This window comes from Hyphomicrobium sp. D-2 (assembly GCF_029872155.1).
GTDB lineage: Bacteria > Pseudomonadota > Alphaproteobacteria > Rhizobiales > Hyphomicrobiaceae > Hyphomicrobium_A.
Genome location: NZ_JARXLA010000005.1, coordinates 115344 through 173014 on the forward strand (window position 1 = coordinate 115344; position 57671 = coordinate 173014).

Here is a 57671-nt window from a genome sequence, read left to right on the forward strand (position 1 = left end):
AGCTGGTTCTGCGAAAGCTTGGCGGATGACGCGTTGGCGACGTTGAGGATCTTGCCCCGCAGCGGCAGAATGGCCTGCGTCTCGCGCTGACGCGCGCTCTTGGCGGAGCCACCGGCCGAGTCACCCTCGACGATGAAGATCTCGGTGCCCGCCGCCGCCTGAATGGTGCAGTCGGCCAGCTTGCCCGGCAGGCGCAGCTTGCGCGTTGCCGATTGACGGCTGACTTCCTTCTCGCGCCGACGCTTCAGCCGATCTTCGGCCTGTTCGATGGCCCATTCCAGCAGCTTGGTGGCCTGCTGCGGGCTTTGGTTGAGCCAGTGATCGAAGGCATCCTTGACGGCGGATTCGACGATGCGCGTCGCTTCCTGCGTCGCGAGCTTATCTTTTGTCTGGCCCTGGAATTCCGGCTCACGGATGAACACCGACAGCATGGAAGCCGCCGTTCCGATCACGTCTTCTGCCGTTATCTGCGCAGCCTTGCGATTGCCGACGCGGTCGCCGAACTCGCGCAGGCCCTTGGAAAGCGCTGATCTGAGGCCGTTTTCGTGCGTACCACCTTCTCCGGTCGGGATGGTGTTGCAGTACGAGCGACTGAAGCCGTCGGCGTCGATGATCCACGCTACAGCCCATTCAACCGAGCCGTGCTTGCCTTCGCGCTCGACGTTGCCGGCAAACAGATCCTTGGTGACCAGCGTGCGGCCGGTGATTTCGGAAGCCAGATAATCCTTCAGGCCGCCGGGGAAATGGAATTCGGCGTCCGCTGGCGTGTCGTCGCTGATGAGTGCGGGATCGCACTTCCAGCGGATCTTGACGCCGCCGAACAGATACGCCTTCGAGCGCGTCATCTTGAACAGACGCGCAGGTTTGAAGTGCGTGTTCTTGCCGAAGATCTTTTCGTCAGGATGGAAGCGCACTTTGGTGCCGCGCCGGTTCATCACCGGGCCCAGCTTCTCAAGCTTGCCCTGCGGAAGACCACGCGAAAACACCATCCGGTAAAGCTGCTGGCTGCGCGCAACCTCAACTTCGCACACATCCGAAAGCGCGTTGACGACCGAGATGCCGACGCCGTGCAAACCGCCAGACGTATTGTAAGCCTTGCCCTCGAACTTGCCGCCGGCATGCAGCGTGCACATGATGACTTCGAGCGCGCTCTTGTTCTTGAACTTCGGATGCGGATCGATGGGAATACCGCGCCCGTTATCAGAGACGCTCAGATAGCCGTCTTTCTCCAGCTCGACCTCGATCCATGTGGCGTGACCAGCGACGGCCTCGTCCATGGAGTTGTCGATGATCTCGGCGAACAGATGGTGCAGCGCCTTTTCGTCGGTGCCGCCGATGTACATACCGGGGCGGCGGCGTACCGGCTCGAGGCCCTCAAGAACCTCGATATCGGCTGCCGTGTAGGCATCGGAAGCATCTGTGGCACGGCGAGCGCGGGCCGTCTTTTCGGTCATGGAGCTTTCGATCGTTGTTAAGAGATCGCGAGCGGCTCCAGCCATGCATCATTCCCTCGATACGACGCGCCGCCGGCACGGGAACGCGGGAACGGGGCCGAGAGCGGCGAATCCCTAAGTTGTGGTTGCTGAGACCTCGCATGCCCGGCCGGGACTTGGCAAGTATGGCCAACGGTCGTCGTCCGTATCTGGGGCAAATGTTTGGGAGTACGTGGTTTTTCGGCCAATCATTGACGCAGCTTATTCGCTGCCTGCACGGGAACGCGCGCAGGAATATGCACGTCCTGACAATTTGCATGAAAGAACCAAAGCAATCTTAGGGTGCAGGAGCGATCATCCTTGAGGCGCTGTTCTGCGCCGATTCAGCAGGCGAGATGCAAGGAGCAGGGAAGATGGCGACCGAGGCGCAGTCCTTAGACGATGGAATGGCAGCAACAACGCGTGAGGCTTCAGCGGTATTTCACTCAGTGAAGGCGCTGCAGTCGGCCGTCGAAGCGCTCTCCGATGCCGGGTTCACCCGTGACGATCTCAGCGTATTGGGTAACGAAAAGGCCCTGCATGAGAAATTCGGGGCCGATATTCCCGACGCCGAAGCCCTGGCTGACAATCCTGACACGCCGCGTGCCACATATGTTGCGCCGGAGTCGCGCGCTGAGGGGCTTGCCGCGCTGGCCGGTATTCCGGTTTACATCGGTGGCGCCGGTGCCGCCGCTATTGCCGCCATGGAAGGCGCAGCCGTCGTGGCCACCGCAGGCGCCGCGCTGGGCGTCAGTGCAATTGCCGGAGCGCTCGGGCTTTATGCTGCGCGCAAAATGGAAAAGCACCATGCCGCGCAGATCGACAAGAACCTGAAAAACGGTGGCCTGGTGCTGTGGGTTCGTACGGACGACAAGCCGCGTGAGGTGAAGGCGGTGGAAATTCTGCGCGCGAACGATGCGGACGATTTGCGCATGCACACCGTGACGCTGCCGTCCGGCGTCAATGCCGTACCGTTCCATAACGCCGAGCCCGATCCGTTCCTGAAGGGTTGAGCGGTCCGGTCATCGGGCTGATGTCAATTTGAGGGGCGGGCTGTTCGGCTCGCCCTTTTTCATATGACAGGCAATTGCATCGCGCGCTGCCGCACTGTGGCAGAAGCATGCACCCCTATCGCTTGACGATGTAAAAAGGGCTACATCAGCGCAACGGGAGCCGCATATTTAAGGCGGCGGCATCATTCTTTTCTGGATGCATGTATGAGCACGTCGCCTGACCCTCGCCAGCGGGATGCGCGCGAAGAGCGCAATGTGATGGCATCGCTCATGGCCGCAGCGCCGTATCTGCTGATGGTGCTGCCCGGCATTGTCTGGGGCGGCAACGCCATCGTGGCGCGGGCGGTGGTTGGCGAATTGCCGCCGGTCGGGCTGGCGTTCTGGCGCTGGCTGATCGCGGCGCTGATTGTGCTGCCATTCGCATGGCCGCATCTGCGTCGCGACATTGGCCCCATGCTGAAAAGCTGGCCAATCGTGCTCCTGCTGGCTGGCATGGGCATCGCGTTTTTCAACGCTGCGCTTTACATCGCGGCTGCCACGACCGGCGCCATCAACATCATCATGCTGCAAACGTCAGCGCCGGTGCTGATCGTGCTGGCGACGTACCTGATATTCGGTGATCGTATCTCGGCGCGTCAGGCGGTCGGCATTGCGCTGTCGCTGGTGGGCGCGGTTGTGCTGGTAGCGCACGGCGACATAAACGTGCTGGCCAATCTTGCGTTTAACAACGGCGACATCTGGATGCTGGTGGCGTGTATCGTCTACGCTGTTTACACCGCGCTGTTGCGGCTGCGGCCGCGCGTGCACTGGCTCAGCTTTCTGTTCACGATCTTCCTGATGGGATCGATGCTGCTGCTGCCATTCTATATCGCCGAAAGTGCTTACGTGATGCCCGTGCCGCTATCGCTGCATGCATTACTTGCTGTTGGCTATGTGGCGCTGTTTGCTTCGGCGATCGGTTATGGCTCGTATAACCGCGCGGTGGAATTGCTCGGCGCCAACACGGCCGGATTGTCGATTTATCTTGTGCCGGTGTTCGGCACCATCTTTGCGATACTGCTGCTGGGCGAACACCCCGAACTGTATCAGCTCGCGGGCACTTTGCTGATTGCAGGCGGCATCGCTCTGGCGGCGCGACGGGCGGCTTGAAGCGCTGCAATTTTTAACGCTTCAGCCGGGCACGTTGTCGATCAGCCGGGTTGTGCCGAGCCAGGCGGCGCCGAGCACACGCAACGGACGCGCACCGAGGGCATTGACGGGCCGCAGCGTGTCGGCCTCTCGGACGGCGACGTAATCCACCTTTGCGAAGCCGGCCTGACGCAACGCCTCGGCAGCCGCTTCGCAAAGCCTCTCAAGTGCCGGAAGCTGATGGATAGGGGCGGGCTGGCCCGGCTCGGGGAACATCGGCACCGCCTTCGGTGCTGGCCGCGCGGCGGCAGTGTTTTGCAGTAGCGCTTGCGCTTTCAGTGCGGTGTCACGCAGCACGCGTGCGAGCGCAGGCGCCACCGCCCGCTCTTCCGCCGACAGGTAAACGTTGCGCGATGACAGCGCCAGATCATCCAATTCACGCGCGGTTTCGGCACCGATGATCTCAATCGGAATGTTGAGATCGCGCACAAGCTGGCGGATGACGCAGAGCTGCTGATAGTCCTTCTCGCCGAAAATCGCGACGTCGGGGGTCGTGGCGCCGAACAGCTTGGTGCACACGGTGGCGACACCACCGAAGAAGTGCGGCCGGAAATCGCTTTCAAGGCCGGCCGCAGCACCTGCGGGCAGCACGCGGGTGGCGAACCCGTCCGGATACATATCCGTCGGCTGCGGTGTCCACACGAGATCGCAGCGCTCCGGGCCGAGCAGGGCGAGATCGGCCGCCTCGGTGCGCGGATAGCGCGCCAGATCTTCGTTGGGTGCAAACTGCGTCGGGTTGACGAAGATGGAAACGATGGTGCGATCGGCCAGATCCGCGGCCCTGCGCACCAGCGATATATGCCCGGCATGCAGAGCGCCCATTGTCGGCACCAGCGCGACCGAAAGGCCCTGACGGCGCCAGTTGCGCACCGTTTCACGCAATTCCGGGATGCCGCGCACGATCTGGATCTGATTGGACACCGTGTTCACCTCACTGACGCAGGTTCTTGAAGCAAGCTCTGGCATGCAAGTTCTGGGCGCACAGCTCTGCGGGTGCGGAAGCCGCCCGTCAAGAGCGCCATTGCGCCGCTTAATCAGGCGGTTCAGCGCCGTCCGATAAGCGCAAGCGCGGCTTCTGCTGATTTGCAGAGTGCTTCCGGAAAAGTGGGAACCGGTTTTCCGATAAGAAGCACGTAGCGAAAGAACCGCTCCCGGAAAAGTGGGAACCGATTTTCCGGCGAGAAGCACGAAAAAACAAACGGCTAGAGTTTTTCCGCGATTCAACGAAGCCCCGAAAGGCTCTAGGGTAGAAGATACCGAATCGCATTGGCAGCAGAGCATGAGGGCGAGATGGTCGTGACAAAGCCAGCAGGGGCCAAAGACGACATCTCCGCGCGCCTGAAGCTTATCCCGGTGCGGGATGAGATCGCGGCCAGCTATCTGCTTGATGAGCGTCAACTCGTCGACCGCCTGATCGAGCGCGCGGTATTCAGCGAGGCCGAGCGCAGCCGTGCATCGGAGCTGGCGTTGCGCCTCGCCCATGCGGCGCGCTCCGGCCGCGGCAAGCAGGCTGGCGTTGAGGCGTTCATGCAGGAATACGGCCTTTCCAGCGAGGAAGGCGTGATCCTGATGTGCATCGCCGAAGCTCTGCTGCGCATTCCTGACACCGAGACCGCCGACGAACTCATCGCCGAGAAACTCGCGGGCGGCGAATGGGATAAACATCGCGGTCATTCGGACAGCATGTTCGTCAACGCCTCCACCTGGGCGCTGATGCTCACGGGTCGCGTTGTGAAAATGCGCGAAGCACAGGGCTCCAATCCCATCAACGCGCTCAAGCGTCTGGTGGCGCGCTCCGGCGAGCCGGTGATCCGGCAGGCGGTGCGGCAGGCGGTGAAGCTGCTGGGCGATCAGTTCGTGCTCGGCCGCACCATTCGCGAGGCAATCGGCAACGCCAAGGACTATCAGGCCAAGGGGTATCTGCTTTCCTATGACATGCTGGGTGAAGCTGCCCGCACGCAGAAGGATGCCGATACCTATTTCGAGCGCTACCTGGCTGCCATCGATGCCGTGGGGCAGGCGGCCGGACCGTTGACAACGCTGCATGCCGATGCGCTTTACGCCCGCCCCGGCATTTCGGTGAAGCTCTCGGCGCTGCATCCGCGCTTTGAGCCCGGCAAGCGCGAACTGCTCAAGTCGGAACTGTTGCCGCGTGTGCTGACGCTGGCACGGGCCGCGCGTGCCCGTGGTCTAACGCTCACCATCGATGCCGAGGAGCAGGACCGGCTCGATCCGACTTTGGAAATTTTTGCCGCAACGCTGGTCGATTCGGCGCTCGACAATTGGAACGGCCTGGGCATTGCCGTGCAGGCCTATGGCAAGCGCGCCATTCCGGTTCTGCGCTGGTTGCGGCGGCTGGCCGAGCGCGCCGGCAAGCGCATTCCCGTGCGACTGGTGAAGGGCGCTTACTGGGACAGCGAGATTAAGTGGGCGCAGGAACGCGCGCTTGAAGATTATCCGGTGTTTACGCGCAAGCAGAACACGGACGTTTCGTATCTTGCGGCCGCGCGGTTGCTCGTCAGCGACGCCAAGGCGTTCTATCCGCAGTTTGCAACCCACAATGCCTATTCCATCGCGGCGACGCACGTTGCGGCGGGGCCCGCGGCCATCGAATTCCAGCGCCTCTATGGCATGGGCGAGGGGCTGTATGATGAGGTCGTCGGCAAGGGCAAGATCATCCGCCGCCCGGTGCGCATCTATGCTCCGGTCGGAAGCCATGAGGATCTGCTCGCATATCTGGTGCGCCGCCTGCTGGAGAATGGCGCCAACACGTCATTCGTCAAGCAATTGGCCGACGACGAGACCACCATCGCCGGGATCATTCGCGATCCGGTTGCGCAGGCGGAAGCGGAGCGCGGCTCCGGCGCCGGGCCTGCGCGCGCGATTGTGCTGCCACGCGACATCTACATGCCCGAGCGCAAGGCTGCGGCGGGGCTGGCGCTGACGGAGCCAACCGTGCGGCAGGCTCTGTTCACGCAGATGGGCAACGCGCTGGATGATGTGTACGCAGCAGGGCCAATCATCGGCGGCAAGGCGATTACCGGCGGCGACATGGCGAGCCTTGTCACCTGTCCGCACGATCGCCGCGAACGGCTGGGTACTGTGCGTGTCACAACGCTCGATCAGGCCGACCAGGCCATCGCCCGCGCCACCGCCGCATCGCAAGCCTGGAACCGGATCGGCGGCGAAAGGCGCGCCGTGGTTCTATGCGCGGCGGCAGATCTGTTCGAGCGCGACCGTGCCCGCCTGATGGCGGTGATCGTGCGCGAAGCCGGCAAGACACTTGAAGATGCGCAGGGCGATGTGCGCGAGGCGGTTGATTATCTGCGTTACTACGCGGCACAGGCGCGGCGCCTGTTTGCCGGACCGGTGACGCTGCCGGGGCCGACAGGAGAGCGCAACACACTGAGCCTCAACGGGCGTGGTGTATTCGCCTGCATTTCGCCCTGGAACTTCCCGCTCGCGATCTTCATCGGACAGGTTGCGGCGGCGCTCAGCGCGGGCAACGCGGTGCTGGCCAAGCCCGCCGAGCAAACGCCCATCACCGCGTTTCTGGCGACGCAACTGCTGCACGAAGCGGGTGTGCCGGGCGATGTGCTGCAATTACTGCCCGGCAGCGGGCGTTTGGGCGAAGCGTTGGTCAAGGACAAGCGCATCAAGGGCATCGCGTTCACCGGATCAAACGAAACCGCATGGTCGATCCAGCGCGCGTTGGCTGATCGGCGCGGCGCCATCGTTCCGTTTATCGCCGAGACTGGCGGCATCAATGCCATGATCGCGGATTCATCCGCCTTGCCGGAGCAGGTGGTGCGCGACGCGGTGCGGTCGGCATTCAACAGCGCAGGCCAGCGCTGCTCGGCGGCGCGGGTGTTGTTCGTGCAGGATGAGGTCGCCGACGAAACGATTGAAATGCTGGTGGGCGCGGTTGAGACACTCGCTATCGGCGATCCGTTCGACTACGCGACCGACATCGGGCCGGTGATCGATGATCCAGCGCAGGATTTTCTGGACGGTCACAAGGTACGCATGCAGCGGCAGGGAACGCAGCTTGTCGATCTGCCGTTGCCCGATGCATGCCGCGCCGGCAACTACGTGACGCCCGCGGTGTTTGAGATTGAAAGCCTTGATGTGCTGGATGGCGAAGTTTTCGGCCCCATCCTGCATGTCGTGCGTTATCAGCGCGGCGCGCTGCCGAAGGTCATCGATGCCATCAACGCGTCAGGTTATGGTCTGACGCTTGGACTGCACAGTCGTCTTGAGACGGTTGCCGATTACGTTGCCGACCATGCGCGGATCGGCAATCTTTATGTAAATCGCAATCAGATTGGCGCGATGGTCGGCACACAGCCGTTCGGAGGCGAGGGGCTGTCCGGCACCGGTCCGAAGGCTGGCGGCCCTCATACGTTGCTGGCCTACGCCACCGAGCGCGTGCGCTCCACCGATCTCACCGCGACAGGCGGAAACATCGAGCTGCTCACGCCGGAGAGCGACGCTGGCGCGTGAGACCAGCCATGCCTGAAGCCAAGCTAAAGGCGGGGATTGCAGGAGCGCGCGGGGGGCGTCATTCTGCTATTCCGGCTGCCAATATGATGTTTGCTGCCGGGCTCCCTATATGGAGTTCGGGACATCAGCAGAAGGTATCTGGTTCAGCCATGTTCTGGCGCAAGTCACCCAAGACCGCGACGAAGGATCAATCGGAGGCGCCGTTCAAAACTGGCGCTGGGCCGGTTGCCGAACGTGGGCAGGGCACCGCTGCGGCCGAGCAGCAGGCGAAGGGCGGCGCTGTACGCGCCGGCACTTCCTCCGATGCCGATGTGGCAGACTTCATCACCCGCATGAAAACCATGGCGCCGGCTGCCACGGGAGAACGTGGGCGTCTGGTGTTTGCCATGGATGCCACTATGAGCCGGGCCGCAACCTGGGAAATGGCGCTGGCGCAGCAAAGCGAGATGTTCGCAGCGGTGAAGTCCGTTGGCGGGCTTGATGTGCAACTCATGTATTTTCGCGGCACGTCGGAGTGTCGGGCGTCAAAGTGGGTGTCCGATCCCGAAGCGCTGGCGCGGTTGATGCGTTCCGTTTCATGCGCCGGGGGATTGACGCAGATCGGTCGTGTGCTGGTGCATGCGCTGGATGAAAGCGCGCGGCGCAAAGTCAACGCGCTGGTCTATGTCGGCGACAGCATGGAGGAAGATATCGACCACCTGTGTGCCCGTGCTGGTGAACTGGCGCTGCTTGGCGTGCCGGTGTTTTTGTTCCAGGAAGGCGACGATCCGGTTGCGTCGCGCACGTTTCGCGAGATTGCGCGCATCACCAACGGCGCCTATTGCCGTTTCGATCGCGGCTCGGCACGGCAGTTGCGTGATCTGCTGATGGCGGTTGCGGTTTATGCTGCCGGTGGCCGCAAGGCGCTGCTGGCGCTGGTTGAACAGAAAAATGCCGGTGCGCGGCTGTTGCTGCAGCAGCTTGGCGGTGGAGCTGCGGGCGCCTGATGGGTTTGGCTTATCTGATCTTGGGCCTGTTCGGCCTGGCCGTCGGATTGTTGGTCATGCGTTCATTCGCGCATGCCAATCCGACCTCCGTTGCGAGGCGGACCCGCACCGGGGCTGGTATTGCAGCGCTGGGTGTCGCCGCCCTGTTGTTTCTGCGCGGGGGCGGCGCCATTGCGGTGCCGTTGGCGATGCTTGGTTCGTGGCTGATATGGGGCCGGGCAACGCCGCCATGGCTGGGCGGCGGCGGCAACGCGCGGCGCACGCCGGGGCAATCATCCGCTATCGTCACCGATCATCTGGAAATGGAGCTGGATCACGATACCGGCGAGATGCACGGGCGGGTCCTGAAAGGCATGTTCGCCGGACGGTCTCTTTCAGCGCTCAGCCCGACGGATCTGGCGTTGCTTTGGCAGGATTGTCGCCATACCGATGGACAGTCGGCGCAACTGCTTGAAGCTTATCTTGACCGTATTCACCCCACTTGGCGCGAGGATATGGCGCGGGGGGAGTCGGCGATGAGCGGCGGCCCGGGTGGACGCATGACGCGCGAGGAGGCGCTGGAAATTTTGGGGCTGGCACCGGGAGCGGACAGCGCGGCCATTCGGCGGGCGCACCGCGAACTGATGCTGAAGATGCACCCCGATCGCGGTGGATCGACATATCTGGCGGCGAAGATCAACGAAGCGAAGGACGTCGCGCTCGAAGCCTTGAACCGCTGACGCCGTTAAGCTGCAAAGCTGCAAAGTTTACCGGCGCGGGGCATTTTGCTCTGCTCCGCGCGGAAATTCCGGCTCGCGGGCGCCGCTATTGTGCCCTGATGACGAAGCAGTCGATCTGCACCGTTTTCATCTGCGAGCAGGTGTTGTTCGCGGCCGTCGCATCGAAACCGCGGAAGCGGGCGCGATAGAGCTGGCTGCCGCCGCTCTTTACCGGCACGGACACTGACGCGTAGCCATCAAGCATGCCACCAAGACGCTGGCGGGCTTGCATCATGCGCCGTTCAGCTTCGGCGGCATTGCCAAATGCGCCGATCTGGATTTCAAACGGGCCGCGCGGAGCACCGCGTGCTGCGGTTCGTGTTGCTGGCGGCGGCAGCGCCTGGGGTGGCGGCTGCATCGGGCGCGTGTCCACCCGTTCAAGATGGGCTGCCTGCGCTTGGAATGTCGAAGGTCTCAGCGCTCCGGTTTCCGGTACGAAACGTGGCGCAAACTCCTGCGCCGGTGGCCGGGGGGCAGCGCGCAATGGAGCAGTCATGCCGGCGGAGGCGAATTGCTGACGGCGCTGGGGCTCGGCCTGCTCTTGTGGAGCGTTTCCGATTTGCACCGGCCGAACCTTTGCCATTGCGATCGAGGATCGGCCGCGATCCGCAGAAGCTGCGGGCGGTGGGGGGGGAGCGGGACGCGCTTGCGGTGGCGGAGCCAATTCGGCGCGGGCCTGCATCTTCGGGCGTTGGGCTGGCTGCGGTGGTGGAGCTGCACGCGCGACCAGAGCGCTTGCAGGTACGCGGGTTTTGGTGCGAGACGCCTTGGCGAACGAACGGCCGATGATCTTCTGCATTTTCGCGTTGCGCGTGGCAGCGGATTTACCGCCGAACACGGCCGCTACGACATGCTTGCCATCGCGGCGCACCGACGAAACCAGATTGAATCCAGACGCGCGCGTGTAGCCGGTCTTGATGCCATCGGTGCCCTGATAGCGGTGCAGCAGCGTATTGTGGTTGCGGTAGGATTTGCCACGGAACGAGAATGAGCGCGTCGCGAACAGCTTATAGTGACTGGGGAAATCGTCCTGCAGCCGCAGGCCCAGGGTGATCATGTCGCGCGCTGTCGTCAGCTGGCTGCTATCGGGCAGGCCGGACGCGTTGCGGAAAGTTGTCTGGCGCATGCCGAGTGTGCGCGCCTTCTGCGTCATCAGGCGCGCGAAATTAGGCTCCGATCCGCCGATGTGCTGGGCCAGTGCCACGGCGACGTCATTGGCGGATTTAGTGACGAGCGCCCGGATGGCCTCCAGAACCGTCAGCTCCTCACCGGCTTTCAGGCCCAGCTTGGAAGGCGGCACGGCGGCGCCCTCAGCGGTCATTCGTATCTTCGAGCCATAGCTCAACCGGCCCATCTCGATGAGCTCGAATGTCATATAGAGCGTCATCATCTTGGTGAGAGATGCGGGATAGACGGGGCTGTCGGCGTTCTCGGTGTGGAGAACCGCGCCGGTGTTGGCATCGACAACCATGGCGGCGGAGCGGGGCGTCTGGGCTTGGGCGCCGGGTGAAGCGGACAGAAGCACCGAAGCAATGATCGCGGCGGCGAACATTGTGCGCTGCCAACGATTGGCAGGCTCCAGACAGCCGACAGACTTCAATACGCCGAACATCAAACGCAAACTCACTCACCCTTGCGAAGCCTGAGCTGGAAGCTTTGAGCTGTCCGGCCGCGCACGGAACGCATTACTCATACCAAGGGAAGCAGACGTCCCCAGGCGAAGCGCCATATGCCGACGGATGGCATAACGGAGCATCGCTTTTGGGCCTCTTTACGGCGCTTTAACCACAAGCGTCGGCATCGAGGCCCGGTTCGCTCATCCAGAGCGCCTGTCCCAAATTCAACATAGCGCAGTGATGCTGCGGCTCAGTTAATGACCCGATGACCATATCCCAGCGGTCGTGGCTGGCCCTTATATTGCAGTGCGAAAAAGAACTTGAAAATTTGTGCGGTGCGTATAACGATGATTTCAGGGTGATGGTCCCGATTGGACCAGGGGGCACTGCGAATAGTGCGTTTTTTTCCTTCGACAGTCTCTAGGACACGGATGGCACCATGATTAAAAATTTTGAAGACATGCAGAAGCTGGGGCAGACCAACGTCGATACGGCCATGAAGCTGTTCGGTGAGTGGAACAAGAGCTGGCAGGTTATTGCTGCGGAGATGAGCGACTATACGAAGCGCTCCTTCGAGGAGAGCACGGCTACGCTGGAAAAGCTGATGTCTTCGAAGTCGGTCGAGCAGGCCGTCGAGATCCAGACCAGCTACGCCAAGCGCGCCTATGACGACTATATGCAGCAGGTCTCCAAGATCGGCGGCCTTTATGCGTCGATGGCCAAGGATGCCTACAAGCCGGTCGAAAAGATCCTGCAGAAGGGCGCCTGAGAGTTTCTCCCGGCGCAGCAGTTAATTTTACTGCGGCATTGAATTCCAAGGCCCGGCACTCGCCGGGCCTTTTTTGTGTCCGCTTGCCACCCCATCATAAGCTTCCGGAGATGTTGGAGCGTTACGATGGCCAACTTTCGCGGATAGCACCGGGAAGGCAGGAGAATACTTCTGACAGAGCATTTGCAGCCAGGCGTGCGCTTGCGTATCGTCGGCGCTTGCAAGGCGCATATGCGCTGGATTGGCAATGGGTTGGCGGATTCGCGCCAATCAGGGACGGACGTAACCTTTTATGTCGAAGATGTTGACGCTGCGCCGGCTGACGGTGGCATCGAAAGGCGGCAAGAGCGACCCACCGGGCGCAGAGCCGCCGGACGGTGGGCGGGGAAACGAGGACGGCCGCACAGGGCTGGCCACGAAAACGCGCCCCAAGACCAAAAAGCCAAGCCTCTACAAGGTTCTTTTGCTCAACGACGACTACACGCCAATGGAGTTTGTCGTTTTGGTTCTTGAGAAGTTTTTTGCCAAAGGCCCCGATGAAGCCACACGTATTATGCTCCATGTCCATCACAAGGGCGTGGGCGTGTGTGGTGTCTATCCATACGAGGTCGCTGAAACAAAAGTGACGCAAGTCATGGATTTTTCACGACAGAACGGTCATCCTCTTCAGTGCACCATGGAGAAAGAGTAGGTCTGCCTTGCCGTCGTTCTCAAAGAGCCTGGAAAGTGCCCTACACCGCGCCTTGGAAGCTGCGAACGAGCGCAGCCACGAGTACGCTACGCTCGAACATTTGCTGCTGGCTCTCCTAGATGATCGCGATGCCGCGGCAGTCATGCGAGCGTGTACGGTCGATCTCGACACGCTGCGTTCACGGCTTGTCAATTATCTGGACAACGACCTAGCGGCGTTGGTTTCACGCGATGCAACCGAGGCGCAGCCGACAACCGGCTTCCAGCGCGTCATTCATCGCGCGGTTGTGCATGTGCAATCATCCGGCCGTGAGGAAGTGACTGGCGCCAATGTGCTGGTCGCGATCTTCGCCGAGCGTGAAAGCCATGCCGCGTACTTCCTGCAGGAGCAGGACATGACCCGCTTCGATGCGGTTCAGTACATTTCGCATGGCATCGCCAAGCGGCAGGGAATGTCCGAGCCGCGCAGCGTGCGCGGTGTGGACGAGGACCAGACCGTGGAGGGCGAGGAGCGCAAACCCGGTCAGGACGCGCTCAATACCTATTGCGTCAACCTCAACCGCAAGGCGCGCGACGGCAAGATCGATCCGCTGATCGGCCGCGAGCAGGAAGTGCTGCGTACGATTCAGGTGCTATGCCGCCGCCAGAAGAACAACCCGCTGCTGGTGGGTGATCCGGGCGTTGGCAAGACGGCGATCGCTGAGGGTCTTGCGCGCAAGATCATCAAAGGCGAAGTGCCGGAAGTGCTGCAGGACGCAACCATCTTCGCGCTCGACATGGGCGCGTTGCTGGCTGGCACCCGTTATCGCGGCGACTTCGAAGAGCGCCTGAAGGCGGTGATGAAGGAGATCGAGAACTATCCGGGCTCGATCCTTTTTATCGACGAGATCCACACCGTTATCGGTGCTGGCGCAACTTCGGGCGGCGCGATGGATGCATCGAACCTTCTGAAACCGGCGTTGCAGTCGGGCAGCGTGCGCTGCATCGGCTCGACGACGTACAAGGAATATCGCCAGCACTTCGAAAAGGATCGCGCGCTCGTGCGGCGGTTCCAGAAGATCGACGTGAAGGAGCCCTCGATCGAGGATGCCGTCGCGATCGTGAAGGGTTTGAAGCCCTACTTCGAGGACTTCCACAAGCTGAAGTACACCAACGATGCCATCCGCACGGCGGTGGAGCTTTCAGCGCGCTACATCCACGACCGCAAGCTGCCCGACAAGGCGATCGATGTGATCGACGAGACGGGCGCTTCGCAGATGCTGCTGCCGGAAAACAAGCGCAAGAAGAAGATCACCGTAAAGGAGATCGAGGCCACCATCGCCACGATGGCGCGCATTCCGCCGAAGACCGTTACCAAGTCCGATGCAGAAGTTCTCATCAATCTTGAGAAGGATCTGAAGCGGGTCGTCTTCGGGCAGAATGCTGCGATCGATGCGCTTTCGTCAGCGATCAAACTTTCGCGCGCTGGCCTGCGTGAACCGGAAAAGCCGATTGGCTGCTATCTGTTCTCCGGCCCCACCGGCGTCGGCAAGACGGAAGTTGCCAAGCAGCTTGCCGATCTGATGGGCATCGAGCTGCTGCGCTTCGACATGTCGGAATACATGGAGAAGCACACGGTCTCGCGTCTCATCGGTGCGCCTCCGGGATACGTCGGCTTCGATCAGGGCGGCCTGCTGACGGATGGCGTCGATCAGCATCCGCACTGCGTGCTGCTGCTCGACGAAATCGAGAAGGCGCATCCGGACCTGTACAACATTCTGTTGCAGGTCATGGACCACGGCAAACTGACGGACCACAACGGCAAGTCGGTCGATTTCCGCAACGTCATTCTCATCATGACGACCAACGCGGGCGCTTCCGATCTGGCCAAACCGCCGATGGGCTTCAACCGCGTGCGGCGCGAAGGTGAGGACAGCGATGCAATCAATCGCATGTTCACGCCGGAGTTCCGTAATCGTCTTGACGCCGTCGTGCCGTTTGCCGGTCTGCCACCGGAGGTGATTTCGAAGGTGGTCGACAAGTTCGTCTTCCAGCTCGAAGCGCAGCTTGCAGATCGCGGCGTCATGATCGAACTGTCGGAAGAAGCCACTCAGTGGTTGGCCGAAAACGGTTACGACGAGAAGTTCGGCGCCCGTCCGCTGGCCCGTCTCATCCAGGAGAAGATCAAGCGGCCGCTGGCCGATGAGCTTCTGTTCGGCAAGCTGGAGCATGGCGGTACGGTGAAGGTCGTCGTCGAGGGCGAAGGCGCCGAGCGCAAGCTGGCGTTTGAGTTCCTGGCGAGCGAGCCGGGCAAGCGGGCCAAGGCCAAGCGCTCCGAGGAAGAAGACGAGGACGAGGGCGAGTTGCAGTCAGAACTCGTCGATGCTGTGCCATCACGCAAGGCCTTGCCGTCGCCTAAGGAGCGCGGTGGCAAGGGTTCCGGCGCAGTGCCTAACGTGCCCCGTCGCGGCAAGGACGAATAATTCTCGTTCGCCCGCACATTGAAGATAAAAAAAGCGCCGGAGTTCTCTCCGGCGCTTTTTTGTTGAGCTATTCGAGATGCTCAGTTCTGCGCGCATGGTGCGCGGTTGCTGCGCACCGTTATTTGGCTTCGGCCATGGAAGCGTCGACGGCATCGAGCGCGCGGGCCGAATAGACCAGTGCGGCGCCTGCGTTCATGGCGATGGCAACGCCCAGGGCTTCCGCAACCTGTTCCTTGGTGGCGCCGTTCTCGACCGCCTTTTGTGCGTGTACTGATATGCAGCCGTCGCAGCGCGTCGTCACCGCGACCGCGAGCGAAATCAACTGCCGGGTTTTCTCGTCAAGTTGCGCGGTTTTGGCGCCAGCGCCGCTGGCCATCATGTAGCCGCCAACGGAGTCGGGTGAAAGCTTGCTGAGTTCGCCAACGCGACCCATCAATGCGTTGCGATACTTAGCCCAGTCGACCAGTGCCATGATTTTCTCCTTGGAGTGCTTTTGTTGTTGGTTGCGAGTGTCGCTGGCTATCAGTTCGCCAGGGCGCGGTTGGCGGATGCACCGGTGAAGGTTGTCCGGGCTGAATCGATCGCGGTCACCTGCACAGCGTTGTTGCCGTCCGGATCGTTTGAATAGGTGAAGCGCAGGTTGGGATTTGTGGAAATCGAGATGCCTAGATCGGCGTTGAAGATGAGTTCGTCGCCGCGCTTCACTTCAATGTCGCGGATGAACCATGCCGGCACATAGCCGCGCGAAACCTGATCGATCTGCAGGCCGCTGTTGTTCGGATGCTTGATCATCACCACGCCGTCACGCAGCGCTGCATGCGCCTGTTCCGGTTCGTAGCTTCTGACCATCATCTTGCCGATGTCGGCGTTGGCGCCGTCAGCATCCTTCGGCGCCGGGGCGGAGCAGCCGCCCGATGCCTTCACGAACGCTTTGGCCATGTGCAGCTTGCCATCTTCTGTTTCGACAATCGCACGAATGAAGGTGTAGGTGTCGACGCGGACGCGCGTTGTCATGCGGCGCTCACCGCCGCTGCCAGCAGCCGGGCCGAAATCGAACTTCGCAGCGATCGGGGCCGGGTTCTTGTCGATGATCAGTGACATTGAGCGCAACGGTCCCTGCACGGTGGCGGGAACGCTGATTGTGATCGGAACAACGGCGGGATCTTCGGCGCGCTCGGGTGCTTCAATCGTCACTACGCCATCGCCTTCGACAATCTGGCGATCACCGAAAACGCTCTTCTGCAAATCCGGCCACGGATCGTCGTCATCGTTGGCGATGGCTGCAACCGGCATGGCAAGCATCAGGGCGGTGGCGACGCCCGCGATGCGGCGAACAGTAAAACATGATGCGATCTTGCTCAGCATGTGCGTCTCCGTCCCTGATTTGCGAGGCCTGATTTCTGGCGCCCTGATTTCTTGCTTATTCCCATTCCAGTTCGGCGAACGCGGCGGTTACGTTACGCACGTGGTACTGATCGAACATTTCCCACTTGCCGCGTTCTGATTGTCCGGCTGTCTTGGTGGCGTCGGAAAGGGTTTTTCCTTCGGCAATGAGTTTGCGGACATCGCCCGCCACCGTCTGCCAATAGCGTTTCTCGTCCGCCAGCGCGGCGGGAATTTCCATGCTGGCTGGCCCATGTCCGGGCACAACCCGCGCAGGCGGGCTGCTTTCAAGCTTGTCGATCACAGTCAGCCAGCCGCGCAGCGAGCCGTCAAGCGTCGGGATGTGTTCCGAAAACAGAAGATCGCCGAGAAACATCGTTCCGGTTTTGGCGTCCGTAACGATCAGGTCGTTGTCCGTGTGGGCTGCGGGTTGCGCTTCCAGCACAAGTTCGCGGCCGCCAAGATCCAGCGTGAGTTTGTCTTGCACCGGAAGCGTCGGCAGCACGATCTCAGTGCCCTCGAAAGCCGCTTCACCAAGTGCTGCTTTGGTGTTGTTGAGATAGGTTTCCGCGCGCGCTGAGAGGCCGCGCGCCATCTTGTGGTGCGCCACAAACTCAGGCTTGTCATCGCGGAAAGCAATGTTGCCGAACACGTGATCGGGATGCATGTGCGTATTGATCACATAACGGATCGGTTTGTCGGTGATGGCCTTGATGGCTGCCCGCATGTCTGCGCCGACCTGCGCACTGCCGAGCGTATCGATAACCGCAACCGCATCATCGCCCACGATGAAACCGGCGTTCGACATGTCGCCACGGTTATCGGCCGACTGCAACTCGTGGCGGCCGGTGTGGACATAAACGCCCGGCGCGATTTCGCTGAACGACATAGCTTTCGCCGCCGGGGCTGCGGCGGTGAGGCTTTCAGCTGCCAGCGCCGCAAAGTGCCCCCATAGCGGCACGGAGGAAATCGCCATGCCGGCTATCAGCAACTCACGGCGTGTCAGACCGGGCAGCCGATGCCGCGGCCACAGCGAAAATGTTTCCTGCTCCGGCCCGGTGCCGAATGCTGCTTTTTCGTTTCTTGTTCTTGCAGGTGGCACCATGGTGCCTTCCTCCCAAACGGATCGGATTTATCAGGCGTCATTGCGTGAGATGCTGTCCAGAAGCTGGCGGAATACTGGCTTAATGACACTCGGGTCTTTCAGCGCCCATGCAACAACGCTGGCGCCCTGCAGTGTGCTGAGCAAAAGCAGAGCGGATCGCTTTGGCGGCGCAAATAATGTGATTTCACCGTTGGCCGCGCCGTTGCGCAGCACCGTTTCCAGCCAGTCGACATGCAGCTCGAAAAACGCCTTCACGCGCTTTTGCATGGAAGGGGGCAGATAGGCGGCATCAGCGGCGAGCGCACCACACAGCGGCATCTGCCCTTCGGCGAGACTGCCCGAAAAGAAATCGCCATAGGCGCGGAGCTGTTTCGTGGCAGCGCCACCGGAGGCCGAAAGCTCGGCAAGCTGAGCGCGGAAGCGTTCGAGATAATTTTCGATCAGCGCGTTGCCCAGCACTTCCTTGGTGGAAAAGTGATGGTGGATGCTGGCCTTGCGAATGCCGACCCGCTCCGAAAGATCGCCATAGCTGAAGGCGGCATATCCAAGCGTGCGCACCAGCGTTTCAGCTTCGGCAAGCAGGGCGGTGCGGGTGTCGATGGCATTGCTCATGGCTTGACGCTACCTACCAGTAGGTAGGGCGTCAAGTGGATTGCACCGTCCGTGTGCAAAACATCCTGGGCGCTAGTGTATGGCGCGTGGTGTCTTTGTGTTGCGTTGCAGCATAGCTGCGGCGCCAGTGTGAGGTCGCGAGATGGTTCCTATAATCAATTGCGCTCCGCGAGCGTCACCCAAGGCGCCGGGCAAGCTGAAAGCGTTGTCGGCTTGCATCAAACGTGTGGAATGCAAGTGGTTGAGCCTTCTCACCGAAAGTGATGATTTCCTCCACCGCCGCACCTGCGTAAAGTCGCGCGCAAAGAAACGGGTTCGGGGGAAGTTCCATGGCTATGGCCGACGCGCAGAAGGCAACGGCGGAGCCGGATAGCGGCATCAGCGGCGAGGAGCGGCGCGTTATTTTCGCTTCGTCGCTCGGCACGGTGTTCGAGTGGTACGATTTTTATCTCTACGCCACGCTGGCACCGTTCTTTGCCGCGCTGTTCTTTCCGCCGGGCAACGATACCGCCGCGCTGCTGTCGGCCTTCGCCACCTATGCCGCCGGATTCCTCGTGCGTCCGTTCGGGGCCATCGTCTTCGGCCATCTGGGCGACATCGTCGGGCGCAAGCACACGTTCCTCATCACCATCCTCGTGATGGGCATCTCCACCTTTGCGGTCGGCCTGCTGCCGACATTCTCCGACAGCACAATCCTCGGATACGAGATCCCCGGCATCGGTTGGGCGGCGCCGGTGCTGCTTGTCATCCTGCGCCTGCTGCAAGGCCTGGCGCTCGGTGGCGAATACGGCGGCGCGGCCACCTATGTGGCCGAGCATGCGCGGCCACATCGGCGCGGCTTTGCCACGTCGTGGATACAGACAACTGCAACGCTGGGATTCTTTCTGGCGCTCGTCGTCATCGGTCTGTGCCGGTTCTATTTCTTCGACGCCGAGACTTTTGCCGAATGGGGCTGGCGCGTTGCGTTCCTTGTTTCAATCGCACTGCTGGGATTCTCGGTTTACATCCGCCTGAAGCTGAATGAGAGCCCTGTGTTCGCGCGCATGAAGGCGGAAGGGAAAGGCTCCAAATCGCCGATCCGCGACAGCTTCTTCCGCTATCCGAATAATAAGTTTGCGCTGCTGGCCCTGCTTGGCGCCACGGCGGGGCAGGGTGTGGTGTGGTACACGGGGCAGTTCTATGCGCTGTTCTTCCTCACCATCACCACCAAGGTTGATCCGCTCTATGCCTATATGCTGATCGCTGGCTCGCTGATCATCGGCACTCCGTTCTTCATTTTCTTCGGCTGGCTGAGCGACCGGATCGGCCGCGTCAAGATCATCCTTGCCGGCTGTCTGATTGCGGCGCTGACCTACTTCCCGCTGTTCGGATTGCTGGCGCAGTCGGCCAATCCTGATCTGGCTGCTTTCCAGCAGCGGACGACCATCACGCTCAGCGTCGATCCTGCGCAATGTAACTTCCATATCTTCGTCGGGCCGTGGTCGCAGTTCACCGAATGCGATCGCGCGAAGGATCACATCAGCAAGCTCGGCGTTTCATTTGAGACGCACGATGGCGGAGCAGGCGCGCCGGTTGTGCTGAACATCAACGGTACCGAAGTGACGCCCTACACCGCCGACACCTACAACGCGGCGCTGGTCGCGGCAGGTTATCCGAACCTTAAGGCGGAGCAGGTTGAAGGCCGCACGGTGTTCACGCCCATCCCGGCCGATCCGGACAAGATCGCGTGGGGCACAGTGCTGGCGATCCTGTCGTTGTTCCTGATCTACGTGGCGATGGTGTATGGCCCGATAGCGGCGTTCCTGGTCGAACTGTTCCCGACGCAGATCCGCTACACCTCGATGTCGCTGCCCTATCACATCGGCAACGGCTGGTTTGGCGGCATGCTGCCATTGCTGGCGACGGCAATCGTGGCATGGTCCGGCAACATCTATGCCGGGCTCTGGTATCCGGTCATCGTGGCGCTGGTCACATTCGTGATCGGTCTGCTGTTCCTGCCGGAAACGAAGGACCGCGATCTGGACGATGTGTCAGGCAGCCGGACTGATGCCACGGGGTGACAGCACTTGTTCGTTTGCCCGTGGCGCGTCAGGTGGATGTGGAGAAATGAAGTCCGGGATCGGATCTTTTTAACCAAACGGTTAGATAATGGGGCACTGGCGCGCCGGTGTGACTGTCGGCGTGCGTTGATCCGACTGCTGGCAGGAGACAGTTATGACAAGCCGTTGGTTTCAGTGTTTTGTCTGCGCGGCGGTTGCACTTGTGACCGCATCGGCGATGGCAATGTCCTTCGCCCCCGCTGCGATGGCGGACGGCTATTGGCATGGCGATCGCGGCAGCAGCGCGCCACGGGCGTATCGCTCGCGTCCGTACGTGGTGAAGCGCTTTTATAACCCGAACGGCATTCCCGGCTTCCGCGGGCCAATTCGCTATTACAGCAGCAACAATCCCTGCACTTACGGCGATTGTCAGTGTCTGCGCGGCGTCGCACTGCGCACCGGCAATCAGGTCTGGTGGGATCGCTATCAGGCGTGCAGCGGCGGTTGAGTGCGGATCACTGGCACGCTGCGAACTTGAGACAATAAAAAGCCCGGCCGCTGTTCGCGCCGGGCTTTTTAAGTTTGCTGGGTTTGCCGCTAACCGGCGAGCGCGGCGCGCACCTTCTCGGCGTGTGCTGCCAGTATTTCAGGCTTTTCCATGTCGCGGCCGTGGGCCTGCAACGGTATGCCCTCATGACGCGGGATGATGTGGAAATGCAGGTGGAACACAGTCTGCCCGCCGGCCGGCTCGTTGAACTGCATGACGGTTACACCATCAGCGTCGAACGCTTTCGTCACCGCTTTGCCGATCCGCTGCAGCAGTGGCGCGATTTTTCCGAGCACTGCGGGGGCGGCATCAAGCAGATTGCGCGATGCAGCTTTCGGCACCACCAGCGTGTGGCCCGGCGCCTGGGGCATCACGTCCATGAATACAATCGCGTCGTCATCTTCATATACGCGATGGGATGGGATTTCGCCGCGCAGGATCTTCGCGAACACGTTGCTGTCGTCGTAGGACATGGGGCCTCCAAAACGGAAAGTCGCGCAACTGCGCGGGGCTGTTAAATCGGATCGCTGGCGTTGCCGTCAAGGAGCATTGGCGCAACGGGTTAGCCGCGATGGGTTCACTCATCCGGGGGCGCGTTGTCTTTGCGATAGGGGCCGAGCTCAGCCAGCAACGCGGAATCCTCCGCCACCGCTTCGCGCTCTGATTTCAGATAACGTGCAATGGCGCGCCGTAATCCCGGATCGGCAATGAGATGCGCCGAATAGGTGGTGACGGGCATGTAGCCGCGCGCCAGCTTGTGTTCGCCCTGCGCGCCCGCTTCAACGCGTTTGAGACCATGCGCGATCGCATAGTCGATCGCCTGATAATAGCAGAGCTCGAAATGCAAAAACGGGTGATGCTCGATCGCGCCCCAATAGCGACCATAGAGGCAGTCGCCGCCGATGAGGTTGAGCGCGCCCGCGATGTATTCGCCGTCGCGCTTCGCCATCACCAGCAGACAATGCTCGGCCATGGCTTTGCCGAGCAGCGAGAAGAAGCGGCGGTTGAGATAGGGCGTGCCCCACTTGCGGTTGCCGGTATCGATGTAAAACCGGAAAAACGCGTCCCAATGTTCTTCCGTGATGTCCGAGCCGGTCAGATGCTCAACGGTGATGCCGTTCGCCAGCGCTTCGCTACGCTCTTTGCGCAAGGCCTTGCGCTTGCGCGACGCGAGCGAGGCGAGAAAATCGTCGAAGGTGCGATAGCCGTCGTTGCGCCAGTGGAATTGCTGACCGGTCCGCTGCAGCAGCCCCAGTTCGCCCAGCGTGCGCCATTCGTCTTCCGGCAGAAACGTAACGTGCACGGATGACGCTTCCATGCGCCGGGCAAGTTCCGCCGCTGCCGCCGCGAGCGTCTGGCGATGCCGATCCGCATCGGGGCCGGGGCGCACCAGTAATCGCGGGCCGGGCACCGGCGTGAACGGCACAGCAATTTGCAGCTTGGGATAATAACTGCCGCCCGCCTGCTCATAGGCAGCGGCCCAGGAATGATCGAACACATATTCGCCAGCGCTATGCAGCTTCACATAACACGGCGCACAGGCGACGATGTTGCCGCCGCCATCACTCCCGCTATCGCCATCGTTGTCGCTGTCCGCACCGCCATCATCACGGCCGTTGTCATCGGCGATCAGAATATGCTGTGGCAGCCAGCCGGTGCGCTGCGGTCCGACGCAATCGGATTCCTCCAGCGCCTTCAGAAAACGATGCGACACAAACGGATTGAACGTTGTCGCATCCGGATTGGCGCAGGCGTCCCAGGCTTCGGCGTCCACGTCAGCAATGCGCGCAACGATATTGGCGACGACGGAAGACTTAGGAGGAGCCTCCGCGCCTTCTGACGGGTTTTCCTGCTCAATCCGGTTGTCGTGCCGTTCATTGTCCATCGACGATGCCTGCTTTCGTCGCGTTGATGCTGCGGCCCACGCCCTGAGCACCTATTCAGGGTTCATAGCCCTCGAATATCGGGGCGTCGGCCCATTGCGCCGCCGTTGCGCGCTGCTCCTCGGTACGCACAGTCCACGTGGAAAGCGGGATGTTTGCAACCTCGCGCACATAGCGGGTCACGTTGGTCGGCAGGGCGTTGACGTCGTAGGCATAGAAGTCGGGGGCGGCTGGCCCCGATTCAAGCAGGTGCGTCAGGTCGTGAGCGCGGGCGGCACCCAACTTGTCACGCCACCAGCATTCGCCAACGAATTGACCGGCAACGATGCCGCGCGGAATGTCAGGCGCCAGCGCGCGCACGGCGGTCATCACGGCCGGGTCAAACGACATCAGCGCGGCGGCACCGCGATAGGCGCCTACCTGTTCGGTGATGGCGCGCAGGAAGGTGGCGTCCGGTGCATCCCATTCGCTCTTGATCTCGATCAGCAGCGGCACGCGGCCAGCTACCAGCTCCAGCAGGTCGGCGAGGGCGATCACGCCGCTTGCGCCCGCACAGTTGCGATAGCGCAGCGTTTTCAGTTCGTCGGCGCTGCGTGTCGCAACCGCGCCGTCACCATCAATCAAGCGTTCCAAAGTCAGGTCGTGGAACACCATCGGCGTGCCATCGCGGGCAGGGCGCAGATCGCACTCGATGCCATAGCCGCGCGCGATCGCCGCTTCGAATGCCGGAGCTGTGTTCTCGATTATTCCGCGCGCTGCATCGTGCAGGCCGCGATGCGCAATCGGCTTCAGAAAGGCTGTGCGATCGCGCATGGGGTGGCCTCACCCGAGGGCTCTGACAGGAGAAAAAACTGCGGGCACCCTGCCGAAGGCTGCCCGCAGTGCCATGTTAGCCCGATCAGGGGGCAAACTGGATGATAGCATCGATCTCAACCGCGCAACCCAGTGGCAGACTGGAGACGCCAACGGCGGCACGCGTGTGGCGGCCGGCATCGCCCAGAATTTCGACCATCACGTCCGATGCGCCGTTGATGACCTGCGGATGATCGGTAAAGTCGGGCGCTGAATTGACGAAGCCGGTCAGGCGCACGATCTGCTGGATGCGATCCAGGCGCCCCAGGGCCGCGCGAGCCTGGGCCAGAATATTCAACGCGCAGTGGCGTGCGGCTTCCTGCCCCTGTGCCACTGCCATGTTGTTGCCGAGACATCCACGAATGATACTGCCATCCGCCGCCTTGGAAACCTGGCCGGACACGTAGAGAAGATTTCCGGACAGCAGGGTTGGCACATAATTGGCGACTGGACTGGCCGCCTCGGGAAGTACAATGCCCAACGTTGCCAGCCGTGCCTCGATCTTGTCGTCCATTCCGGTATCCTCAGGTTCGGGCGGCCTGCTAGCGGCCGCTTTCGCTCGCGGGCGTCTTTTTGGGCCCGTGGCAGGGGGCTTGGCAAGGGCCTGCGTAGCGGGCACAGGGGTATTCCGGCGCTTAACCTCTCCGGGTTAGGGTGTCGGGCAAGAAACGACCGCGAGGAAGAATGTTCCACCTAGCCAAGGTACTGGTCGCCGGCGCATTGGGCGTGGCGGCGATGGCTGCACCTTTGGGTGATCTGCAAGCGCAGGTTGCCGGCAGCGCGGTGCAATTCCGCCCCCATCGGGCCGTCTACGACATCACGTTCGACCACGCGACGCCGGGCTCCGGTGTCGCCGATATGGTTGGCCGCATGGTGTACGAGATGGCGGGGTCGGACTGTGGGGAATATGCCCAGTCGATGCGGTTCGTCACCCGCATGACCAATCAGGACGGCGTCTCGCAGGTCAACGATTTGCGCACCAACAGCTTCGAAAACGTTCCCAACCACGTGCTGCGGTTTTCGTCGAGCCAGTATGAAAACGAAAAGCAGTCGGAAGCTGCGCAGGGAACGGCCAGCGCCGGGGGCGACGGAACATTCACGGAAGTGAAGCTGACCAAGCCCAAGAAAAAGACAGTGAAGCTGCCGGCCAGCGTCTATTTCCCGATCCAGCATTCGCTGGCACTGGTGGAGGCGGCCCGTAAGGGCCAGACGCAGTTCACCGCCAATCTGTTCGATGGCTCAGATAAGGGCGAGAAGTTTTACGAGACCAGTGCGGTGATCGGAGCAAAACTTGCCGCGGGCAGCCAGCCTGTGCCGGTAAGCCTGAAAAACGGCGGTGAGCTGAATGCCATCCCGTCCTGGCCGATTGCGATCGGATATTTTGAGCCGGGAATGAGCCGGCAGGACATCCTGCCGACCTACGAGCTTTCGTTTCGCTTCTTCGAAAATGGCGTGTCGAGCGGTCTTTATATCGACTACGGAGACTTCGCGATCCGTGGCGAACTGAAAGAGCTGACCTTTCTCGACAGCGCCAAGTGCGGCAGCCCCAGCGTGGGCGGATCGTCTAAACGCTGATTTCCGGATCGCCGGTTTCGCCGGCCATCTTGGCTAACGCTCGCCGCGCCGGCGCAATTTCGCCCGGCGGAATGGTTTCTGACGCGCAGAAAACCAGCAGCAGGCTTTCGTCCTGAAGCAGATAATCCAGCACTGCTGCCAGCATTTCGGGTGCGTGCGCGTTCTCGCGCAGCTCCGCCGGGCCGACGCCTGTCAGGGTTAAGAAACCCGAAATGCGTTGCGGATCGCTGGCCAGAAACAGCAACGCTGACTCGCCGATGGAATTAGCCCGCTCAGTGTGCATCGGTCTCAACCTCGAATTCACCTAAAGATCGCAGAATATATGACGTGTCGGCGCGAACGTGTTCCGCTCGGCTATTCATTAACTGTTGGTTACGCCTTCGCACGCAAACTCACGATCATTGTGATGGTGAGAATCGGTGCACAAGTGGGCCAAGGAGTACGAGCTGCAACGCCATGAATATACAGGAGACCAACACCGGGCCGCACGCGCCAGTGCCTTAGGGCGGCAGGGAGAACGGTTCTCATTGTGGAAGACAACGAGCTAAATATGAAGCTCTTCCACGATATTCTGGCTGCGCATGGCTATGAGACCATTCAAACGCGAAACGGTCTCGAAGCGCTCGATCTCGCCCGTCGTCACCATCCCGCGCTCATCCTGATGGACATTCAGCTTCCGGAAATTTCGGGGCTGGAGGTCACGAAGTGGATCAAGGAAGACGACGTGCTTCGAGACATTCCGGTTGTGGCGATTACAGCCTTTGCCATGAAGGGCGATGAGGAACGAATCCGCTCGGGCGGATGCGAGGCCTACATTTCCAAGCCGATATCGGTCGGACATTTCCTTGAGACTGTGCAGCGCTTCGTCGGCGGACCGCGCTCCTGACGCTGTTGTAAATTGTGCGCCGAAGTTGAGTGCCCAAGTTGAGTAGTGGTAATCGAAGATGACTGCACGCGTACTCGTAGTCGACGATATTTCAGCCAATGTGAAGCTGCTCGAAGCCCGGCTTTCCGCTGAATATTTCGATGTCCTCACGGCAAGTAGCGGCCCCGAAGCACTGGACGTCTGCGAGCGCGAGCGTGTGGACGTTGTGCTGCTCGACGTAATGATGCCGGGCATGGATGGCTTTGAAGTCTGCCGCCGGCTCAAATCCAATCCTAAGACGCATCACATTCCGATTATCCTGGTGACGGCGCTGGATCAGGTATCCGACCGCGTGCGTGGATTGCAGAGCGGCGCGGACGATTTTCTGACCAAGCCGGTTGATGACATCGCGCTGATCACGCGCGTGAAGAATCTTGCGCGTCTGAAGACGCTGACCGACGAAATGCTGTTGCGCGCGCTCACTGGACGCCAGCTCGGCATTAATGAGGATGCGGCGCTGCTCAAGGCGCTGTCGAATGAAAAGAGCCGCGTTTTGATTGTCGATGACGATCAGCGCAACGCCACCCGTATCGCAAACTGGGTGGCTACGATCCACCTGCCGACTGTTGTCTCCGCGCCGACAGCAGCTCTGGATGAGCTTTCGGATGGCGAATACGATTTGGCGATCGTTTCGCTTTCGCTCGCGCAGGCAGATGCATTGCGCCTGTGTTCGCAGATCCGCTCAGCTTCCCGTACGCGGCATCTACCGATCATTCTGGTTGTTGAGCCCGGCTACGAAGCCCGTTTGCTGCGCGCGCTTGATATGGGCGTCAACGACTACATCATGCGGCCGGTGGACGAGAACGAGCTGCTGGCACGCGTGAAAACGCAGGTGCGGCGCAAGCGTTACTCCGATCATCTGCGCGATCGCCTGGAGGAGAGCATTGAGGCTTCCGTGATCGATGCGCTCACGGGGCTGCATAACCGCCGCTACATGGAAACGCACCTCACCACGCTGGTCGAGGAAGCCCGCCGAACCGGTCGTGCGCTTTCGGTGCTGCTGGCCGATATCGACCACTTCAAGCACGTGAATGACACCTACGGCCATGACATTGGCGATGCGGTGCTGCGCGAGTTCTCAGTTCGATTCCGCCGCAACACGCGCGGCATCGATCTGGCGTGCCGTTATGGCGGCGAAGAGTTTCTGGTGATCATGCCCGATACGGATATGAGCCGCGCGTTCCAGGTGGGCGAGCGACTGCGGGCTTCCATTGCGTCCGATGTCTTCCAGGTGAGCCCCGGCGGCGTCAGCATCAACCTGACCGCAAGCGTTGGGCTTGCAACCCTGGAGTGCGGCGATGACACACCGGAGACGGTGTTTCGCCGGGCCGATCAGGCGTTGTTTGTCGCCAAGCGTGCGGGCCGCAATCGGGTCGAAGCAAACGCCGCCTAATGCTAATCATCTGAATAAACAAAAAGAACGGCGATGCTGTTAGCTGCGCCGTCCCATCTAAAATATCGAATTGACTGGGGTCGGGTCGAGCGTGGCGACGCGGTCGACTCATCGTGGTTAATACAGCACAGTCAAAGCATAACTTGCGTTAACTAGAGTCCTCTGTCAGATTAGGAATTATCGAGGGGCTCGTTAAAATTCGGTGTGTGGGGCAGGCTCGTCAAGGCGGCCGCATTCCACCATTTGTTTACCGGGTTTCCGCGCTATCAGGTCCGCCGCATTTCCTGATAGAGCGGAAAATCGTGGTCTCGGTCGCAGCAGCTAGAGTGGCCTCCTCGTTGAAGCTGCATAGGACCGGCCACGGCGCCAGGCGGTGAGTCAACGCCCTCTTTGACGATCCATCTGGTTACTAGATCAGGGTCCGTGGCTTTCTCGGACTTCACTACCCCGCTGCCGGGTTTGGTTGCGGGCCCTGATCAAGGTAATTTTCGCGAGCAATCATGCTCGGGCCCTGATCAACCCCGGGTCCAAGTCGTCGCCATTTCCATAAATTAGACAATAGAACAGCATCCACCGCCACGCCCTATGCTGACGGTGGTGCATCCGCTGCACGCATTGGGCTGCGCGCGCGTGGCTTACTTGATCTTGGTTTCCTTGAACTCGACGTGCTTCTTCACGACCGGGTCATACTTCTTGAACACCAGCTTTTCGGTGCTGGTGCGGGGGTTCTTCTTCGTGACGTAAAAGAAGCCCGTGCCGGCGGTCGAGAGCAGTTTGATCTTCTGCGTGATGGGCTTAGCCATAGTAAGGAAACCTTCGGGCGAAATCTGACAACGTCCGCACAGGCTGCGGAGAGCCGGCAACATAGCCAGCGCGGGCGGCCTGTCAAGCAAGCCGCGCGCTCTACATATGGTTAAAGTGTCGCCTTGGGGTTCGAGGCGTTGGCCGGTTCACCCAAAGAAGGCTCCAGCGGATCATGCCCGTCGAAGCCATGCATACGCAGCGCCCACTGCAGGCCGACCAGCGAGCCCTTGATGTGCGGCAGCATCCACATGCACATGCCGATGGTTAGCGGGAACCAGAGAGCAATGTGGAGCCAGTAGCTCGGCTGGAAGTGTTCTTCCACCGCCATGATGCCCGCGACGATAAAGTGGCAGACGATCATCATCGTGAAATAGGGCGGTGCGTCATCGGCGCGGTGATGGTGCAACTCCTCGCCGCACTTGGGGCAGCTATCGGCCACCTTCAGATATTTGCGGAACAACTGGCCTTCGCCGCACGCAGGGCACTTGCCGAACGTCCCGCGCCTCATGGCCTGTCCCCAGTCGCGCTGCTCAGCGGCGCGCGATGCAGGCTTGTCGGAGAAGGTTTGCGGTGTCTCAGTCATCGGGCTTTACCTCGCCTCGTTTGCCGGCCGCTGTTTTTGCGCGTGTTTGAATTGCACTGCTGGCCGCGACATAACGTGATCCCCCGATTGACTGAGGTCAATAGCGCAATGGCCGCATCGAATTGACCCGGTCAGCGTCGCCGCGGCTTGCCACGTCGCATTTTCAGCTGCGGACCGGCATAGGGCGCGGCAACACGTCCGCGCTTGCCCTCGGTTAACATCTCAAACCGCAGCGCGCCCGCCGAGGGAATGGCTTCCACCAGCCGCACTTCGACATTATCGCCCAGCCGGTAGGTTTCGCCGCTGCGCTTCCCGACCAGCGCGTGCTCTGCCTCGACGTGATTGAAAAAGTCGGTGCCCAGTGAGGATACCGGAACGAAGCCGTCAGCGCCGGTCTCGGTGAGGCGCACGAACAAACCTGAACGCGTGACGCCAGCGATGCGGCCTGCGAACTTCGCGCCGATGCGATCAGCCAGATGGGAAGCGATCAGGCGGTCGATGGTCTCGCGCTCCGCCGCCATGGCGCGCCGTTCCGCTTCGGAGATCTGCTGCGCAATCTCGCGCAGGCGCGGAACTTCGCTGTCGTCCAGTCCGCCCTCGCCAAGCTTGATGGCCTTCACCAGCGCGCGATGCACGAGCAGATCCGCATACCGGCGGATGGGCGAGGTGAAGTGCGCGTAGCGGCGCAGGTTGAGGCCGAAATGGCCGACGTTCTCGATGTTATATTCAGCTTGGCTCTGGCTGCGCAGCACCACCTCGTTGACGAGATCAGAGACCGGCATTTCCTTCGCGTGCTTCAGGATGCCGTTGAAGTGCGATGCGCGCAGGTTAGATGCCTGCGGCAGCTTCATGCCGATGGTATCGAGGAAGTCACGCAGGCTGGCCAGCTTCTCCTTCGAGGGCTGATCGTGGATGCGGTAGACGACCGGAGTCTTCTTCTGTTCCAGCATCTCGGCAGCAGCAACGTTGGCCTGAATCATGAATTCTTCGATCAGGCGGTGCGCCGCGAGACGTTCAGGCGTCACGACATCCGCAACGCGTCCAGTTTCGTCGAGCACGATCTTGCGCTCGGGCAGATCGAGATCCAGCGGGCCGCGTTTGTCGCGCGCAGCCGCCAGAACCGCATAGGCATCCCACAGCGGCCGCAGGATGCCTTCGAGCAGCGGTCCGGCCTTGTCGGAAGGATTGCCGTCGATGGCGGCTTGCGCCTCCTGATAGCTGAGCTTGGCGGCCGAGCGCATCAGCCCACGCATGAACGTGTGGCTGCGTTTTGCACCGTCCTTGTCGAACACCATGCGCACGGCCAAGCAGGCGCGGTTCTCGCCTTCGCGCAACGAGCACAGGTCGTTTGAGATCCGCTCTGGCAGCATCGGCACGACGCGATCGGGGAAATAAACCGAGTTGCCGCGCAACTGCGCTTCGCGATCGAGGCGCGATCCCGGCCGCACGAAATAGGACACGTCGGCGATCGCCACGTAAACAATGAAGCCGCCCGGGTTGGCTGGATCGCTATCGGGCTCGGCGTAAACGGCGTCGTCGTGGTCGCGCGCATCGGGCGGATCGATGGTGATCAGCGGGATGTCACGCAGGTCGGTGCGCCCGGCGAGCGTCGCTTCCTCTAGCGCCTTCGATTCTGAGATGACGCCTTCGGGGAAGTCGTCCGGGATGCCGTGGGTGTGCACGGCGATGAAGCTGATCTGGCGCTGATCGTCCGGGCTGCCCAGCGTTTCCAGAATGCGCGCCTGCGGTACATGCAGGCGGCCCTTGCGCCCCAGATCGAAGCGAACGAGATCGCCGTCCTTCGCCGGGCCTTCATCGCCCTTGGCGATCGACCAGGAACGGAGCTGCTTGCGATCGATCGGTTCGATGTTGCCGCCGCCGTTCTCGCTGGCGCGGAACACGCCGACCAGCCGGCGCTTCTCGCGCGGCAGCTTTTTGATCGGGTGGGCTTCGAAGCGATAGCCGCCTTCTTCCGGTTCGCGAATTTCGCTGATGCGCGAGAGCACGCGGTCGCCAACGCCGATGCTGGCCTCGACATCGATCTCCGGTCCGCGCGCGTGCGCAGCGACGAGCAGAATGGACGGGCGCTCGCCTTCGTCTTCCCACACGACCGGCTTGGCGATCAGATCGCCGTCGTCATCGCGACCGACAATCTCGATCACGGTGACGGTGGGCAGTCCGCCCTTGGGACGCAGATGCTTGCGGCCGGATGAAAGTTCGCCTTCGTCTGACATCTCGGCCAGCAGCCGATTGAGGTCGAGCCGCTGCGGGCCTTTGATGCCAAAAGCGCGGGCAATCTCGCGCTTGCCGACCTTGCCCGGCGAAGTGCGGATAAACTCCATCACCTCTTCACGGGTAGGCATTGCACCACCGATGCCACGGGGCGCAGCGCCGCCGCCGCGCTGCTTTGGGCCGTTGCGTTTGGCCTTGGGTGTGCGCGGCGTCGGTTTGCGTGCCATGTCAGGATGCCCGGCGAATGGTGGGGCGGATCAACTCTCCGCTTGCGCAGCCGAAGCCTTCTTGGTGGCACGGCCCTTGGCGGCTGGCTTAGCCGCAGCCTTGGTGGTCTTGGCGGCAGGCTTCGCCGCCTTCTTCGCGGCCGCTTTCGGTGCTGCCGCCTTTGCAGGTTTAGATGATTTGGCGGCCTTGGCGGCGGGTTTTGCCTTTGCCTCGCCCTTGGCAGCTGCCTTGCGCACAGGCTTTTTCTTTGAGGACGGGCCCTTGGCGGCGCGCTCGGCGATCAGCGCAACGGCATCAGCAACTGAAAGCGTCGCCGGGTCCTTGCCCTTGGGTATGGTGGCGTTGACGTCGCCGTGCTTCACATACGGGCCGTAGCGGCCAGAAAGCACCTCGATCTTGCCGCCGCCATCCGGGTGCTCGCCCAGCTCCTTCAGCACCGTTGCCTTGGGACGGTTAAACCGGCCCTTGCCGCCCGCCGCCTTCTCAGCCAGCAACGCGACAGCGCGGTTGAGACCGACGGAGAACACCTCTTCGACATTCTCGACGTTGGCATACATGCCATCGTGCAGCACGAATGGACCGTAACGGCCAAGACCGGCGCTGATCGGCTTGCCGGTTTCCGGATGCATGCCAACCTCGCGCGGCAGCGACAGCAGCTTCAGCGCATATTCCAGATCAACCGAGCCCGCATCGACACCCTTGGGGATGCTTGAGCGCTTGGGCTTTTCATCTTCGCCTGCTTCGCCAAGCTGAAGATATGGACCGAAGCGGCCGGTCCGCAGCGTTACCGCAAGGCCCGATTCCGGATCATGGCCCAGCAGCTTGCCATCGGGGCCAGCGGCTTCGCCATCGGCGCTGCCAGTGCCGGATACATCGCTAAGCTGACGCGTGTAACGGCACTCGGGATAATTGCCACAGCCGATGAACGCGCCGAACTTGCCGGAAATCTTCAGGCTGAGGCGGCCGGAGTTGCACGATGGGCAGATGCGCGGATCGGTGCCGTCTTCGCGCTGCGGGAAGATGTGCGGGCCCAAGATCTCGTTCAGCGCTTCCAGCACTTCGCCGACGCGCAGATCCTTGATCTCGTCGACGGCGCCGGTGAAGTCGCGCCAGAAGTCGCGCAGAACGTCTTTCCATTCCAGCTTGCCGTCGGAAATCTGATCGAGCTGGTCTTCGAGCGCGGCGGTGAAATCATATTCGACGTAGCGCTGGAAGAAGCCTTCCAGGAACGCGATCACCAGCCGGCCCTTATCCTCCGGGATCAGGCGCTTCTTGTCGGTGCGCACGTATTCGCGATCCTGCAGCACCGCCAGCGTCGAGGCGTAGGTGGAAGGGCGGCCGATGCCCAGCTCTTCCATTTTCTTGACCAGCGTCGCTTCGGAATAGCGCGGCGGCGGCTGGGTAAAGTGCTGCTCGGCTTCGATAGCGCGATCGGTCACGGCATCGCCGGAGTTCAGTGCCGGCAGGCGACGGCTTGAATCATCGTCCCCTGCGGTGTCGTCTTTACCCTTGGCGGCATGCAGGCGCTCATCGCGGCCTTCCTCGTACACCTTCAGGAAGCCGTCGAACTTGATGACGGAGCCGGTGGCGCGCAACGTATAGGCCTTGCCGTCGCGACCTTTGACGGCAATGTCGGCGCTCGTCTGTTCAACTTCGGCTGATGCCATCTGGCTGGCGACAGCGCGCTTCCACACCAGTTCATAAAGACGTGCCTGATCGCGATCGAGATACTTGGCGACATCTTGCGGGCGGCGCGTCACTTCGGTGGGGCGGATGGCTTCGTGCGCTTCCTGCGCGTTCTTGGCCTTGGTCTTATATTCGCGGATGAACGGTGCAACGTACTTCTGCGAATACTCGCGAGCGATCATGCCCCGGATGGCGCTGACCGCCTCCGGCACGATGGTGATGCCGTCGGTTCGCATGTAGGTGATGAGGCCCACCGTTTCGCCGCCGATGTCGACGCCTTCATAGAGGCGCTGGGCCACCTGCATGGTGTGCTTGGCCGAAAAGCCCAGCTTACGTGAGGCGTCCATCTGCAGCGTCGAAGTGGCGAACGGCGGATAAGGGTTGCGCTTCACGCCTTTCTTCTCGACCGAGACGACCTTGAAATCGCCCTTCTCGATGGCCGCCTTGATGGCATGGGCTTCATCGCCGGTCTTGATGTCCAGCTTCTTCAGCGTCTCGCCGTTGATGGCGTTGAGGCGGGCGGAGAACTCCTCGCCCGAGCCCGTCGCCATGTTGGCATCGATGGTCCAGTATTCGTCGGTGCGGAAGATTTCGATCTCGCGTTCACGGTCGCAGATGAGGCGCAGCGCCACCGACTGCACACGTCCTGCGGAACGGGCGCCGGGTAGCTTGCGCCACAGCACCGGCGACAGCGTGAAGCCGACCAGATAATCCAGCGCGCGGCGGGCGAGGTACGCCGACACCAGCGGGGTGTCTATCTTCCGCGGCTCAGCCAGCGCAGCCAAAATCGCCTGCTTGGTGACGGCGTTGAACGCGACGCGCTCAACCTCCATGCCCTTCTTGATGACTTTCTTCGCCTCAAGAATTTGCAGGATGTGCCAAGAGATCGCCTCGCCCTCACGATCAGGGTCGGTTGCGAGGATCAGCTTGTCGGCCTTTTTGACCGCGTCAGCGATTTCCTTGATGATTCTCTGCGACTTGGAGTCCACGTCCCAGTGCATCGCAAAGTCATTGTCCGGCTCGACCGAGCCGTTCTTGGCCGGCAGGTCGCGCACGTGGCCAAAGGAGGCAATGACCTTATAGCCGCTGCCCAGGTACTTGTTGATCGTCTTTGCCTTGGCAGCCGATTCTACGATGAGGACGTTCATCTAAGGGCTTTCAATCTGGCGGTGCGCCGCGAAATCAATGGGAGGGAACGGATTTGACGCCCATGAACACGGCATCGGGCGAAATTTAGGCGTCCGTTCGGCCCGGGAACATGGGAGAGGATTTTGGCGCTGTCAAACATTCGGGGCCGCCTGGCAACCCGTTCCGGGCGATTGCAACCAAAAGTATATGGTGATATGTCCTGCCTATGATTGGTTGCATTAAGTTGGGGCAGGCGACGATATGGTTGAACCCGAACACGGGAACGGAAGCTTAGATCACCCTTGCAAGAAATCTCAGAATTTGGCCGTGCTAGATTATCTTTGTGACATTATTTCTGAACTCAAGGTCCTTTCAGACCGTTCCGGGCAGAGAACACTGTCCGCCATTCTTGCGGCAGCGCTTGTGGAAGCTCGGCTCCAGAAGGACGAGAGTACGCATTTCTAGGCCGACGCGCTTGGGGTCTCTGATCTAACCATCTGATTCATAACTTATATTTTTTGGTGGAGGCGCCTGCCAGGGGTATTCGCCTTTCAAATACTGATGGCGGAGGCCCGGCCATCAGCTGTGGCAGCGCGTCACGGATCGTTGGGCGCATCCATCGCAAGAGCAACGAGGCCGGCGCCGTGGCGTTCAATCCGCCCGGCCAGGGCCAGCTCGATCAGCGCCACCTGAACCGATCTGATCGATAGTCCGGTGGACCGCACCAGACTATCGATGTCAGTGGGAGCGGGGCCGAGGGCGCCGATTATCGTTTCGCTGTCGTTTTTGACCGGCTGGCCTGATGGTGCTCGGCCCGGTGGTGCATTGGCCGTAATTCCAGCGGCGGCCGTCCTGTTGGCAAAGGTGAGCGCTTCGACGCCGATAGTCTCCGTACGCGCGCTTGCATGGCCGGGGCTGAGGGTGGAACGCTGGCGTGTATCGTTCGCACCTAAATCTCCGGACGCTGAATCCCGCCATTCGCCTGCGTGTGGATAGACCGCCGGTTGATCCTCGCGGAAATGGCGTAGGGGCGTATCGGTCAGCGGCATCAGGGCCGCGATCACGTCGTCAGCCTCGGTCACCAGCGTGGCACCCGATTTCAGTAATCCGTTGGTGCCTTCGGCGCGCGGATCGAGCGGGTGGCCAGGAACCGCAAAGACTTCGCGGCCCTGTTCCGCCGCCAGCCGCGCGGTAACGAGGCTGCCGGAACGGCGGGCGGCTTCGACGATGACAACCCCCAGCGACAGGCCTGAAATGATGCGGTTGCGGCGGGGAAATGACTGCGCGCGGGCGACATAGCCGAACGGCATCTCGGTAACCGTGCACCCGCGTTCGCCGATTGTACGCTGCAGGGCTTCGTGCTCCGGCGGATAGACCACGTCCAGGCCATTGGCTACGACTGCGACCGTGCCGGTTTCCATCGCGGCTGTGTGCGCCGCCGCGTCGATGCCGCGGGCGAGCCCCGACGTGATGACAAAGCCGCCGATGCCGATGCCGCGCGCCAGTTGTGCGGCAATGCGAGTGCCTGCAGCAGAACAGGCGCGCGAGCCAACGATGCCGACACTGGGGCGATTGAGCAGATTAGCGTCGCCTTTGATTGCGATGACCGGCGGAGGTGCATCGAGGGCGGCAAGGGGGGCAGGATAGTCGGCATCGCCGATGAGCAGGAAGCGGGCGCCGAATTTCTCTGCGCGCTTCAGTTCAGCCTCGATATCCTTGGCGGCCGCGATGCGTATCGTGGTGCGATGACCGCCACGGCGGGATAATTCCGGCAAGTGCGCCAGTGCATCACTCGGCGTGCTGCAGTGGGCAATAAGATCGCGGAACGTCGCCGGGCCGACGTTCTCGGAGCGTGCAAGACGTATGGCTGCGACGCGTTGTTCGCCCACAAATGGCGCTACAGCGAAGCCGCGCGCTTGTTCTGCATCACTCCCGGGCACCGATCCGTGGCTCCTCTCCCGCAAGCAACCGCCGGATGTTGGCGTGATGCTTTGCGATCAGCATCAAGGAAAGAAGTCCAGCGAGTATGGCCGCCGATTGCTGCCCCATGACGAACAGGCCGACAGGGACGGCAGCGGCTGCCACCAGCGCAGAAAGCGAGGAATATCGCGTCAAAGCCGCGACCAGCAGCCAGATAGCGCAAAACGCCAGCGCCGCGCGCCAATCGACGCCCAGCAGCACGCCGATATAGGTGGCGACGCCTTTGCCGCCGCGAAAGCCGAGCCACACCGGAAAAATGTGGCCGAGAAATGCGGCGAGGCCCGCCAGCAGCGGAGCGATTTCAGCGATGTTGGCGTTGCCGCTCATCTCGCCGAGCCAACGCCCGATCAGGACAGCAGCGGTGCCCTTCAGTGCATCAAGCAGCAGCGTGAGGGCAGCAAGGCGCTTGTTCCCGGTGCGCAGTACGTTGGTTGCGCCGATGTTGCCGGACCCAATCTTGCGCACGTCCCCGAGGCCGGCCGCGCGGGTCAGCAGCAGGCCGAATGGAATCGACCCGAGCAGATATCCAAGCGCCACGGCCGCAAGCGTGAAGGGGCTGGTGATAACGTCCATGGTGAAGCGCCGTATCCTGTCCCGACGGAGCGTCGCCTATATGCGGCCTCCGCAGTTGCGCAAAGTACTTGTTGAGCATAGCCCCTGCAACTGGTCCGCATCATTTGACCAGCATCAGCCCGACAGCGGAGGGCCATCTCGCCCATGCCGGAGCCGGGGCTGACAGATGAAGTTATGCCGGCTATTTGCGCGTGAAAAGATTGCAGTGTGGCGCTGATATTTGCCATCTGTCGTCATGCGGATTCTGCCGTTATCTGATCCTGGACGGAAACTTGCGGTCGCGCTCAAGCGGCCCAGCCCCATTTTTGTGAACTGAGAACTGGACATAGCGATGAGCAAACCGGCGAAGACCATTGTCACCATCGTTGGCGCCAGACCGCAGTTCATCAAGGTTGCTCCGGTAAGCCGCGCGCTGCGGGACACAGGCTCGATTTCGGAAATCCTCGTCCACACCGGCCAGCATTTCGATGCCAACATGTCGGACGTGTTTTTTGACGAACTGGGTATCGCGCGGCCGGACTATAATCTTGATGTCGGCGGTGGCGGACACGGTGCAATGACAGGCCTGATGCTGCAACGGATTGAGCCGCTGCTGCAGGACATTCGCCCCGATGCTGTGCTGATCTATGGCGACACCAACTCGACGCTGGCGGGAGCACTAACGGCAGCCAAGCTGCATATTCCGGTGGCACATGTTGAGGCCGGTCTGCGGTCGTTCAATCGCGCGATGCCGGAGGAGATCAACCGGGTTGTCGCCGATCACCTTTCGGATTTGCTGTTCGCCTCAACCGATGTAGCGGTGGCGAACCTGCTGCACGAAGGCGTCGACAGCGCCAAGGTGCATCATGTCGGTGACGTGATGTACGACGCTGCGCTGCTGTTTGCTGACCGTGCCAAGGAGCGCACGCTGCTTGCCGATCTGGGTCTTGAGCCGGGACGTTATGTTCTCTCGACGTTGCACCGGGCTGAGAACACCGACAGTCCGCAGCGTCTCGGCGCTCTGGTGGCCGCTCTCGATCGGGTAGCACAGCAGATACCGGTGGTGCTGCCACTGCATCCGCGCACGCGCGGTGCCATGGAACGGCAGGGCCTTCGTTTTGAGCGCGTGAAGACGATTGATCCTGTCGGCTACCTCGACATGATCGCGCTTGAATCCAACGCAGCGGTGATTGCCACCGATTCCGGCGGTGTGCAGAAAGAAGCGTTCTTCTACGCCGTTCCCTGTGTCACCCTGCGCGACGAAACGGAATGGACGGAGCTGATCGAGCTTGGCTGGAACCAGCTTGCGGCACCGGATGGACCTGCAATTTCGGAGCAGATCCTGTCGGCTGTAGGACGCAAGGGCACCGAGGCGTTTCCCTACGGCAATGGCGATGCGGCGCGCTTGATCGCTGAGAAATTGGCGGGTTAGGCACGGGCACATGGGGCGCATTTCGTTGCGCCTCATGCCATGCCGAAGCTTTTCAAGCGTCGCCGATGAACCTGCGCACCTTGTGCAAAGATTGCGCTGGGTGGGACCCCACACCACCGCGGAGCCCCGCCGTGTTATGCGTCGGCTGCAAGTGCGCCGGCGAGAGCGCTGACGACATGATCCTGATCGGCTTCGGTCAGGTCCGGCCCCATTGGTAATGACATCACATGCGCGCCAAGCCACGCGCTGGCCGGTGTTGGATCGCTGTTACCAAGGTTGCGATATGCATCCTGAGCATTGAGCGGAATTGGATAGTGCACGGCGGTTGGCACGCCAGCCTGTAGGAGGCGGCTTTGCACTTCGGCACGGTTGGGAACGAGAACCGTGTATTGCGCGTGGACGCTGGTGCGGCCGTCCAGCATCGCCAGAGACCGGGCGCCGGTCAGCGGAGCGTTCAGATCCGACGCATCGACGGTGCAGAAACCAGGCACTGTTTCGCGGAGCAGCGCGTCGTAACGCGTGCCGATGCGCACGCGCTCGGAAACTTCCCAGTCGAACCGGGGCAGCTTTGCAAGCACGATTGCGCATTGCAGGGTGTCCATCCGGCCGCCAACGCCGATGCGGGTGTGCACGTAGCGTTTGCTCTGGCCGTGTACGCGGATCTCGCGCGCAGCCTGCGCGAGGGCGTCATCGTCCGTGAACAGAGCGCCGCCGTCGCCGTAGCAGCCCAGCGGCTTGGACGGAAAGAAGCTCGTGGCGCCGAATGTCGATAGTCCGCAGCTCTTGCGGCCGTGGTAGTCGGAGCCGAAGCTCTGGCAACCATCCTCGATGACCGGAATGCCGTGTTCGGCGGCGATGGCGTTGATTGCGTCCATCTCCGCCACCTGGCCATAGAGACTGACCGGGATGATGGCTTTGGTGCGCGGCGTAATTTTCGCTGCAATCAGTGTCGGGTCGATGTTGGCAGTGCGCGGATCGACATCGACGAAAATGGGCTTGGCGCCCAGCAGTACGATCACTTCAGCCGTCGCGACGAACGTGAAAGGTGTGGTGATGACTTCATCGCCGTGGCCAACGCCTAGCGCCATCAGCGCGATGAGCAGCGCTTCGGTTCCGCTGGAAACGCTCACGCAATGCCTGACGCCAACATAGGCCGACAGCGCCGTTTCAAGTTCGGCGACCTCTGGTCCCATGATGTATTGGCCGTGAGCCAGCACCGCTGCGATACGCCGCTCAAGATCTTCCTTGATAGCGGTTTGCTGCGTCTTGAGATCGATGAATTGCATGGTGTCTCTCAATCAGCCTTTTGCAATCTGTCCCGAACGTAGGCCATGCGATGCTGCATGAACCGCCTGCAGCGAGGGTTGCGCCATTTCTGAGGACGTATCACGCATGCTGGCCACGCAAAGCTCAGACTATTTGCGAGGCGTGCGCGCGTAGCTTGTCAGTAGTGGAGTGGCAGCGCGACCCGTCGGCCGTCGCGAGCGGACAGGTAAAGCGCAATCAAAAGCTCAAGCGATTTGAGACCCTCGCGCCCATCGGTCTCCGGCTCGGCGTTGCCGGTGAGAACATTGATGACGTTGTCATAATAAAGCGGATGCCCGAAGCCATAAACGCTGGTTGTGGCGTAATTGGCTTGTGCGATCTCGTCGTCTTCGGGCAACTTTTCGGCGAATTCCCAATGCTGGATCTCGTTGACGGCAACGCCGCCGATGCGCACTGTTCCGTGCTCGCCGAGAATAGTGATCGAGCCTTCGAAATTTTTAGGGTGTGTGAGCATAGTGACGTTGAGCGTGCCGAGCGCACCGCTGCGCCAGCGCAGTGCGGCAACACCGGTATCCTCAACCTCGATATCGCGGGCCAGCGTGGCGGTGTAAGCCATCACGCTTTCGAGCGGGCCGATCAGCCAGTCCAGCAGATCGATGTAATGGCTGGCCTGGTTCATGTAGGCGCCGCCATCAAACTCCCACGTGCCGCGCCACTTCGCGCTGTCGTAGTATTCCTGCGGGCGCGTCCAGAAGACGTTGATTGCCACCGCGTAGATCCGCCCGAAGCGCTTGGCCTCGATAGCACGCTTCAAAAGCTGCAGCGTTGCGTTGCGGCGGTTCTGTTTGACAACGAACAGCTTCACACCCGCGCGATCGCAGGCTTCAACCATGGCGAGGCCGTCGTTCCAGCGCGTCGCCATTGGCTTTTCTGTCATGACGTGGAAGCCAGCTGCGGCCGTTTGCATCGCCTGCTGCGGATGCAGACCGCTTGGAGTCGTCAGCACAACGCAATCGGCATTGGTGGATGCCAGCATCGCTTGCAGTGACGTATGCGGCGTGGCGCCCGTTTCCTTGGCCGCAGCCTGTGCGACCTCGGGAACGATGTCGCATACATCAACAAGCTCACAACGGTCCCGGTGGGTTGCGATGGCACCGAAGTGATTTTTGGCAATGCGTCCGCACCCTACCAGCGCGAAACGTACTTTCCTGTCTTTGACCCCCGTCATGGTGGGCACTCCTGCGGCGAGAGCTAAAGCCGGAAAACGGTGAACCCCAGATTCTGGAATTCGTGGCGGTCGTATAGAGATTTGACATCAACAAGAATGGGTGCGGCGCCGCGCACACGGGCTTTGATCTCGTCGGATGTCAGCTTGCGATAACTGTCATGGCCGACCGCTACGACCAGCGCGTCGACGGGCGTGTCGGCCGAGATCTTTGACAACTCGATGCCGTATTCCTCGCGAACTTCTACGGGATCAGCGAGCGGATCTTCGACGATCACATCGGCGCCGTGCTCCTTAAGTTCGCGCACAAGATCGACGACCTTGGAATTGCGCACGTCGGGGCAGTTTTCCTTGAAGGTGATGCCCATCACGCCGATGCGGCTGCGCGGCACGTCGATGCCGCTTTTCAGCATGCGCTTGACGGTGTTGCGCGCCACGTAGCGCCCCATGTTGTCGTTGATGCGGCGCCCGGCGAGGATCACCTGCGGGATGTATCCCATCTGCTCGGCTTTATGCGTCAGATAGTAGGGATCGACGCCGATGCAGTGTCCGCCGACCAGACCGGGCCGGAAATTGAGGAAGTTCCATTTCGTGCCGGCAGCAGCCAGTACCTCGGCGGTGTCGATCCCGGCGCGTGCGAACACAACAGACAATTCGTTCATGAGCGCAATGTTGAGATCGCGCTGTGTATTCTCGATGACCTTCGATGCTTCGGCCACTTGTATGCTGCTGGCCTTGTGGGTGCCGGCGGTGATGATCGACGCATAGAGCGCATCAACGACGTCGGCGATCTCTGGCGTGGAGCCGCTCGTCACCTTCACGATCGTTGGCAGCTTGTGCTGCTTGTCGGCGGGGTTGATACGCTCGGGGCTGTAGCCGCAGAAAAAGTCTTGGTTGAAGACCATGCCGGACGCTGCCGCCAGCACCGGAACGCACACCTCTTCGGTCGCGCCGGGATAGACGGTCGATTCGTAAATGACGATGGCGCCCTTCGGCATCACGCTGCCGACCGTATTGGAAGCCTTGATCAGCGGATTCAAATCCGGCCGGTTGGCATTGTCGATCGGCGTGGGAACCGTGATGATGAAAAAGCGGCAGTCCTTGAGATCATCAGGATTGCTGGTGAAGCTAAGCTGCTTTGCACTGGCAAGCTCATCGGGCTCCACTTCGAGCGTGCGGTCGACGCCCTTGCGCAATTCATCAACGCGTTCGGCATTGATATCAAAGCCGACTACGCGGCGCTTTTTTCCGAACTCTACGGCAAGCGGTAATCCGACATAGCCGAGTCCGATAAGCGCAATATTTCCTTCAACTCTGTCCACGGAAAAAATCCTGCAATTGCTGTAATGAAGATATTCGGTTTGAGATATCCCGGCTGGGAGAAAAATGCGTGGCAGTCACGAAAGAGGTGTTGGAAGAGGCGCCATGTAGACACTGTGAAAACGTCTCCGCCAGCAAGAGTGGATAGCTCAGGGAATGCTTGTTTTGCAACTTATTTGCTGGGGATAAGAGGTTTTGCTGCCGCGCAGAATGGAACCTGTCGCTAGTCTCCATGATCGCATATCATAGCGGTGCATTGGGGCCGCTAAGTCCGAATTTTCTGCATGTCGGGCAATAACGGTTGTCACACTTGGGGCCAGGTTCCCTTCAATGGAAGCTGGCCTATCCGCGCATCAGAACGCCAATACGAAAGCAAAGACGAATGAGCAGCGAACCCTTTGTGCACGAAAGTGCCTACGTGGATGATGGCGTCGAACTGGGCGAGGGGTCGAAAGTCTGGCATTTCAGCCATATCCTTTCGGGGTGCCGCATTGGACGCAATTGCTCCATTGGCCAGAATGTCATGATTGGCCCCAATGTGCCTGTCGGTGACAACTGCAAAATCCAGAACAACGTCTCGCTTTATAAGGGCGTTGAACTGGAGGACGGAGTGTTCTGCGGTCCGTCGTCAGTGTTCACAAATGTTATAAATCCGCGCGCCGAGGTTGAGCGAAAGGATGAGTTTCGCATTACGCGGATCCGGCGCGGAGCAACGATTGGCGCTAACGCAACGATCGTCTGCGGCAATGAGCTGGGCGAATATTGTCTGATTGCTGCGGGCGCGGTTGTCACCAAGTCGGTACCGGCGTTTGCATTGATGGCCGGTGTGCCCGCGCGTCGGATGGGTTGGGTATCACGGTCGGGCGAGATACTCGACGAGACGCTGATCTGCCCGCGCACGGGCGAGCGCTATGAAATGGTCGGCGACGCGCTGAAACTGGTTGAAGCCCAAGGGTAGTACAACCGGGATCGCTCGGTATTGGATTGAAGGCGAGCCGCGCGTGATGCACCTTCAAGCTGCGCCGCGGTTAGATCATCACAGCCAAATGGGCCGCTCAGGCCGTTACGCCGAATTGCCGTTCCCACAATGCGACGCTGTAGAGCCTCCAGCGGCTGCGCTTGTCCAGCCGTTGCATGGCTTTCTCAAGCGCGGCTGCTGATGTCATTTCCCGCAGTAACGGTGACGCCATGACAGTCCGGTGCATTTCGTCGGCATGTTTGCTGAGCCAGATATCTTCCGGGGCTTCGAAGCCAAACTTATTTTTGCGCCATACGACGTTTTCGGGAAGTCTCTCGCTCATTGCCTTGCGGAGAATCCATTTGGACCAGCCATCGCGAATTTTATAGCGGTCCGGCAGCGACAGGCTCAGCTCCAGCAGGCGGTAATCCAGAAATGGCAGGCGCGCCTCAACGCTATGGGCCATGGAGTTCTTGTCTTCATAGCGCAGCAGGACGGGCAGATTTGTGGATCTGATTTCCAGCTTCTGCAGCCGGAAACTGTCGAGACAGCTTTTGGAGAATGCGGAGAGCGCATTGGGCATCGGCGCATGCTGGCTGAAGTGCCGGTGGCGGCGCTTGTAGAATGCATAGCGCGCAGGCGCCGCCAGCGCTCCGACGACATATTTCGCCATGTTGAGCGGGTGCATTTTGGCGTTATTGCGCGCTGATGCCCGTAGTGCCGCGATCGTTGCGCCCACGCCATCTCTCCGAAAAGCGGTGGCGATATAGGCCGCGTAATATTTTTCATAGCCGAGCAGTGTTTCGTCGCCGCCCTGACCGTCAAGAAGCACGACGATGCCGTTGTCGCGCGCTGCTTTCATGACGAAGTGCTGCATGGTGAGTGACGGACTGCCGAACGGCTCTTCCTGAGCTTCCACGACGCGGGGCAGTGACGAGACGAAGTCTTCGTAGCTGGGTTGCGCGCGATGCCAGTCGAGATCGCTGGAGCGAACGACCATCTCCGCGAAGTGCTCTTCGTTGTTTGAGGATTGTTCGCTAACCGCGGTGATGGCGCCGAAGCGGCCATCGGCAGCCTGCCGGTAGATACCGGATGCCGTGGCTGCAACCGATGAGGAATCGAGCCCGCCGCTCAGGCAGGTTCCAACCTTGACGTCCGACCTCAGGCGCAACCGCACTGCGTCGTCAAACAGGCTCAGAAACTGCTCGGTGGCATCGGGGATCGACAGCTTGCCGATGTCTTCGCGACGGGTGACTTCATAGTAGCGCTGGATCTTGAAATAGTTCCGGTCGAGATCGAAGGTCGCGTTGTGCCCGGCCGGCAGGCAACGGATGTCCTTGAAGAAGGTCTGGTCGTCAAGATCGCTGAAGCTGGTGACGAGGAACGTCTGCACCACACCCATATTGGCGCCGACGCGATCGCAGAACGGCAGCAATTGGCGAATCTCGGAGCCGAACGCAAAAATTCTGCTGTTCTCGAAATAGTAGAGCGGCTTTACGCCGAACCGGTCACGCGAAAGAAAAAGCTGGTGCCGCTGGCGGTCATAGATGGCAAACGCCCACATGCCGTTGAAGCGGTTCACGCATGCTTCGCCCCAGTGGTCATAGGCGGCCAGGATAACTTCGGAATCGGTGTCGGAACGGAACGTGTATCCCTCGGCGCGCAGTTCATCGCGGATTTCGAGGTAATTGTAGATCTCGCCGTTAAAGGTCAGCACAAGCGCATCGCGCGCGTCGTGCATCGGCTGCGCACCGTGCTCACTCAGATCGAGGATCGAAAGCCGGCGGTGGCCTAGCGCCAATGGACCATCGACGAAATGGCCGCTGCCGTCAGGGCCGCGATGCCGGACGGCATCCGTCATTCGCTCAATGGTCGCGCGTTCAGCCGGGGCGCCATCGGTGCGAACGAAGCCAGCAATCCCACACATGCAAAAACGGCCCCCTGCCGACCTGTTCGTCGCCGCTGCGCGTGGCGGTTATCCGGCGCGCATTTAGATGAAGCTGCCTCGTGTTCGGCAGCCTGTCTGATCAAACGCATAGAATTGCCGCGTAACAGGTGAGCGGTCTTGAAGTCCATCGCGAACTAAACGATGCCAAATTTTGTACCACGTGGTGCGTGATCAGAAGATCGCTAAAAGCGCTACGCGCGGAGCCAAAGCCCGGTTAGCGCTGATAAACCGTCTCGCCAGCCACCACCGTGCGCGTCACGCGGCCCTGCATCTTGCTTTCGTCAAAAGGTGAATTCTTCGAACGAGAACGGAGCTGGTCCTTGTTGAGCACCCATGGCTCATCGGGATCGAAGATGATGAGGTCGGCGATGCTGCCTTTGGCCAGACGCCCCGAGTGCAAGCCAAGCAGCTTGGCAGGATTGATGGTGAGCGCGCGCAGAATGGTCATCAGCGGTAACTCGCCGGAGTGGTGCAGCCGCAGCGCAGCGGGCAGCAGCGTTTCAAGGCCCACCGCACCATCGGTCGCTTCGGCGAACGGGCGGCGCTTGTCGTCGGCGTCCTGCGGGTCGTGGCTCGACACAATGATATCGATATCACCCGATGCCAGGCCCTCAACCATCGCGGCGCGATCAGCATCGGCGCGCAGCGGCGGCCGCATCTTGAAGAAGGTGCGGTAGGGGCCGATGTCGTTCTCGTTCAGTGTCAGATGATTGATGGTAACGCCGCATGTTACGGGCAGGCGTTTCGCCTTGGCAGCGCGAACAACCGCAAGGCTGTCACCGGTCGAAATGGTTGCAGCGTGATAGCGGCCGGATGTCATCTCTACGAGGCGCACGTCGCGTTCGAGGATGATCGTCTCGGAAGCTTTCGGGATGCCGGAAAGACCAAGCCGTGCTGCAACCTCGCCCGAGTTCATCGCGCCGGTGGCCGAGAGATAAGGATCTTCCGTGTGGTGTACGATCAGCGCGCCGAAGTCGCGGCTATAGAGCAGCACGTTGCGCATCACGCGCGTATTGGCGATCGAGCGCTTGCCGTTGGAAAAGGCGATCGCACCGGCCCGTTTCAGTAGACCGATCTCGGTCATCTCTTCGCCGTTGAGGCCCTTGGTCATGGCCGCCATGGTGTGGACGTGCACGATGGCATTGTCGCGCGCGCGCCGCTGGATAAAATCGACCAGCGCAACCTGATCGATCACCGGATTGGTGTCCGGCATCACGACCATGGTGGTGACGCCACCGGCAGCAGCGGCATGGCTGGCGGTTTTCAGTGTTTCGCGATGCTCAAAGCCCGGTTCGCCGGCAAACACCTGCGCGTCGATCAGGCCCGGTGCCAGAACATGCCCCTTGCAGTCTACGACGGTCGCGCCTTCCGGTGCATTGCGGCGCAGGTGAGGGCCCAGATCTTCGATCAGCCCGTTCCGCACGATCAGTCCGCCCGCTTCATCCCGGTCGGTGGCGGGATCGATGATGCGCGCGTTGATGAATGCCGTTGCCGCGTCGGAGTGCGCGCGCTGCGGACGTTTGGAGAGCGGACTTGGTGTTGTGTTCATCGCTTCGTCAGGTTTCGGGCCAGGGCATCGAGTACAGCCATGCGCGCCGCAACGCCCATTTCAACCTGCTCCCGGATCACGCTGGAGGAATGGTCGGCGACTGCGGAGGCGATTTCGACGCCACGATTCATGGGGCCAGGGTGCATGACGATTGCGTCGGGCTTGGCCCGCGCCAGCTTTTCATGGTCGAGGCCAAAGAAGTGGAAGTATTCGCGCACTGACGGCACATACGAGCCTTCCATGCGCTCGCGCTGCAGGCGCAGCATCATCACTACGTCCGCGCCTTCAACGGCCTTCCACATGTCGGTGAAGACTTCCGCGCCCAGCCGTTCCGGCGCAGCGGGCAGCAGCGTGGAGGGTGCCGCCAGACGCACCCGGGCGCCGAGCGTGTTCAGAAGAATGATGTTTGAGCGTGCCACGCGGCTGTGCAGGATGTCGCCGCAGATCGCCACCGTCAGCCCTTCAATGCGGCCTTTGGCACGGCGGATGGTGAGGGCATCAAGCAGCGCCTGCGTCGGATGCTGGTGTGAACCGTCACCCGCGTTGATGACTGAGCAGTCAACCTTCTGAGACAGCAGTTCCACCGCGCCCGCCGCATGATGGCGCACGACGATAAGGTCGGGCCGCATCGCGTTGAGCGTCACAGCGGTATCGATGAGCGTCTCGCCCTTCTGCACCGACGACGTCGCAACGCTCATGTTCATCACGTCGGCACCGAGGCGCTTGCCGGCCATCTCGAACGAGGCCTGCGTGCGGGTCGAGTTCTCGAAGAACAGATTGATCAGGGTGCGCCCGCGCAGCACATCATGCCGTTTGCCCGCCTGACGGTTCTCGTCGGCGAAGCGATCGGCAAGGTCCAGCAGGAAATGGATCTCCTGAGCGCCCAGCCCCTCCACAGTGAGGAGGTGGCGGTGCGGAAAATGGAGCGTCTCGACTTTGGCTACAGCATTGTTCATCAAAGCCGTTTGTATAGGTAGACTCATGGGGCTCGGCAACTGCGCCCAAGCGCCCCGGGCATATGAGCTGGGGAATACGTTAAGGGCGGGTAGCCGCGCCACAGCCAGAAGCGCAATAAACAGCTGAAATGGTCGCACCAACCGACAAATCCGGCGAATTCAACCAGTCGCCCCCGTTCGAGGATGTGAACCTGTTCACGTCCGATGCCGCATTGGCCGAGGCGATTGACCGGGAGGGCGGCGGCTACGCCGCGCGGGCGCTGGGCGCTTTTGGCGTGATCACCGGCAGCGCCGAGGCTCTGGAGCGGGCGCGGCTGGCGAACGAGCATGTGCCGCGTCTGGCCACGCACGATCGCTACGGCAATCGCCGCGACACGGTGACGTTTCACCCCGCCTATCACACGCTGATGCGCACAAGCTGCGCCGAGGGCCTGCATAGCTCAGTCTGGAGCCACCTTGCGGATCGGAACGGCGTGCGGCGCACCGGAGCATATGTCGCCCGCGCGGGTGCCTTCTACATGGCGGCTCAGATGGAAGCCGGACACTGCTGCCCCATAACCATGACCAGCGCCGCTGTACCCGTGCTGTTGCAGCAACCCGAAATCGCTTCCGAGTGGGTGCCGCGCATCCTGCCGTTTGAATACGATCCGAGTTTTGCTCCGCCGGGCGCCAAGACGGCCATCACGCTCGGCATGGGCATGACGGAGCGGCAGGGCGGCACGGACGTGCGGGCCGCGACCACCGTAGCCGAGCCCATCGGCGGCAAAGGCGGCCCGGGACGTGAATATCGGCTCACGGGCCACAAGTGGTTTTTGTCGGCGCCGATGTCGGATGCATTTTTGGTGCTGGCGCAGGCGCAATCACTTGGTGGCAGCAACGGCGGGCTGACCTGCTTTCTGGTGCCGCGCTTTCGGCCCGATGGCTCCGTCAATGCGCTGCACTTCCTGCGCCTGAAGGACAAGCTGGGCAATCGCTCGAACGCATCGTCGGAGGTGGAGTTCCACGGCGCTTATGCGCGCGCGGTGGGTGAGATCGGTCGCGGTGTTGCGACGATCATCGAGATGGTGACGCACACGCGGCTCGATTGCGCGGTGTCATCGGCGGGGCTGATGCGTTCGGCGCTGGCCAACGCTATCCACCACGCCGAACACCGATCCGTTTTTGGGCGAACGCTGGTCGATCAACCGCTGATGCAGCAGGTGCTGGCCGATCTGGCGCTCGATGTGGAAGCGGCGACGGCACTGGCGTTCCGTTTGGCGCGCGCGTTCGATCGCTCGGATGATCCACGTGCTTCGGCATGGCGGCGGCTGATGACGCCGGTCACCAAATATTGGGTGTGCAAGATTGCGCCGTCGATGGCGGCGGAGGCAATGGAATGCCTTGGCGGTAACGGTTATGTCGAGGAAGCACCGCTGGCGCGCCTCTATCGCGAGGTGCCGGTCAATTCCATCTGGGAGGGCTCCGGCAACGTCATGGCGCTGGATGTCGCGCGTGTGTTGCAGCGCGAGCCGATGGCGGTCGAATCGGTGATGGAAGAACTGCTGGCCGGTGCTGGCGACGATCAACACCTGCGCCGGGCCCATGCGCGCATTGAAGGCATGCTGCAGGAACCGAAATTCCTTGATGCGCGCGGCCGCACGCTGGTCGAAAGTTTTGCCGTGTTGGCTGCGGCCACCATTCTGCGCGTCCATGCGCCACCCGCAGTGGCCGATGCCTTCATCGCCACGCGCCTGTTTGGCGATCCGCGACAGACATACGGGCAGGGTCTGGAGCACGCCGACGTGCGCGCCATTATCGCGCGGGCGTCACCCAACGAGAGCTAGGTTCAGGTGAACAGCCAGGATGAAACGCCGGCGCGGCGTGCAAGCTCGCCCATTTCGTTTTCCAGTTCGTCGAATACGACAGGCGTTGCCGCTTCCGGCAACCAGGCGGCACCTTCAATTGCAGCGCGATAGTCCGCAAGAATATCGGTCCACGCCGCATTGTCGAACTGGCGATCGGGAAAGTTGCGCGGCGGCAGACGGCGCAGATTGGTCTGTCCCGCCAGCCACGCATAGGCGGCCTGCCAGACCTCCAGCGGTGCGGCGAGATTGTGCCGGCCTTTGAGCTGCGTGATTGTCAGCATGCCGGCTTCGCGCGGGTGCGGGGCGATTTCCAGCGTCGCGATGTGATCGCCGTGGCGACGGATGGAAAACAGGCGGCAGCGGTCGCTGGCTAGACGATCGGCATACTGATCGGCGCAATTCTGCATCGCGCGCGCCTCGATGAGGATCTCGCCCTGATCGAGCAGCGGCACGAACGTGTAACCACGCACAAGGCCGCCCGACAGCCACGGATCGGATACGGCACCGTCGCTGAGCTGAAGGGTGAGACGAATGCGGCTGAACCAGCTTTTTGCCGCGCAGAGGGCCGTGTCGAAAGCAATCTCAGGGCGCCATGGCACGACGATGAGGCTGTGCGCGCGGGTGTGCGGCGCGCGGGAGTGCCACGCATAGCTGGCCAGCACGCCAAACATCCGCTCCGGGTCGCCGGGTTCGGCGTAGATGCTCTGATCGGCCAGCCACAGCGCAAAATCATCACTGCATGCGCGTGTGCCGAATGTCACCGCCTGCAGCCACATTGCGCTGTGCGCAGGGTCAGCGGGCATCCTGCTGGCGATACGGCGGGTGAATGTTTCGCCATGCGGCAGCGCCCTGATTGGCTGGTCAAAGGCTTCGGGTGGAAGACGGCGCAGCCACAATGGCAGGCCGAGCGTGGCGGCAACCGCTTTCAGCGCTTCGCCCGCCTCAACCTGTGCGATGGCGGTCTTGCGCGTTTCAAGCGGTGTGTGGCGGCTGGCGATCGCATAGGCCGCGCCGGGAAAGACGATGGCGAGATCGGCAAGGCGTGACGATGAACGCATCAAACGGCGCACATCCCGCCGGGCCGGATAGGTAAAGCGGGCAGCGTAATTTGCGTGGTCGTCGGAAAGCGGCGGCAACGGAGCAATGCGGCGCGCATCCGAACGCCGACGGAGAAGTTGTGTTGCCTGCGACATGTACTGACCCACTCAGCTACCGACCCACCTCAACTGGGTAGCGGGCTGGAAGCGTTGCAAGCCATTGCGGCGCGCATGGGACAGAAGCGTGCCCCGGCCCGGCAAGTCGCGGGCCAAAATATGTTGAGAGTTAACGGGGCGCGGGCCGCACGTCTGGGTACGGCGCAGTTCTGACGGGGGCTAACGCGCCCGGACCCGATGCGGCCTAACGGTGCATGAAGCGCATACGGTCCAGCGCACCCTGCAGAATGATGGTGGCGGCCAGTTTGTCGATCACCTGCGCCCGGCGCTTGCGGCTGGCGTCCGCTTCCAGCAGCATGCGCTCGGCCTCTGCGGTTGATAGCCGTTCATCCCACAGCAATATCGGCAGCGGCGTTAGCGCATTGACGTTGCGGGCGAACGCGCGGGTGGCCTGCACGCGTGGGCCTGAGGTGCCGTCGAGATTCGTCGGCAGGCCCAGCACCAATCCGCCGACCTTGTGCAGGGCGATGAGGCGAAGCAGTTCGGCGGCATCTTCCTTGAATTTGGTGCGCCGGATGACTGTCAGCCCCGAGGCGATCGTGTGGGTGATGTCGGATAGGGCGATGCCGAGCGTTTTCGTACCGGCATCGATGCCGATCAGCGGGGCGCGAGCGGGAATGATTGCTGCGAAGGCCTCGATGTCATCGGTGGTGGTGCCGCGATCGGGGTCGCCAGATAAATTTGCCATAAAGGCGCCCTGAGGATTGTTGCGGGTTGGAGCTTCATATACTCCACATCGGGCTTGGTAAACGTATTTACCGCCGGGCATGCGGTAGGGCGGCTTTGTTTAGATTCTAATGCGATCAAAGCAGCTGTTAGGGATCAAAGCCACACAACGAGGGATGGTGTGCAGCAAGATAACGAAGCCGTGAACGCTGGGCCGAGCACCCTGGTAGTCTTTGCCGCGACGACTTTCCTCTCCGCATTTCTGCTGTTTGCCATTCAGCCGGTGTTTGCGAAGATGGTGCTGCCGGTTCTGGGCGGCTCGTCTTCCGTTTGGGCGGTGGCGCTGCTGTTCTTCCAGTCGGCGCTGCTCGCGGGCTATCTTTATGCGCATCTGCTGATCCGCAACGTACCTTCGGCCTCAACCGGCTTTGTGCATCTGGCGGTCGCGCTGCTGGCGCTGCTGGTGCTGCCGATCAGCTTGCCGGAAGGCTGGAACGAGCCGCCGCCCGGAAATCCATATCTCTGGCAACTCGGATTGTTCACTGTTGCAGTGGGCCTGCCGTTTTTTGCCGTGGCGGCGAATGCGCCGTTGCTGCAGGCATGGTTTGCGCGCTCCGGTCATCCGCACGCCACCGATCCCTATTTTCTTTATGGCGCTTCAAATCTCGGCAGTCTCATTGCGCTGCTGGGATATCCGTTTCTGCTTGAGCCGACCTTCGGCCTGACGGCGCTGAGCGAATATTGGACGATCCTTTACGGCGTGCTGATCGTTGCCATTGGCTTGTGTTTTCTGCTGGTGCGCCGCCGGGCCGGCACTCTGGAAGTGAAGCAGCAGACCGCGGCGGAAGATGCAGGGGCTGCGCCGGGCTGGCGCGAGCGGGCAGCATGGTGCGGGCTGGCTATGATTCCGGCCGCGCTGCTGACCGCTTTCACCACCCACATCACCACCGACGTCGCATCCGCGCCGCTGCTATGGGTGCTGCCGCTGGCGCTCTACCTGCTCACGTATGTGATCGCGTTTCAGACGCGCCTGCCGCTGCCAATGTGGCTGCTGCTGCCATTGCAGTTCGGCGTCGTTGTGTTTGCCTTGCTGGAGCTGTCGCAGACCAAGCACGACACATGGACCCTGACCAGCGTGGCGGGGCTGGCCGCGTTTTTCCTTGCCGCGCTGGTGGCGCATCGCACGCTGTTTCTCAACCGTCCGAAAGCGCACTACCTCACCGAGTTTTATCTCTGGATGTCGTTTGGCGGTGTGCTCGGCGGCCTGTTCGCAGCACTGATAGCGCCGCAGCTTTTTTCCGAGGTGGTTGAGTATCCGTTGCTAATTGCGCTTTCGCTGGCGTGCCGTCCGGGCGTTTTCACGACGCGTACCACACTGGTGCGAGAGCTGGTCTGGCTGCTGGGAATCTTCATCGTCGGCGCTGTGATCATCAATCACGTGCCGATCTGGCTCATCATGAACGGATACGAATTTGGTGAGTGGGGCGTGACGCCTGTTGTCGCGCTGGTATTTGCAGCTGCCGCGTTTTTGTTCTGGCGCTATCGGGCACGCCAGCTCGTTGCCGTGCTGCTGCTGTTTACGGTTGTGGCAATTCTGCCGTCGGCGGTGAAACGCGGCAATGCGCAGCGCAGCTATTACGGCGTTTACCGCGTCGCGCAGTCCGAGGATGCCGAGTTCAATGTGTTTACGCATGGAACGACGCTGCATGGCGCGCAGCGCATTCGCGATTTCAAGGGCAACACCGTCGCCGATGTGACGCCTGGCACGTATTATTATCCGGGCAGCCCCATGGCCAAGTCGGTTCAGATTGCCCAGGCCAAGATGGACGAGTTGGGCGAGACTGGCCGCTTCGGCGTGGTTGGCCTCGGCGCCGGTTCACTGGCCTGCTATTCGCGCAAGCATGAGCAGTGGCGCTTCTTCGAAATTGATCCGCTGGTGGTCGATATCGCGTCGAAGTCGGGGCACTTCACGTTTCTTTCGAACTGTCAGCCGCACTTCGACGGCGTGGTGGGCGATGCCCGCCTGACGCTGGAGAAGGAGCCCGACCACAGCTTCGATCTTCTGATCATCGATGCATTCACGTCAGACGCGGTGCCGGTTCACCTGATGACGGCGGAGGCGCTGCAACTCTATGCCCGCAAGCTGACCGACAACGGCGTGGTCGTCCTGCATATCTCCAACCGCTATCTTGATCTGGAAGCGGTGCTGGGGGCCACTTTGCCGCTGGTGCCGGAATTAAAGGGACTGATCGTTTCGGATGACGATGCCGATGGCACCTATGCCCAGAATTCGTCCACGGTTGCCGTTTTTGCCAAAGATACGCTGGCACTTGATCCCTATCGGGCGCTACCCGGGGCGCAGGACTTCCACGAAGGCAACGTTTCGGCCTGGACCGACGATGCATCGGATATCCTGGGGCCGTTTCTGTCGCAGCGGAAACGTTTCTGAGCGCAATCGGGGGCAGGCGTGACGGTTAAGTTGCGCGTCTCCGCGCGCGGGGCTAAGAGTGCGGGCGCTTGCAACCCGAGCGACGTTCAACATACCGGCGAGGAGCCATGCGGGTCGACGAGACGACGGTCCGGCGCATTGCGCGCCTGGCGCGCATCAAGATTTCCAATGAGGATGCCAAATCTCTGGAGGGTGAACTCTCCGGCATCCTGGATTGGGCCGAAGAACTGAATGGGGCTGACACAACCACTGTCGAGCCAATGACGCGCGTTGTGCCCATCGAGCTGAAAAAGCGCGTGGACGAAATCACCGACGGCAACATCGCCGATGACATCGTGAAGAATGCGCCGATGGTCGAAGACCATTATTTCGTGGTGCCCAAGGTGGTGGAGTAGCGATAACCGTGACGGATCTTACCAAGCTCACCATCGCCGAAGCGCGCGACAAGCTGCGCAAAAAAGAAGTGTCGGCAACGGAACTGACGCAGGCGTTCATCGACGCCATTGAAGTCGCGAATCCGCAACTCAATGCGTACGTGCGGACCACGCCCGAACTGGCGCTGAAGCAGGCCGAGGAAAGCGACCGGCGCTTGAAGTCCGGCGATGCGCGCCCGCTTGAGGGGCTGCCGCTCGGCAACAAGGATCTGTTCTGCACCAAGGATGTGGAAACGACCGCCTGCTCGAAAATTCTTGAAGGCTTCACTCCGACATACAGATCGACGGTCGGTTCCAATCTGTGGAACGCGGGCGCCGTGATGCTCGGCAAGCTCAACTGCGATGAGTTCGCGATGGGCTCCTCGAACGAGACCAGCGCTTACGGACCGGTGGTTTCGCCGTGGCGTCGTGCCGGTGCCGATGGCCAGCTCACCTCGGAAAATCTGGTGCCGGGTGGCTCGTCGGGCGGTTCGTCCGCTGCCGTTGCCGCTGATCTTTGCCTTGGTGCAACCGCAACCGATACCGGCGGCTCCATTCGCCAGCCAGCGGCGCTGACCGGCACTGTCGGCATCAAGCCAACCTACGGGCGCTGCTCGCGCTGGGGCATCGTCGCGTTTGCGTCATCGCTGGATCAGGCCGGACCGCTGGCCAAGACGGTGCGCGATGCCGCGATCATGCTGCGCTCAATGGCCAGCCATGACCCGAAGGATTCTACCTCGGTTGAAACGCCGGTGCCCGACTATGAGCTCGCGCTTGCGCAGGGCGTAAAGGGGCTGCGCGTCGGCGTGCCGAAGGAATATCGCGTTGAAGGCATGTCGCCGGATATCGAGCGTCTCTGGCAGGAAGGCATCGAGTGGCTGAAGGCCGCTGGCGCCACCATCCATGAGGTATCGCTGCCGCATACGAAATTTGCACTACCAACCTATTATGTCGTGGCGCCCGCTGAGGCTTCTTCAAACCTCGCCCGTTACGATGGCGTGCGCTATGGCCTGCGTGTCGAGGGCAAAGATCTCATCGACATGTATGAAAACTCGCGCGCTGCCGGCTTCGGCAAGGAAGTGCAGCGGCGTGTGCTAATCGGCACCTATGTGCTGTCGGCCGGTTATTATGACGCCTACTACCTCAAGGCGCAGAAAGTGCGCACGCTGATCAAGCGCGACTTCGACGACGCGTGGCAGTCGGTTGATGTGCTGCTGACCCCGACGACGCCGACGCCGGCCTTCAAGATCGGCGAAAAGCTGGATGATCCGATGGCCATGTATGCGCAGGACATCTTCACCGTTACGGTGAACATGGCTGGCCTGCCTGGCATTTCGGTGCCCGCTGGTATTTCGGTCGATGGTCTGCCGCTCGGCCTGCAGCTCATCGGTAAACCTTTCGATGAAGCGACGCTGTTCCGTGCCGCGCAGGTGATCGAGGATGCTGCAGGGCACTTCAGGGTGCCGCAGCGCTGGTGGGAAACGGCGCGCTAACGGCAAACAGACAACGCGACAGCAGCGGGAGCAGATGACATGGGTGGGCGTCAGCCGCAGGAATGCACGTCGATGGCCGAGGTGCGCGATGAGATCGATCGCCTCGATCGCGAACTCGTGGATCTGATCTCGCAGCGCTTTGGCTTTGTCGATCGCGCCTGGCAGCTGAAGGCCAATCCGGCCGAAGCCTACGTGCCGTGGCGCATTCAGCAGGTCATCGACAAGGTGCGCGCCCACGCCAACGACAAGGGTCTGCCGCCGGAGCTGACCGAAGCGCTGTGGCGGCAGATGATCGGCTGGTTCGTGCAGTATGAGGAAGAGAAGCTGCGCCGGCAGATGGAAGGCAACGGCGGGGGCAGCGCTGACGCCAGCAATCCGTGACTCGGCGCGGGTACGACGCTGGGTTGCCGGATCGCATGGCGCATGCGCCGGCTCTCGGCAGGCACCCACGCCGGTTCTCCGAAGCTTCTCGCCACGCGAGTCCGCAGGAATAGTTTGCTGTTCGGCTTCGGCACGGAATGGTAACAGGGCGCAAGGCGCCCCGGCGCGTGCGCCGGCCATCTACCGGTACCATGTCGGTTGAACGAAGTTTCTCGCAGCTTGAGTCCGCAGGAATAAAAAATGGAAATCGTCGCGTTCGATCCGGTCACCTTGCTCAAGCTGGCGCTGCTGAATCCGGTGGTGATTGTCGTCGCGGTGATGATGGGCCGCCGCTGTGACCAGTGGCAGAAACTGATCCTGGCCGGGTTTGTGGCTGCCATCGCCGGTTTCGCGGTTTATTGGCTGGCAGCAGCGGTGGGCCTGCTGCCCATCCACGCGCTGGGTGGAGAAGCGGCGCTGCTGACGGTGCAATTCGTGGCCGGCCTCGCCTGGGCGGCGCTGGGCTACTGGATCGCCCGGCGCAAAGCCTGAAGGCCTCTGACGGCTCCGTCGTCCGCTATATCCGTGTATCTGCGGGTGTTAACCAGCGCTGATATTTGTCAGCGCGCTTTCTCGCGCGGCGGACGGGGCTGCCCGAAAAGCGCCACGCCACTCCGGCTAGCTTTTGAATGATCTGGCTGCTTCCCGGAAAAGCGGTTCCCACTTTTCCGGAAGCCATTTATGGTGCCGCCTAAAAACGATGCACGGGCGTAACAAAGCTCGGGCAGACGTCGGGGACGAGTGTTCATTCGGGGTATTGCGTCATGATGAACCTGACTGCGGGGCGGCGCCGCTCTGCCGGCTCGCTGCTCATTCAGCGGGCTGTGACCATCATCGGGTCACTGACGCTCGATGGCCAGATCACAATCGAAGGCACCGTCGATGGCGAAGTGCGCTGCCGGGAACTCATCATCATTGAGCGCGGCGATGTAGGCGGCATTGTCGTCGCTGACCGCGTTGTTGTACGCGGGGAATGCTCAGGCACCATCTACACCAACGAACTGGTGCTGTGCGCCGGCTGCCATGTCGAAGGGCACATCTATCACCGCAAGCTGGTGCTTGAGGAAGGGTGCTATTTCGAGGGCAAATCGCGCCGCCATCCCGATCCGTTCTCGCTCGCGCCGGAGCCGCTGGAGATCGTTGAGGATGATCGCGCCTTTCTGACCGGCCCGCAGCCGCTTGCCCTGCGCGACGCGGTGGGATAACGAGGGCGCTGGCAAGGAGTTACCCATGCAGGAATCGGCTACCGCCAGCAATCCAAAGAATTTGATCGAGGGCGCCACGGGCAAGTGGGAGGTCGTTATCGGCCTCGAAGTGCATGCCCAGGTGGCGTCGAAGTCGAAACTGTTCTCCGGTGCAGCCACCGCCTTCGGCGCTGAGCCCAACAGCCATGTGTCGCTGGTGGATGCGGCCATGCCGGGCATGCTGCCGGTGATCAACGCGGAGTGCATCGCACAGGCGGTGCGCACGGGACTTGGTCTCAACGCGAAAATCAATCTGAAGAGCGTTTTCGACCGCAAGAACTATTTCTATCCGGATCTGCCGCAGGGCTAT

49 protein-coding genes (2 of these 49 cut by a window edge) are annotated in these 57671 nt (G+C 61.4%); 23 read left to right on the top strand and 26 right to left on the bottom strand.

Annotated features, from left to right (window positions below):
* Nucleotides 1-1454: the 5' portion of a DNA topoisomerase IV subunit B gene (gene parE, locus QEZ49_RS10640; RefSeq protein ID WP_280387286.1), read on the bottom strand. The gene continues 517 nt to the left of window position 1, outside the view; only the first 1454 of its 1971 coding nucleotides appear in the window; the start codon lies at nt 1452-1454; its stop codon lies off the left edge, out of view.
* A gap of 392 nt (nt 1455-1846) precedes the next feature.
* Between parE and QEZ49_RS10645 the strand changes: the two genes are divergently transcribed.
* Together QEZ49_RS10645 and QEZ49_RS10650 are read left to right on the top strand one after the other, a co-directional pair.
* Nucleotides 1847-2485 carry a hypothetical protein gene (locus QEZ49_RS10645; RefSeq protein WP_280386732.1) on the top strand — a complete coding sequence of 213 codons (639 nt, stop codon included), beginning with the start codon at nt 1847-1849 and terminating at the stop codon, nt 2483-2485.
* Nucleotides 2486-2689: 204 nt separating this feature from the next.
* Nucleotides 2690-3634: a DMT family transporter gene (locus tag QEZ49_RS10650; RefSeq protein WP_280386734.1), complete on the top strand. Its 945-nt coding sequence runs from the start codon at nt 2690-2692 to the stop codon at nt 3632-3634.
* 21 nt (nt 3635-3655) lie between these two features.
* Here QEZ49_RS10650 and panC read toward each other — a convergent pair whose 3' ends face one another.
* Entirely contained in the window at nt 3656-4594 is a 939-nt protein-coding gene (gene panC / locus QEZ49_RS10655; protein ID WP_280386736.1) for a pantoate--beta-alanine ligase, read from the bottom strand.
* A 375-nt stretch (nt 4595-4969) separates the two neighbouring features.
* Between panC and putA the strand changes: the two genes are divergently transcribed.
* The 3 genes from putA to QEZ49_RS10670 all read left to right on the top strand — a co-directional run bounded on the left by putA (nt 4970) and on the right by QEZ49_RS10670 (nt 9881).
* A complete protein-coding gene (putA, locus tag QEZ49_RS10660; RefSeq protein WP_280386738.1) occupies nt 4970-8176 on the top strand; it encodes a bifunctional proline dehydrogenase/L-glutamate gamma-semialdehyde dehydrogenase PutA in 3207 nt (1068 codons plus the stop codon).
* Nucleotides 8177-8325: 149 nt separating this feature from the next.
* Nucleotides 8326-9162, top strand: a complete 837-nt coding sequence (locus QEZ49_RS10665) for a VWA domain-containing protein (protein ID WP_280386740.1) — start codon at nt 8326-8328, stop codon at nt 9160-9162.
* A complete protein-coding gene (locus QEZ49_RS10670) occupies nt 9162-9881 on the top strand; it encodes a DnaJ domain-containing protein (RefSeq protein WP_280386741.1) in 720 nt (239 codons plus the stop codon). The genes QEZ49_RS10665 and QEZ49_RS10670 overlap by 1 nt, the downstream gene beginning before the upstream one ends.
* Nucleotides 9882-9966: 85 nt before the next feature.
* On the opposite strand, the gene QEZ49_RS10675 is transcribed toward QEZ49_RS10670, so the two are convergent.
* The gene (locus tag QEZ49_RS10675) at nt 9967-11547 is read right to left on the bottom strand and encodes a D-alanyl-D-alanine carboxypeptidase (RefSeq protein WP_280386742.1); all 1581 of its coding nucleotides are present in this window, start codon (nt 11545-11547) and stop codon (nt 9967-9969) included.
* A 428-nt stretch (nt 11548-11975) separates the two neighbouring features.
* Between QEZ49_RS10675 and QEZ49_RS10680 the strand changes: the two genes are divergently transcribed.
* The 3 genes from QEZ49_RS10680 to clpA all read left to right on the top strand — a co-directional run bounded on the left by QEZ49_RS10680 (nt 11976) and on the right by clpA (nt 15457).
* On the top strand, nt 11976-12305 hold the full coding sequence (locus QEZ49_RS10680) for a phasin family protein (RefSeq protein WP_068460183.1): 330 nt from the start codon (nt 11976-11978) through the stop codon (nt 12303-12305).
* A 292-nt stretch (nt 12306-12597) separates the two neighbouring features.
* The gene (gene clpS / locus QEZ49_RS10685; protein WP_245281820.1) at nt 12598-12996 is read left to right on the top strand and encodes an ATP-dependent Clp protease adapter ClpS; all 399 of its coding nucleotides are present in this window, start codon (nt 12598-12600) and stop codon (nt 12994-12996) included.
* Between the two features lie 7 nt (nt 12997-13003).
* On the top strand, nt 13004-15457 hold the full coding sequence (gene clpA, locus QEZ49_RS10690) for an ATP-dependent Clp protease ATP-binding subunit ClpA (protein ID WP_280386746.1): 2454 nt from the start codon (nt 13004-13006) through the stop codon (nt 15455-15457).
* A 118-nt stretch (nt 15458-15575) separates the two neighbouring features.
* Here the strand turns inward: clpA and QEZ49_RS10695 are convergent, their stop codons facing one another.
* From QEZ49_RS10695 to QEZ49_RS10710, 4 genes are read right to left on the bottom strand one after another with little or no spacing between them, the layout of a single operon-like run.
* Nucleotides 15576-15929 carry a carboxymuconolactone decarboxylase family protein gene (locus QEZ49_RS10695; protein ID WP_173954481.1) on the bottom strand — a complete coding sequence of 118 codons (354 nt, stop codon included), beginning with the start codon at nt 15927-15929 and terminating at the stop codon, nt 15576-15578.
* A 50-nt stretch (nt 15930-15979) separates the two neighbouring features.
* Entirely contained in the window at nt 15980-16822 is an 843-nt protein-coding gene (locus QEZ49_RS10700) for a quinoprotein dehydrogenase-associated SoxYZ-like carrier (protein WP_280386748.1), read from the bottom strand.
* Between the two features lie 55 nt (nt 16823-16877).
* Nucleotides 16878-17945: a quinoprotein relay system zinc metallohydrolase 2 gene (locus QEZ49_RS10705; protein ID WP_280386751.1), complete on the bottom strand. Its 1068-nt coding sequence runs from the start codon at nt 17943-17945 to the stop codon at nt 16878-16880.
* A gap of 30 nt (nt 17946-17975) precedes the next feature.
* Complete coding sequence (locus tag QEZ49_RS10710; protein ID WP_280386752.1) at nt 17976-18557, bottom strand: TetR/AcrR family transcriptional regulator; 582 nt, start codon at nt 18555-18557, stop codon at nt 17976-17978.
* 329 nt (nt 18558-18886) lie between these two features.
* Here QEZ49_RS10710 and QEZ49_RS10715 point away from each other — a divergent pair, with 329 nt between their 5' ends.
* Nucleotides 18887-20617 carry an MFS transporter gene (locus QEZ49_RS10715; RefSeq protein ID WP_280386753.1) on the top strand — a complete coding sequence of 577 codons (1731 nt, stop codon included), beginning with the start codon at nt 18887-18889 and terminating at the stop codon, nt 20615-20617.
* A 223-nt stretch (nt 20618-20840) separates the two neighbouring features.
* Nucleotides 20841-21104 carry a hypothetical protein gene (locus tag QEZ49_RS10720; RefSeq protein WP_280386755.1) on the top strand — a complete coding sequence of 88 codons (264 nt, stop codon included), beginning with the start codon at nt 20841-20843 and terminating at the stop codon, nt 21102-21104.
* Nucleotides 21105-21193: 89 nt separating this feature from the next.
* Here the strand turns inward: QEZ49_RS10720 and QEZ49_RS10725 are convergent, their stop codons facing one another.
* The 4 genes from QEZ49_RS10725 to QEZ49_RS10740 form a co-directional block, all read right to left on the bottom strand.
* Complete coding sequence (locus QEZ49_RS10725) at nt 21194-21616, bottom strand: HIT family protein (protein ID WP_280386756.1); 423 nt, start codon at nt 21614-21616, stop codon at nt 21194-21196.
* 104 nt (nt 21617-21720) lie between these two features.
* Nucleotides 21721-23028 (bottom strand): GNAT family N-acetyltransferase, encoded by a 1308-nt coding sequence (locus QEZ49_RS10730; protein WP_280386758.1) that lies wholly within the window; start codon nt 23026-23028, stop codon nt 21721-21723.
* 55 nt (nt 23029-23083) lie between these two features.
* The gene (locus QEZ49_RS10735) at nt 23084-23839 is read right to left on the bottom strand and encodes a glycerophosphodiester phosphodiesterase family protein (RefSeq protein WP_280386759.1); all 756 of its coding nucleotides are present in this window, start codon (nt 23837-23839) and stop codon (nt 23084-23086) included.
* Between the two features lie 85 nt (nt 23840-23924).
* On the bottom strand, nt 23925-24392 hold the full coding sequence (locus tag QEZ49_RS10740) for a RidA family protein (RefSeq protein ID WP_068460200.1): 468 nt from the start codon (nt 24390-24392) through the stop codon (nt 23925-23927).
* A 170-nt stretch (nt 24393-24562) separates the two neighbouring features.
* On the opposite strand from QEZ49_RS10740, the gene QEZ49_RS10745 reads away from it, so the two are divergent.
* Nucleotides 24563-25453, top strand: coding sequence for a cell envelope integrity EipB family protein (locus QEZ49_RS10745; RefSeq protein WP_280386763.1), 891 nt, complete (start codon nt 24563-24565; stop codon nt 25451-25453).
* Here QEZ49_RS10745 and QEZ49_RS10750 read toward each other — a convergent pair.
* On the bottom strand, nt 25443-25736 hold the full coding sequence (locus QEZ49_RS10750) for a DUF3572 domain-containing protein (protein WP_280386765.1): 294 nt from the start codon (nt 25734-25736) through the stop codon (nt 25443-25445). The two genes, QEZ49_RS10745 and QEZ49_RS10750, sit on opposite strands and share 11 nt — an antisense overlap.
* A gap of 177 nt (nt 25737-25913) precedes the next feature.
* Between QEZ49_RS10750 and QEZ49_RS10755 the strand changes: the two genes are divergently transcribed.
* Nucleotides 25914-26339 carry a response regulator gene (locus tag QEZ49_RS10755; protein ID WP_280387288.1) on the top strand — a complete coding sequence of 142 codons (426 nt, stop codon included), beginning with the start codon at nt 25914-25916 and terminating at the stop codon, nt 26337-26339.
* 58 nt (nt 26340-26397) lie between these two features.
* Nucleotides 26398-27771 (top strand): PleD family two-component system response regulator, encoded by a 1374-nt coding sequence (locus QEZ49_RS10760; RefSeq protein ID WP_280386767.1) that lies wholly within the window; start codon nt 26398-26400, stop codon nt 27769-27771.
* Nucleotides 27772-28406: 635 nt separating this feature from the next.
* Here QEZ49_RS10760 and rpmG read toward each other — a convergent pair.
* The 6 genes from rpmG to plsY form a co-directional block, all read right to left on the bottom strand.
* Nucleotides 28407-28574 (bottom strand): 50S ribosomal protein L33, encoded by a 168-nt coding sequence (rpmG, locus tag QEZ49_RS10765; protein ID WP_068460210.1) that lies wholly within the window; start codon nt 28572-28574, stop codon nt 28407-28409.
* A 110-nt stretch (nt 28575-28684) separates the two neighbouring features.
* Nucleotides 28685-29158: a DUF983 domain-containing protein gene (locus QEZ49_RS10770; protein ID WP_280386770.1), complete on the bottom strand. Its 474-nt coding sequence runs from the start codon at nt 29156-29158 to the stop codon at nt 28685-28687.
* 131 nt (nt 29159-29289) lie between these two features.
* The gene (gene rnr, locus QEZ49_RS10775; protein ID WP_280386772.1) at nt 29290-31617 is read right to left on the bottom strand and encodes a ribonuclease R; all 2328 of its coding nucleotides are present in this window, start codon (nt 31615-31617) and stop codon (nt 29290-29292) included.
* A gap of 30 nt (nt 31618-31647) precedes the next feature.
* Nucleotides 31648-34452 (bottom strand): type I DNA topoisomerase, encoded by a 2805-nt coding sequence (gene topA / locus QEZ49_RS10780; protein ID WP_280386774.1) that lies wholly within the window; start codon nt 34450-34452, stop codon nt 31648-31650.
* A gap of 576 nt (nt 34453-35028) precedes the next feature.
* Entirely contained in the window at nt 35029-36372 is a 1344-nt protein-coding gene (gene dprA / locus QEZ49_RS10785) for a DNA-processing protein DprA (RefSeq protein WP_280386775.1), read from the bottom strand.
* The gene (gene plsY, locus QEZ49_RS10790; RefSeq protein ID WP_280386777.1) at nt 36359-36985 is read right to left on the bottom strand and encodes a glycerol-3-phosphate 1-O-acyltransferase PlsY; all 627 of its coding nucleotides are present in this window, start codon (nt 36983-36985) and stop codon (nt 36359-36361) included. The genes dprA and plsY overlap by 14 nt, the downstream gene beginning before the upstream one ends.
* Nucleotides 36986-37316: 331 nt before the next feature.
* Between plsY and wecB the strand changes: the two genes are divergently transcribed.
* The gene (gene wecB, locus QEZ49_RS10795; RefSeq protein ID WP_280386779.1) at nt 37317-38396 is read left to right on the top strand and encodes a UDP-N-acetylglucosamine 2-epimerase (non-hydrolyzing); all 1080 of its coding nucleotides are present in this window, start codon (nt 37317-37319) and stop codon (nt 38394-38396) included.
* Nucleotides 38397-38530: 134 nt separating this feature from the next.
* On the opposite strand, the gene QEZ49_RS10800 is transcribed toward wecB, so the two are convergent.
* From QEZ49_RS10800 to QEZ49_RS10810, 3 genes are all read right to left on the bottom strand, one after another.
* Nucleotides 38531-39682 carry a DegT/DnrJ/EryC1/StrS family aminotransferase gene (locus QEZ49_RS10800; RefSeq protein WP_280386781.1) on the bottom strand — a complete coding sequence of 384 codons (1152 nt, stop codon included), beginning with the start codon at nt 39680-39682 and terminating at the stop codon, nt 38531-38533.
* A 158-nt stretch (nt 39683-39840) separates the two neighbouring features.
* The gene (locus QEZ49_RS10805) at nt 39841-40890 is read right to left on the bottom strand and encodes a Gfo/Idh/MocA family oxidoreductase (protein ID WP_280386782.1); all 1050 of its coding nucleotides are present in this window, start codon (nt 40888-40890) and stop codon (nt 39841-39843) included.
* A gap of 23 nt (nt 40891-40913) precedes the next feature.
* Nucleotides 40914-42209, bottom strand: a complete 1296-nt coding sequence (locus QEZ49_RS10810) for a nucleotide sugar dehydrogenase (RefSeq protein WP_280386784.1) — start codon at nt 42207-42209, stop codon at nt 40914-40916.
* A 380-nt stretch (nt 42210-42589) separates the two neighbouring features.
* Here QEZ49_RS10810 and QEZ49_RS10815 point away from each other — a divergent pair, with 380 nt between their 5' ends.
* Nucleotides 42590-43165, top strand: coding sequence for an acyltransferase (locus QEZ49_RS10815; RefSeq protein WP_280386786.1), 576 nt, complete (start codon nt 42590-42592; stop codon nt 43163-43165).
* Between the two features lie 97 nt (nt 43166-43262).
* Here QEZ49_RS10815 and asnB read toward each other — a convergent pair whose 3' ends face one another.
* From asnB to QEZ49_RS10830, 3 genes are all read right to left on the bottom strand, one after another.
* Nucleotides 43263-45092 (bottom strand): asparagine synthase (glutamine-hydrolyzing), encoded by a 1830-nt coding sequence (asnB, locus tag QEZ49_RS10820; protein ID WP_280386788.1) that lies wholly within the window; start codon nt 45090-45092, stop codon nt 43263-43265.
* A 235-nt stretch (nt 45093-45327) separates the two neighbouring features.
* Nucleotides 45328-46662, bottom strand: coding sequence for a dihydroorotase (locus tag QEZ49_RS10825; protein ID WP_280386791.1), 1335 nt, complete (start codon nt 46660-46662; stop codon nt 45328-45330).
* The gene (locus QEZ49_RS10830) at nt 46659-47618 is read right to left on the bottom strand and encodes an aspartate carbamoyltransferase catalytic subunit (RefSeq protein WP_280386793.1); all 960 of its coding nucleotides are present in this window, start codon (nt 47616-47618) and stop codon (nt 46659-46661) included. Before QEZ49_RS10830 ends, QEZ49_RS10825 begins: the two co-directional genes overlap by 4 nt.
* 128 nt (nt 47619-47746) lie before the next feature.
* Here QEZ49_RS10830 and QEZ49_RS10835 point away from each other — a divergent pair, with 128 nt between their 5' ends.
* On the top strand, nt 47747-49441 hold the full coding sequence (locus QEZ49_RS10835) for an isovaleryl-CoA dehydrogenase (protein ID WP_280386794.1): 1695 nt from the start codon (nt 47747-47749) through the stop codon (nt 49439-49441).
* 2 nt (nt 49442-49443) lie between these two features.
* On the opposite strand, the gene QEZ49_RS10840 is transcribed toward QEZ49_RS10835, so the two are convergent.
* Entirely contained in the window at nt 49444-50655 is a 1212-nt protein-coding gene (locus tag QEZ49_RS10840; RefSeq protein ID WP_280386796.1) for a hypothetical protein, read from the bottom strand.
* A gap of 205 nt (nt 50656-50860) precedes the next feature.
* On the bottom strand, nt 50861-51364 hold the full coding sequence (gene ruvX, locus QEZ49_RS10845; protein ID WP_280386798.1) for a Holliday junction resolvase RuvX: 504 nt from the start codon (nt 51362-51364) through the stop codon (nt 50861-50863).
* Between the two features lie 159 nt (nt 51365-51523).
* On the opposite strand from ruvX, the gene QEZ49_RS10850 reads away from it, so the two are divergent.
* From QEZ49_RS10850 to gatB, 7 genes are all read left to right on the top strand, one after another.
* Complete coding sequence (locus QEZ49_RS10850; RefSeq protein ID WP_280386800.1) at nt 51524-53791, top strand: fused MFS/spermidine synthase; 2268 nt, start codon at nt 51524-51526, stop codon at nt 53789-53791.
* 107 nt (nt 53792-53898) lie between these two features.
* Nucleotides 53899-54186 (top strand): Asp-tRNA(Asn)/Glu-tRNA(Gln) amidotransferase subunit GatC, encoded by a 288-nt coding sequence (gene gatC, locus QEZ49_RS10855; protein ID WP_280386802.1) that lies wholly within the window; start codon nt 53899-53901, stop codon nt 54184-54186.
* An 8-nt stretch (nt 54187-54194) separates the two neighbouring features.
* Nucleotides 54195-55697 (top strand): Asp-tRNA(Asn)/Glu-tRNA(Gln) amidotransferase subunit GatA, encoded by a 1503-nt coding sequence (gatA, locus tag QEZ49_RS10860; RefSeq protein ID WP_280386804.1) that lies wholly within the window; start codon nt 54195-54197, stop codon nt 55695-55697.
* Nucleotides 55698-55736: 39 nt separating this feature from the next.
* Entirely contained in the window at nt 55737-56078 is a 342-nt protein-coding gene (locus tag QEZ49_RS10865) for a chorismate mutase (RefSeq protein WP_280386807.1), read from the top strand.
* A 240-nt stretch (nt 56079-56318) separates the two neighbouring features.
* Nucleotides 56319-56609, top strand: a complete 291-nt coding sequence (locus QEZ49_RS10870) for a hypothetical protein (protein ID WP_068461730.1) — start codon at nt 56319-56321, stop codon at nt 56607-56609.
* Nucleotides 56610-56881: 272 nt separating this feature from the next.
* Nucleotides 56882-57322, top strand: a complete 441-nt coding sequence (locus QEZ49_RS10875) for a polymer-forming cytoskeletal protein (protein ID WP_280386809.1) — start codon at nt 56882-56884, stop codon at nt 57320-57322.
* 25 nt (nt 57323-57347) lie between these two features.
* Nucleotides 57348-57671: the beginning of an Asp-tRNA(Asn)/Glu-tRNA(Gln) amidotransferase subunit GatB gene (gatB, locus tag QEZ49_RS10880; RefSeq protein ID WP_280386811.1), read on the top strand. Its footprint extends 1155 nt past the window's final position; the window shows 324 of its 1479 coding nt (coding positions 1-324); its start codon is at nt 57348-57350; its stop codon lies off the right edge, out of view.

Bases quoted from the DNA above. Each gene is read 5' to 3' on its own strand.
- QEZ49_RS10705 (WP_280386751.1), bottom strand. From the start codon at position 17,945: ATGGTGCCACCTGCAAGAACAAGAAACGAAAAAGCAGCATTCGGCACC.
- QEZ49_RS10735 (WP_280386759.1), bottom strand. From the start codon at position 23,839: ATGCGCGATCGCACAGCCTTTCTGAAGCCGATTGCGCATCGCGGCCTG.
- QEZ49_RS10840 (WP_280386796.1), bottom strand. From the start codon at position 50,655: ATGTCGCAGGCAACACAACTTCTCCGTCGGCGTTCGGATGCGCGCCGC.
- QEZ49_RS10720 (WP_280386755.1), top strand. From the start codon at position 20,841: ATGTCCTTCGCCCCCGCTGCGATGGCGGACGGCTATTGGCATGGCGAT.
- QEZ49_RS10700 (WP_280386748.1), bottom strand. From the start codon at position 16,822: ATGCTGAGCAAGATCGCATCATGTTTTACTGTTCGCCGCATCGCGGGC.
- ruvX (WP_280386798.1), bottom strand. From the start codon at position 51,364: ATGGCAAATTTATCTGGCGACCCCGATCGCGGCACCACCACCGATGAC.
- QEZ49_RS10800 (WP_280386781.1), bottom strand. From the start codon at position 39,682: ATGCAATTCATCGATCTCAAGACGCAGCAAACCGCTATCAAGGAAGAT.
- QEZ49_RS10715 (WP_280386753.1), top strand. From the start codon at position 18,887: ATGGCTATGGCCGACGCGCAGAAGGCAACGGCGGAGCCGGATAGCGGC.
- QEZ49_RS10650 (WP_280386734.1), top strand. From the start codon at position 2,690: ATGAGCACGTCGCCTGACCCTCGCCAGCGGGATGCGCGCGAAGAGCGC.
- QEZ49_RS10740 (WP_068460200.1), bottom strand. From the start codon at position 24,392: ATGGACGACAAGATCGAGGCACGGCTGGCAACGTTGGGCATTGTACTT.
- QEZ49_RS10725 (WP_280386756.1), bottom strand. From the start codon at position 21,616: ATGTCCTACGACGACAGCAACGTGTTCGCGAAGATCCTGCGCGGCGAA.
- QEZ49_RS10875 (WP_280386809.1), top strand. From the start codon at position 56,882: ATGATGAACCTGACTGCGGGGCGGCGCCGCTCTGCCGGCTCGCTGCTC.
- QEZ49_RS10760 (WP_280386767.1), top strand. From the start codon at position 26,398: ATGACTGCACGCGTACTCGTAGTCGACGATATTTCAGCCAATGTGAAG.
- QEZ49_RS10815 (WP_280386786.1), top strand. From the start codon at position 42,590: ATGAGCAGCGAACCCTTTGTGCACGAAAGTGCCTACGTGGATGATGGC.
- QEZ49_RS10695 (WP_173954481.1), bottom strand. From the start codon at position 15,929: ATGGCACTGGTCGACTGGGCTAAGTATCGCAACGCATTGATGGGTCGC.
- QEZ49_RS10745 (WP_280386763.1), top strand. From the start codon at position 24,563: ATGTTCCACCTAGCCAAGGTACTGGTCGCCGGCGCATTGGGCGTGGCG.
- QEZ49_RS10770 (WP_280386770.1), bottom strand. From the start codon at position 29,158: ATGACTGAGACACCGCAAACCTTCTCCGACAAGCCTGCATCGCGCGCC.
- asnB (WP_280386788.1), bottom strand. From the start codon at position 45,092: ATGTGTGGGATTGCTGGCTTCGTTCGCACCGATGGCGCCCCGGCTGAA.
- QEZ49_RS10670 (WP_280386741.1), top strand. From the start codon at position 9,162: ATGGGTTTGGCTTATCTGATCTTGGGCCTGTTCGGCCTGGCCGTCGGA.
- QEZ49_RS10825 (WP_280386791.1), bottom strand. From the start codon at position 46,662: ATGAACACAACACCAAGTCCGCTCTCCAAACGTCCGCAGCGCGCGCAC.
- rnr (WP_280386772.1), bottom strand. From the start codon at position 31,617: ATGGCACGCAAACCGACGCCGCGCACACCCAAGGCCAAACGCAACGGC.
- QEZ49_RS10730 (WP_280386758.1), bottom strand. From the start codon at position 23,028: ATGGACAATGAACGGCACGACAACCGGATTGAGCAGGAAAACCCGTCA.
- QEZ49_RS10835 (WP_280386794.1), top strand. From the start codon at position 47,747: ATGGTCGCACCAACCGACAAATCCGGCGAATTCAACCAGTCGCCCCCG.
- QEZ49_RS10870 (WP_068461730.1), top strand. From the start codon at position 56,319: ATGGAAATCGTCGCGTTCGATCCGGTCACCTTGCTCAAGCTGGCGCTG.
- QEZ49_RS10645 (WP_280386732.1), top strand. From the start codon at position 1,847: ATGGCGACCGAGGCGCAGTCCTTAGACGATGGAATGGCAGCAACAACG.
- QEZ49_RS10865 (WP_280386807.1), top strand. From the start codon at position 55,737: ATGGGTGGGCGTCAGCCGCAGGAATGCACGTCGATGGCCGAGGTGCGC.
- QEZ49_RS10665 (WP_280386740.1), top strand. From the start codon at position 8,326: ATGTTCTGGCGCAAGTCACCCAAGACCGCGACGAAGGATCAATCGGAG.
- plsY (WP_280386777.1), bottom strand. From the start codon at position 36,985: ATGGACGTTATCACCAGCCCCTTCACGCTTGCGGCCGTGGCGCTTGGA.
- QEZ49_RS10805 (WP_280386782.1), bottom strand. From the start codon at position 40,890: ATGACGGGGGTCAAAGACAGGAAAGTACGTTTCGCGCTGGTAGGGTGC.
- QEZ49_RS10710 (WP_280386752.1), bottom strand. From the start codon at position 18,557: ATGAGCAATGCCATCGACACCCGCACCGCCCTGCTTGCCGAAGCTGAA.
- QEZ49_RS10680 (WP_068460183.1), top strand. From the start codon at position 11,976: ATGATTAAAAATTTTGAAGACATGCAGAAGCTGGGGCAGACCAACGTC.
- QEZ49_RS10830 (WP_280386793.1), bottom strand. From the start codon at position 47,618: ATGAACAATGCTGTAGCCAAAGTCGAGACGCTCCATTTTCCGCACCGC.
- wecB (WP_280386779.1), top strand. From the start codon at position 37,317: ATGAGCAAACCGGCGAAGACCATTGTCACCATCGTTGGCGCCAGACCG.
- rpmG (WP_068460210.1), bottom strand. From the start codon at position 28,574: ATGGCTAAGCCCATCACGCAGAAGATCAAACTGCTCTCGACCGCCGGC.
- clpS (WP_245281820.1), top strand. From the start codon at position 12,598: ATGTCGAAGATGTTGACGCTGCGCCGGCTGACGGTGGCATCGAAAGGC.
- topA (WP_280386774.1), bottom strand. From the start codon at position 34,452: ATGAACGTCCTCATCGTAGAATCGGCTGCCAAGGCAAAGACGATCAAC.
- gatC (WP_280386802.1), top strand. From the start codon at position 53,899: ATGCGGGTCGACGAGACGACGGTCCGGCGCATTGCGCGCCTGGCGCGC.
- QEZ49_RS10750 (WP_280386765.1), bottom strand. From the start codon at position 25,736: ATGCACACTGAGCGGGCTAATTCCATCGGCGAGTCAGCGTTGCTGTTT.